The 54978-nt window shown below is 69.4% G+C and carries 61 protein-coding genes, 2 tRNA genes and 1 pseudogene; 38 read left to right on the forward strand and 26 right to left on the reverse strand.

Going from position 1 to position 54978, the window contains the following annotated elements; genetic code table 11:
* On the forward strand, window positions 1-324 hold a 324-nt coding region (locus ACILQS_RS00835), incomplete at its 5' end, for a helix-hairpin-helix domain-containing protein (RefSeq protein ID WP_395638200.1).
* Here the strand turns inward: ACILQS_RS00835 and ACILQS_RS00840 are convergent.
* From ACILQS_RS00840 to dnaA, 11 genes are all read right to left on the reverse strand, one after another.
* The gene (locus ACILQS_RS00840; RefSeq protein ID WP_395638201.1) at window positions 321-743 is read right to left on the reverse strand and encodes a GNAT family N-acetyltransferase; all 423 of its coding nucleotides are present in this window, start codon (window positions 741-743) and stop codon (window positions 321-323) included. The two genes, ACILQS_RS00835 and ACILQS_RS00840, sit on opposite strands and share 4 nt — an antisense overlap.
* Before the next feature lie 4 nt (window positions 744-747).
* Window positions 748-820, reverse strand: a tRNA-Ala gene (locus ACILQS_RS00845).
* Window positions 821-954: 134 nt separating this feature from the next.
* Window positions 955-1028 (reverse strand) — tRNA-Ile (locus ACILQS_RS00850).
* A gap of 51 nt (window positions 1029-1079) precedes the next feature.
* On the reverse strand, window positions 1080-1484 hold the full coding sequence (locus tag ACILQS_RS00855; protein WP_395638202.1) for a DUF3566 domain-containing protein: 405 nt from the start codon (window positions 1482-1484) through the stop codon (window positions 1080-1082).
* Between the two features lie 2 nt (window positions 1485-1486).
* Window positions 1487-4033, reverse strand: coding sequence for a DNA gyrase subunit A (gyrA, locus tag ACILQS_RS00860; RefSeq protein WP_395638203.1), 2547 nt, complete (start codon window positions 4031-4033; stop codon window positions 1487-1489).
* Entirely contained in the window at window positions 4033-6009 is a 1977-nt protein-coding gene (gyrB, locus tag ACILQS_RS00865) for a DNA topoisomerase (ATP-hydrolyzing) subunit B (protein ID WP_395638204.1), read from the reverse strand. Before gyrB ends, gyrA begins: the two co-directional genes overlap by 1 nt.
* 146 nt (window positions 6010-6155) lie before the next feature.
* Window positions 6156-6659, reverse strand: coding sequence for a DUF721 domain-containing protein (locus ACILQS_RS00870; protein WP_395638205.1), 504 nt, complete (start codon window positions 6657-6659; stop codon window positions 6156-6158).
* Window positions 6656-7846 carry a DNA replication/repair protein RecF gene (recF, locus tag ACILQS_RS00875; protein ID WP_395638206.1) on the reverse strand — a complete coding sequence of 397 codons (1191 nt, stop codon included), beginning with the start codon at window positions 7844-7846 and terminating at the stop codon, window positions 6656-6658. Before recF ends, ACILQS_RS00870 begins: the two co-directional genes overlap by 4 nt.
* 25 nt (window positions 7847-7871) lie before the next feature.
* Window positions 7872-8756 carry a phosphogluconate dehydrogenase (NAD(+)-dependent, decarboxylating) gene (gene gnd / locus ACILQS_RS00880; protein WP_395638207.1) on the reverse strand — a complete coding sequence of 295 codons (885 nt, stop codon included), beginning with the start codon at window positions 8754-8756 and terminating at the stop codon, window positions 7872-7874.
* 24 nt (window positions 8757-8780) lie between these two features.
* Window positions 8781-9926 carry a DNA polymerase III subunit beta gene (gene dnaN / locus ACILQS_RS00885; protein ID WP_395638208.1) on the reverse strand — a complete coding sequence of 382 codons (1146 nt, stop codon included), beginning with the start codon at window positions 9924-9926 and terminating at the stop codon, window positions 8781-8783.
* 443 nt (window positions 9927-10369) lie between these two features.
* On the reverse strand, window positions 10370-11782 hold the full coding sequence (gene dnaA, locus ACILQS_RS00890; protein WP_395638209.1) for a chromosomal replication initiator protein DnaA: 1413 nt from the start codon (window positions 11780-11782) through the stop codon (window positions 10370-10372).
* A 271-nt stretch (window positions 11783-12053) separates the two neighbouring features.
* Here dnaA and rpmH point away from each other — a divergent pair, with 271 nt between their 5' ends.
* The 8 genes from rpmH to ACILQS_RS00930 all read left to right on the forward strand — a co-directional run bounded on the left by rpmH (window position 12054) and on the right by ACILQS_RS00930 (window position 17045).
* Window positions 12054-12191 carry a 50S ribosomal protein L34 gene (rpmH, locus tag ACILQS_RS00895; RefSeq protein WP_386739959.1) on the forward strand — a complete coding sequence of 46 codons (138 nt, stop codon included), beginning with the start codon at window positions 12054-12056 and terminating at the stop codon, window positions 12189-12191.
* An 8-nt stretch (window positions 12192-12199) separates the two neighbouring features.
* Window positions 12200-12553 (forward strand): ribonuclease P protein component, encoded by a 354-nt coding sequence (rnpA, locus tag ACILQS_RS00900; RefSeq protein WP_395638210.1) that lies wholly within the window; start codon window positions 12200-12202, stop codon window positions 12551-12553.
* Window positions 12550-12861 carry a membrane protein insertion efficiency factor YidD gene (gene yidD / locus ACILQS_RS00905; RefSeq protein WP_395638211.1) on the forward strand — a complete coding sequence of 104 codons (312 nt, stop codon included), beginning with the start codon at window positions 12550-12552 and terminating at the stop codon, window positions 12859-12861. Before rnpA ends, yidD begins: the two co-directional genes overlap by 4 nt.
* Before the next feature lie 7 nt (window positions 12862-12868).
* Window positions 12869-13858, forward strand: coding sequence for a membrane protein insertase YidC (yidC, locus tag ACILQS_RS00910; protein WP_395638212.1), 990 nt, complete (start codon window positions 12869-12871; stop codon window positions 13856-13858).
* Complete coding sequence (locus ACILQS_RS00915) at window positions 13855-14418, forward strand: protein jag (RefSeq protein ID WP_395638213.1); 564 nt, start codon at window positions 13855-13857, stop codon at window positions 14416-14418. The genes yidC and ACILQS_RS00915 overlap by 4 nt, the downstream gene beginning before the upstream one ends.
* A 95-nt stretch (window positions 14419-14513) precedes the next feature.
* Entirely contained in the window at window positions 14514-15140 is a 627-nt protein-coding gene (gene rsmG, locus ACILQS_RS00920) for a 16S rRNA (guanine(527)-N(7))-methyltransferase RsmG (RefSeq protein WP_395638214.1), read from the forward strand.
* A gap of 67 nt (window positions 15141-15207) precedes the next feature.
* Window positions 15208-16089, forward strand: a complete 882-nt coding sequence (locus tag ACILQS_RS00925) for a ParA family protein (RefSeq protein ID WP_395638215.1) — start codon at window positions 15208-15210, stop codon at window positions 16087-16089.
* Complete coding sequence (locus ACILQS_RS00930; protein ID WP_395638216.1) at window positions 16089-17045, forward strand: ParB/RepB/Spo0J family partition protein; 957 nt, start codon at window positions 16089-16091, stop codon at window positions 17043-17045. The genes ACILQS_RS00925 and ACILQS_RS00930 overlap by 1 nt, the downstream gene beginning before the upstream one ends.
* A 78-nt stretch (window positions 17046-17123) precedes the next feature.
* Here the strand turns inward: ACILQS_RS00930 and ACILQS_RS00935 are convergent, their stop codons facing one another.
* The 7 genes from ACILQS_RS00935 to ACILQS_RS00965 form a co-directional block, all read right to left on the reverse strand.
* Window positions 17124-18074 (reverse strand): D-alanine--D-alanine ligase, encoded by a 951-nt coding sequence (locus ACILQS_RS00935; protein WP_395638217.1) that lies wholly within the window; start codon window positions 18072-18074, stop codon window positions 17124-17126.
* A gap of 7 nt (window positions 18075-18081) precedes the next feature.
* On the reverse strand, window positions 18082-19383 hold the full coding sequence (locus tag ACILQS_RS00940; RefSeq protein ID WP_395638218.1) for a PLP-dependent aminotransferase family protein: 1302 nt from the start codon (window positions 19381-19383) through the stop codon (window positions 18082-18084).
* An 83-nt stretch (window positions 19384-19466) separates the two neighbouring features.
* Complete coding sequence (locus tag ACILQS_RS00945; RefSeq protein WP_395638219.1) at window positions 19467-19886, reverse strand: hypothetical protein; 420 nt, start codon at window positions 19884-19886, stop codon at window positions 19467-19469.
* A gap of 115 nt (window positions 19887-20001) precedes the next feature.
* Window positions 20002-20328: a thioredoxin gene (gene trxA, locus ACILQS_RS00950; RefSeq protein ID WP_395638220.1), complete on the reverse strand. Its 327-nt coding sequence runs from the start codon at window positions 20326-20328 to the stop codon at window positions 20002-20004.
* 65 nt (window positions 20329-20393) lie between these two features.
* On the reverse strand, window positions 20394-21395 hold the full coding sequence (trxB, locus tag ACILQS_RS00955; protein WP_395638221.1) for a thioredoxin-disulfide reductase: 1002 nt from the start codon (window positions 21393-21395) through the stop codon (window positions 20394-20396).
* An 86-nt stretch (window positions 21396-21481) separates the two neighbouring features.
* Complete coding sequence (gene murJ, locus ACILQS_RS00960) at window positions 21482-23092, reverse strand: murein biosynthesis integral membrane protein MurJ (protein WP_395638222.1); 1611 nt, start codon at window positions 23090-23092, stop codon at window positions 21482-21484.
* A complete protein-coding gene (locus ACILQS_RS00965) occupies window positions 23089-24807 on the reverse strand; it encodes a DUF6049 family protein (RefSeq protein ID WP_395638223.1) in 1719 nt (572 codons plus the stop codon). Before ACILQS_RS00965 ends, murJ begins: the two co-directional genes overlap by 4 nt.
* Before the next feature lie 70 nt (window positions 24808-24877).
* Between ACILQS_RS00965 and ACILQS_RS00970 the strand changes: the two genes are divergently transcribed.
* From ACILQS_RS00970 to ACILQS_RS01010, 9 genes and pseudogenes are all read left to right on the forward strand, one after another.
* Window positions 24878-26311 carry a CCA tRNA nucleotidyltransferase gene (locus ACILQS_RS00970; protein ID WP_395638224.1) on the forward strand — a complete coding sequence of 478 codons (1434 nt, stop codon included), beginning with the start codon at window positions 24878-24880 and terminating at the stop codon, window positions 26309-26311.
* 112 nt (window positions 26312-26423) lie between these two features.
* Window positions 26424-26786 (forward strand): annotated as a pseudogene (gene rpsF, locus ACILQS_RS00975) (30S ribosomal protein S6); the annotation flags it as partial.
* Between the two features lie 99 nt (window positions 26787-26885).
* Window positions 26886-27401 (forward strand): single-stranded DNA-binding protein, encoded by a 516-nt coding sequence (locus ACILQS_RS00980; protein ID WP_395638225.1) that lies wholly within the window; start codon window positions 26886-26888, stop codon window positions 27399-27401.
* Window positions 27402-27444: 43 nt separating this feature from the next.
* Entirely contained in the window at window positions 27445-27711 is a 267-nt protein-coding gene (rpsR, locus tag ACILQS_RS00985; RefSeq protein ID WP_395638226.1) for a 30S ribosomal protein S18, read from the forward strand.
* A gap of 3 nt (window positions 27712-27714) precedes the next feature.
* Complete coding sequence (gene rplI / locus ACILQS_RS00990) at window positions 27715-28167, forward strand: 50S ribosomal protein L9 (protein WP_395638227.1); 453 nt, start codon at window positions 27715-27717, stop codon at window positions 28165-28167.
* A gap of 462 nt (window positions 28168-28629) precedes the next feature.
* Window positions 28630-30006 carry a replicative DNA helicase gene (dnaB, locus tag ACILQS_RS00995; protein WP_395638228.1) on the forward strand — a complete coding sequence of 459 codons (1377 nt, stop codon included), beginning with the start codon at window positions 28630-28632 and terminating at the stop codon, window positions 30004-30006.
* A 2-nt stretch (window positions 30007-30008) separates the two neighbouring features.
* Entirely contained in the window at window positions 30009-30893 is an 885-nt protein-coding gene (locus ACILQS_RS01000; RefSeq protein ID WP_395638229.1) for a PhzF family phenazine biosynthesis protein, read from the forward strand.
* A gap of 5 nt (window positions 30894-30898) precedes the next feature.
* Window positions 30899-31507 (forward strand): DUF308 domain-containing protein, encoded by a 609-nt coding sequence (locus ACILQS_RS01005; protein WP_395638230.1) that lies wholly within the window; start codon window positions 30899-30901, stop codon window positions 31505-31507.
* Window positions 31504-31752 (forward strand): hypothetical protein, encoded by a 249-nt coding sequence (locus tag ACILQS_RS01010; RefSeq protein WP_395638231.1) that lies wholly within the window; start codon window positions 31504-31506, stop codon window positions 31750-31752. Before ACILQS_RS01005 ends, ACILQS_RS01010 begins: the two co-directional genes overlap by 4 nt.
* On the opposite strand, the gene purB is transcribed toward ACILQS_RS01010, so the two are convergent.
* Together purB and ACILQS_RS01020 are read right to left on the reverse strand one after the other, a co-directional pair.
* On the reverse strand, window positions 31749-33137 hold the full coding sequence (purB, locus tag ACILQS_RS01015; protein WP_395638232.1) for an adenylosuccinate lyase: 1389 nt from the start codon (window positions 33135-33137) through the stop codon (window positions 31749-31751). The genes ACILQS_RS01010 and purB overlap by 4 nt on opposite strands.
* Window positions 33134-33652, reverse strand: coding sequence for a low molecular weight protein-tyrosine-phosphatase (locus tag ACILQS_RS01020; protein WP_395638233.1), 519 nt, complete (start codon window positions 33650-33652; stop codon window positions 33134-33136). Before ACILQS_RS01020 ends, purB begins: the two co-directional genes overlap by 4 nt.
* Window positions 33653-33765: 113 nt before the next feature.
* Between ACILQS_RS01020 and ACILQS_RS01025 the strand changes: the two genes are divergently transcribed.
* Together ACILQS_RS01025 and ACILQS_RS01030 are read left to right on the forward strand one after the other, a co-directional pair.
* Window positions 33766-34017, forward strand: coding sequence for a hypothetical protein (locus ACILQS_RS01025; protein WP_395638234.1), 252 nt, complete (start codon window positions 33766-33768; stop codon window positions 34015-34017).
* The gene (locus tag ACILQS_RS01030) at window positions 34014-35435 is read left to right on the forward strand and encodes a hypothetical protein (RefSeq protein ID WP_395638235.1); all 1422 of its coding nucleotides are present in this window, start codon (window positions 34014-34016) and stop codon (window positions 35433-35435) included. The genes ACILQS_RS01025 and ACILQS_RS01030 overlap by 4 nt, the downstream gene beginning before the upstream one ends.
* Window positions 35436-35445: 10 nt before the next feature.
* Here ACILQS_RS01030 and ACILQS_RS01035 read toward each other — a convergent pair whose 3' ends face one another.
* Complete coding sequence (locus ACILQS_RS01035) at window positions 35446-35871, reverse strand: phage holin family protein (protein ID WP_395638274.1); 426 nt, start codon at window positions 35869-35871, stop codon at window positions 35446-35448.
* A 91-nt stretch (window positions 35872-35962) separates the two neighbouring features.
* Here ACILQS_RS01035 and ACILQS_RS01040 point away from each other — a divergent pair, with 91 nt between their 5' ends.
* From ACILQS_RS01040 to ACILQS_RS01100, 13 genes are all read left to right on the forward strand, one after another.
* Window positions 35963-37048 (forward strand): histidinol-phosphate transaminase, encoded by a 1086-nt coding sequence (locus tag ACILQS_RS01040; RefSeq protein ID WP_395638236.1) that lies wholly within the window; start codon window positions 35963-35965, stop codon window positions 37046-37048.
* Window positions 37049-37053: 5 nt separating this feature from the next.
* The gene (locus ACILQS_RS01045; protein WP_395638237.1) at window positions 37054-38187 is read left to right on the forward strand and encodes a thiamine pyrophosphate-dependent dehydrogenase E1 component subunit alpha; all 1134 of its coding nucleotides are present in this window, start codon (window positions 37054-37056) and stop codon (window positions 38185-38187) included.
* Window positions 38188-38195: 8 nt separating this feature from the next.
* Window positions 38196-39161, forward strand: coding sequence for an alpha-ketoacid dehydrogenase subunit beta (locus tag ACILQS_RS01050; protein ID WP_395638275.1), 966 nt, complete (start codon window positions 38196-38198; stop codon window positions 39159-39161).
* 12 nt (window positions 39162-39173) lie between these two features.
* A complete protein-coding gene (locus ACILQS_RS01055; RefSeq protein WP_395638238.1) occupies window positions 39174-40496 on the forward strand; it encodes a dihydrolipoamide acetyltransferase family protein in 1323 nt (440 codons plus the stop codon).
* A gap of 97 nt (window positions 40497-40593) precedes the next feature.
* Complete coding sequence (locus tag ACILQS_RS01060; protein WP_395638239.1) at window positions 40594-41589, forward strand: metal ABC transporter solute-binding protein, Zn/Mn family; 996 nt, start codon at window positions 40594-40596, stop codon at window positions 41587-41589.
* Window positions 41589-42416 (forward strand): metal ABC transporter ATP-binding protein, encoded by an 828-nt coding sequence (locus ACILQS_RS01065; protein WP_395638240.1) that lies wholly within the window; start codon window positions 41589-41591, stop codon window positions 42414-42416. The genes ACILQS_RS01060 and ACILQS_RS01065 overlap by 1 nt, the downstream gene beginning before the upstream one ends.
* 23 nt (window positions 42417-42439) lie before the next feature.
* Window positions 42440-43285 carry a metal ABC transporter permease gene (locus ACILQS_RS01070; protein WP_395638276.1) on the forward strand — a complete coding sequence of 282 codons (846 nt, stop codon included), beginning with the start codon at window positions 42440-42442 and terminating at the stop codon, window positions 43283-43285.
* On the forward strand, window positions 43282-43665 hold the full coding sequence (locus tag ACILQS_RS01075) for a Fur family transcriptional regulator (RefSeq protein WP_395638241.1): 384 nt from the start codon (window positions 43282-43284) through the stop codon (window positions 43663-43665). Before ACILQS_RS01070 ends, ACILQS_RS01075 begins: the two co-directional genes overlap by 4 nt.
* 184 nt (window positions 43666-43849) lie before the next feature.
* Window positions 43850-44086: a 50S ribosomal protein L28 gene (gene rpmB, locus ACILQS_RS01080; RefSeq protein ID WP_395638242.1), complete on the forward strand. Its 237-nt coding sequence runs from the start codon at window positions 43850-43852 to the stop codon at window positions 44084-44086.
* Window positions 44086-44253, forward strand: coding sequence for a 50S ribosomal protein L33 (gene rpmG / locus ACILQS_RS01085; protein WP_210479966.1), 168 nt, complete (start codon window positions 44086-44088; stop codon window positions 44251-44253). The genes rpmB and rpmG overlap by 1 nt, the downstream gene beginning before the upstream one ends.
* A 4-nt stretch (window positions 44254-44257) precedes the next feature.
* The gene (gene rpsN, locus ACILQS_RS01090) at window positions 44258-44563 is read left to right on the forward strand and encodes a 30S ribosomal protein S14 (RefSeq protein WP_395638243.1); all 306 of its coding nucleotides are present in this window, start codon (window positions 44258-44260) and stop codon (window positions 44561-44563) included.
* A gap of 218 nt (window positions 44564-44781) precedes the next feature.
* Entirely contained in the window at window positions 44782-45069 is a 288-nt protein-coding gene (locus tag ACILQS_RS01095; RefSeq protein ID WP_395638244.1) for an HU family DNA-binding protein, read from the forward strand.
* A gap of 75 nt (window positions 45070-45144) precedes the next feature.
* Window positions 45145-47112 (forward strand): cytochrome c oxidase assembly protein, encoded by a 1968-nt coding sequence (locus tag ACILQS_RS01100; protein WP_395638245.1) that lies wholly within the window; start codon window positions 45145-45147, stop codon window positions 47110-47112.
* Here ACILQS_RS01100 and ACILQS_RS01105 read toward each other — a convergent pair.
* Window positions 47109-48068: a hypothetical protein gene (locus tag ACILQS_RS01105; protein ID WP_395638246.1), complete on the reverse strand. Its 960-nt coding sequence runs from the start codon at window positions 48066-48068 to the stop codon at window positions 47109-47111. The two genes, ACILQS_RS01100 and ACILQS_RS01105, sit on opposite strands and share 4 nt — an antisense overlap.
* Window positions 48069-48134: 66 nt before the next feature.
* Between ACILQS_RS01105 and ACILQS_RS01110 the strand changes: the two genes are divergently transcribed.
* Entirely contained in the window at window positions 48135-49427 is a 1293-nt protein-coding gene (locus tag ACILQS_RS01110; RefSeq protein WP_395638247.1) for an ATP-dependent RecD-like DNA helicase, read from the forward strand.
* On the opposite strand, the gene ACILQS_RS01115 is transcribed toward ACILQS_RS01110, so the two are convergent.
* Complete coding sequence (locus ACILQS_RS01115) at window positions 49424-50071, reverse strand: heme oxygenase (biliverdin-producing) (RefSeq protein ID WP_395638248.1); 648 nt, start codon at window positions 50069-50071, stop codon at window positions 49424-49426. The two genes, ACILQS_RS01110 and ACILQS_RS01115, sit on opposite strands and share 4 nt — an antisense overlap.
* A gap of 77 nt (window positions 50072-50148) precedes the next feature.
* Here ACILQS_RS01115 and ACILQS_RS01120 point away from each other — a divergent pair, with 77 nt between their 5' ends.
* Window positions 50149-50448, forward strand: a complete 300-nt coding sequence (locus tag ACILQS_RS01120) for a hypothetical protein (protein WP_395638249.1) — start codon at window positions 50149-50151, stop codon at window positions 50446-50448.
* A 21-nt stretch (window positions 50449-50469) separates the two neighbouring features.
* Here the strand turns inward: ACILQS_RS01120 and ACILQS_RS01125 are convergent, their stop codons facing one another.
* Entirely contained in the window at window positions 50470-50967 is a 498-nt protein-coding gene (locus tag ACILQS_RS01125; protein WP_395638250.1) for a hypothetical protein, read from the reverse strand.
* Window positions 50968-50990: 23 nt separating this feature from the next.
* Between ACILQS_RS01125 and ACILQS_RS01130 the strand changes: the two genes are divergently transcribed.
* Window positions 50991-51449 (forward strand): GNAT family N-acetyltransferase, encoded by a 459-nt coding sequence (locus tag ACILQS_RS01130; protein WP_395638251.1) that lies wholly within the window; start codon window positions 50991-50993, stop codon window positions 51447-51449.
* Here the strand turns inward: ACILQS_RS01130 and ACILQS_RS01135 are convergent.
* Window positions 51385-51798 (reverse strand): hypothetical protein, encoded by a 414-nt coding sequence (locus ACILQS_RS01135; RefSeq protein ID WP_395638252.1) that lies wholly within the window; start codon window positions 51796-51798, stop codon window positions 51385-51387. The genes ACILQS_RS01130 and ACILQS_RS01135 overlap by 65 nt on opposite strands.
* A 5-nt stretch (window positions 51799-51803) precedes the next feature.
* On the reverse strand, window positions 51804-52103 hold the full coding sequence (locus ACILQS_RS01140; protein WP_395638253.1) for a DUF2470 domain-containing protein: 300 nt from the start codon (window positions 52101-52103) through the stop codon (window positions 51804-51806).
* 647 nt (window positions 52104-52750) lie between these two features.
* On the opposite strand from ACILQS_RS01140, the gene ACILQS_RS01145 reads away from it, so the two are divergent.
* Both ACILQS_RS01145 and ACILQS_RS01150 read left to right on the forward strand, forming a co-directional pair.
* On the forward strand, window positions 52751-54226 hold the full coding sequence (locus ACILQS_RS01145) for a tyrosine-type recombinase/integrase (RefSeq protein WP_395638254.1): 1476 nt from the start codon (window positions 52751-52753) through the stop codon (window positions 54224-54226).
* Complete coding sequence (locus ACILQS_RS01150) at window positions 54223-54510, forward strand: hypothetical protein (RefSeq protein WP_395638255.1); 288 nt, start codon at window positions 54223-54225, stop codon at window positions 54508-54510. Before ACILQS_RS01145 ends, ACILQS_RS01150 begins: the two co-directional genes overlap by 4 nt.
* The last annotated feature ends 468 nt before the right edge of the window (window positions 54511-54978 follow it).

Below are 54978 nucleotides of genomic sequence, written 5' to 3' on the forward strand. Positions count from 1 at the left end.
CGGCGCGCCGGCTCCCCGCCCCCGCCGACCGCTCACGCGCCGCGCACTCCGGCGGCTGAGCCTGTCGAAGCCCCCGCCGCCGCCGCTGCCACCACGGTCGACGTGAACTCGGCGACCGTCGACGAGTTCCGCACCCTCACCGGCTTCACGAAGAAGCGCGCGGAGGCCGCCGTCGCCGCCCGTCTCGGCCGCACCCGCTTCGCGTCCGTGCAGGAGTTCGCGGATGACCTCGGGCTCCAGCCGCACGAGCTGGCGCGCATCCGCGACCGCCTCACCTGCTCGCGGCCGCGCCGGAAGTCGTTCGGGCGCCGGGTGGATCTCTAGCCGACCGGTCGCACCCAGCGGCGCCACTCCGGCTGCTTCGCGAAGCCCTCGGCGATCCACAGGCTCTGCCCGAGCTCGTTGTTGTCGAGAACCATCGCGTCGATGCGGCTCGCTCCGAGTGCGACGAGCCGACGCTCGGCGCGGGTGAGCAGCTCCCGACCGATGCCCTGGCGCCGCACCGACGGATGCACCGCGAGTCGATAGAGGTGCGCGCGCCAGCCGTCCCAGCCCGAGATGAGAGACCCGACGACGCGCCCGTCGACGACGGCGAGCTCGAGGGCCTCCGGGTCACGCGCGATCACGGCGGCGAGTTTCGCGGCGTCGTCGGCCGGTCGCGAGTCGTTCTCGGCCGCGACGTCCCACAGGTCGAGCACCTCGGCGATGTCCGTCTCGACGGCGGAGCGAAAGACGACATCCATCGGGTGGAGCCTAGGGGAATCGAACCCCTGACCTCCTGCTTGCAAAGCAGGCGCTCTACCAATTGAGCTAAGGCCCCGCGCGCCCCGCTGAAAGCGGAGGCGATTTCTCGCCTCCGCTGCGGCGCCAGCGCTCGGCGCCGTCCCGGCGCCCAGGTCACTCAGGCGCGGATGCGGAGGTGAAACGACGAAGTCCCCTCGCGGGGACTTCGAGTGGGGATACGAGGACTTGAACCTCGGACCTCTTCGTTATCAGCGAAGCGCTCTAACCGCCTGAGCTATATCCCCGAGCGGCTCGGATCCCGACGGGATCTGGGCCGAGAGTCAGAGTATCAGGCTCTAGGAGTTCTGGAATCCGACCAGCAGCCCGCCGGTGAAGCGCACGCTGAGGTTGTACAGGAATCCGCCGACCGCACCGAGCGCGGTGCCGACGATCGTGTTGAGCAGCGCGATGATCACCGTGAAGATCAGCACCTGGCCGATGCCGAAGCTGTTGGTGATGGCGAAGTTGTCGTCGCCGATCATGTCCCGCAGCGTCTCGTCGAGGGTGTCGAAGATTCCGGTGGAGGCGAGCACGACCCAGATCAGCACGCTCGCGACGATCAGCACGATGCCGAGGCAGAGCCAGACCAGGAACGACAGCTTCACGAGCGACCAGACGTCGAGGTACACCAGCTTCAGGCGTACCTGACGGCTCGTCGTCTGGCGCATCTCTTTGCGCTGAAGTTTCTCGGCGACGCTCATCGCTACTCCTGGTCCTCTCCGTCGACCGCGGGGGCGGGCTCGGTGCTTGCGTCCGGGGCCTCGGTGTCATCGACGGTCTCGATGTTGCGTTCGCTGTTTTTCGCGATCGCGATGATCTTGTCGTCGTCGTCGAAACGCGCGAAGACGACGCCCATCGTATCCCTCCCCTTGGCGGGAACCTCGGCAACGGCTGAACGTACGACCTTGCCGCCGGCGAGCACGACGAGCACCTCGTCGTCGTCCTCGACGATCAGCGCGCCGGCCAGGTCGCCGCGGGTCTCGGTGAGCTTCGCGACCTTGATGCCGAGGCCGCCGCGGTTCTGCACGCGGTACTCGGTGACGGCGGTGCGCTTGGCGTAGCCGCCCTCGGTGACGACGAACACATACCCCTCGTCGGCGACGACGGAGGCCGACAGCAGCGCGTCGCCGCCCCGGAAGTCCATCCCCTTCACGCCGGAGGTGGAGCGCCCCATCGGGCGCATCGCCGAGTCGGTCGCCGCGAACCGGATCGACTGTCCCTTGCGCGACACGAGCAGCACCTCGGTGCCATCCTCGACGAGCATCGCCGAGACCAGCTCGTCGCCGTCGCGGAGGTTGATCGCGATGATGCCGCCGGTGCGGTTGGTGTCGTACTCGGTGAGCGCCGTCTTCTTGACGAGCCCGCCGCGGGTGGCGAGCACGAGATAGGTCGCCACCGAGTAGTCGCGGATGTCGAGCACCTGTGCGATCTGCTCGTCGGGCTGGAGTGCCAGCAGGTTCGCGACGTGCTGACCCTTCGCGTCTCGGCCGGCCTCCTGGATCTCGTACGCCTTCGCGCGATAGACCCGGCCCTTGTCGGTGAAGAACAGCAGCCAGTGGTGGGTCGTGGTGACGAAGAAGTGCTCGACGACGTCATCCGCCCGCAATTGCGCGCCCTTCACGCCGCGGCCGCCGCGATGCTGGGAGCGGTAGTGGTCGCTGCGGGTGCGCTTGACGTATCCGCCGCGGGTGATGGTGATGACCATCTCCTCTTCGGGGATGAGGTCTTCGACGCTCATGTCGCCGTCGAAGCCCATCAGGATCTCGGTGCGACGGTCGTCGCCGAACTTCGCCACGATCTCGGTGAGCTCGCTCGTGATGATCTCGCGCTGCCGCACCTCGCTGGCGAGGATCGCGCGGTACTCGGCGATCTCCAGTTCGAGTTCGGCGAGACGGTCGAGGATCTTCTGGCGTTCGAGCGCCGCGAGCCGGCGCAGCTGCAGCGCCAGGATGGCATCGGCCTGGAGCTCGTCGACATCCAGGAGCTTGATGAGCCCCGTGCGGGCGGCGTCGACATCGGACGAGCGCCGGATGAGGGCGATCACCTCGTCGAGCGCGTCGAGGGCCTTCGCGTAGCCGCGCTGGATGTGGGCATCCGCTTCGGCCTTGTCGAGGCGGAACTGGGTGCGCCGCACGATGACTTCGATCTGGTGGGCGATCCAGTACGAGATGAACCCGTCGAGCGCGAGGGTGCGCGGCACGCCGTCGACGATCGCGAGCATGTTCGCGCCGAAGTTCTCCTGCAGCGAGGTGTGCTTGTAGAGGTTGTTCAGCACGACGCGGGCGACGGCGTCGCGCTTGAGCACGATGACGAGGCGCTGACCGGTGCGACCCGAGGACTCGTCGCGGATGTCGGCGATGCCGGCGAGCTTGCCCTCCTTGACCAGGTCGGCGATCTTCACCGCGAGGTTGTCGGGGTTGACCTGGTACGGCAGTTCGGTGACGACGAGGCAGGTGCGGCCCTGCAGCTCCTCGACCTCGACGACGGCGCGCATCGTGATCGAGCCGCGACCCGTGCGGTAGGCGTCCTGGATGCCACGGATGCCGAGGATCTGCGCGCCGGTCGGGAAGTCGGGGCCCTTGACCCGCTGGATGGCGGCCTCGAGCAGCTCTTCGCGCGTCGCGTCGGGGTGCTCGAGCGCCCAGAGGGCGGCCGAGGCGACCTCGCGCAGGTTGTGCGGCGGGATGTTCGTCGCCATGCCGACCGCGATGCCGACGCTGCCGTTGACGAGCAGGTTCGGGAACCGCGCCGGCAGCACCGTCGGCTCCTGCGTGCGACCGTCGTAGTTGTCCTGCATGTCGACGGTGTTCTCGTCGATGTCGCGCACGAGCTCCATCGCGAGCGGAGCCATCTTGGTCTCGGTGTACCGGTGGGCGGCGGCGCCGTCGTTGCCCGGGGATCCGAAGTTGCCCTGGCCGAGCGCGAGCGGGTAGCGCAGCGACCACGGCTGCACCAGTCGCACGAGGGCGTCGTAGACCGAGGAGTCGCCGTGCGGGTGGAACTGACCCATCACGTCGCCGATGACGCGGGTGCACTTGCTGAACGCGCGGTCGGGACGGTATCCGCCGTCGTACATCGTGTAGATCACGCGGCGGTGCACGGGCTTGAGCCCGTCGCGCACGTCGGGCAGCGCGCGCCCGACGATCACGCTCATCGCGTAGTCGAGGTAGGAGCGCTGCATCTCCAGCTGGAGGTCGACGGGCTCGATCTTGTCGTGCCGGTTCGGGTCGAGCCCGGTGGTGTCTGCCATCAGATATCGAGGAACCTAACGTCTTTGGCGTTCTGCTGGATGAAGTTGCGGCGCAGTTCGACGTCGTCGCCCATCAGCGTCGCGAAGACGCTGTCGGCGATCGCGGCGTCGTCGAGCGTGATCTGGCGCAGCGTGCGGGTCTCGGGGTTCATCGTCGTGTCCCACAGCTCCTGGTGGTTCATCTCACCCAGACCCTTGTAGCGCTGGATCGCCGACTCCTTCGGCAGGCGCTTGCCGTTCGCCTTGCCGTTCTCGACGAGGGCGTCGCGCTCGGTGTCGGAGTAGACGTAGTCGTGCTCGGCGTTCGTCCACTTGATCCGGTAGAGCGGCGGGGCGGCGAGGTAGACGTAGCCGAGCTCGATGAGCGGCCGCATGTAGCGGAACAGCAGGGTGAGCAGCAGGGTCGTGATGTGCTGACCGTCGACGTCGGCATCCGCCATCAGCACCACCTTGTGGTACCGCGCCTTCTCGCCGTCGAAGTCCTCGCCGATGCCGGTGCCGAAGGCGGTGATCATCGCCTGGATCTCGGCATTGCCGAGCGCGCGGTCGAGCCGCGCCTTCTCGACGTTGAGGATCTTGCCGCGCAGCGGCAGGATCGCCTGGGTGCGGGGGTCGCGGCCGGTCTTCGCGGAACCGCCGGCCGAGTCGCCCTCGACGAGGAAGATCTCGCTCTCGGTCGGGTCCTTGCTCGAGCAGTCCGACAGCTTGCCCGGCATCCCGCCGCCTTCGAGCAGGCCCTTGCGCCGGGTCTGCTCGCGCGCCTTGCGGGCGGCGAGGCGCGCGGTCGCGGCCTGGATCGACTTGCGGATGACGTCGCGCGCCTGGTTCGGGTTGCGCTCGAACCAGTCGGAGAGCTGGTCGCCGACGACACGCTGGACGAACGACTTCGCCTCGGTGTTGCCGAGCTTGGTCTTCGTCTGGCCCTCGAACTGCGGCTCGGAGAGCTTGATCGAGATCACGGCGGTGAGACCCTCGCGCACGTCGTCGCCGGTGAGGTTCTCGTCCTTCTCCTTGAGCAGGCCCTTCTCGCGCGCGTACTTGTTGACGAGCGTCGTCAACGCGGCGCGGAAGCCCTCCTCGTGGGTGCCGCCCTCGTGGGTGTTGATGACGTTCGCGTAGGTGTGGACGCTCTCGGAGTAGGCGGTCGTCCACTGCATGGCGATCTCGAGGGCCATGTGGCGCTCGGTGTCCTCGGTCTCGAAGGAGATCACCTCGTCGTGGATGACCTCCGCCTTCTTGGCGTTGTTGAGGTACTCCACGTAGTCGACCAGGCCGCGTTCGTAGAGGAAGGTGTCGGCGCGCTTGCTCTCCTCGCCCTCCTCGAGCGGACGCTCGTCGACGAGCGAGATCGTCAGGCCCTTGTTGAGGAAGGCGGTCTGCTGGAACCGCGTGCGCAGCGTCTCGTAGTCGAACTCGACGGTCTCGAAGATGTCGGCGTTCGGCCAGAAGGTGATCGTCGTGCCGGTCTCGTCGGTCGCCTCCTCCTTCGCGAGCGGGGCGTCGGGCACACCGATGTGGTAGCTCTGCCGGTAGGCGTTGCCCTGCCGGCGCACCTCGACCTCGAGCTGCGACGAGAGCGCGTTGACGACGCTCGAGCCGACGCCGTGGAGGCCGCCGGAGACGGCGTACCCGCCGCCGCCGAACTTGCCGCCGGCGTGCAGCACGGTCAGCACGACCTCGACCGTGGAGCGCTTCTCGACCGGGTGGATGTCGACCGGGATGCCGCGGCCGTTGTCGACGACGCGCAGCGCGCCGTCGGCGAGGATCGTCACGGCGATCGTGTCGCAGTAGCCGGCGAGCGACTCGTCGACCGCGTTGTCGACGATCTCGTAGACGAGGTGGTGCAGGCCCCGGGGACCGGTCGACCCGATGTACATACCGGGGCGCTTGCGGACGGCTTCGAGGCCTTCGAGGACTTGGATGTCCGAGGCGCCGTAGTTCGAATCGGCTTCGCCCTGACGCGAGGTGTTGCTCATGGGGAGGTGGCTCCTGCCGCGGTCGTGCTCGACCGCCGGAAAAGCCGGCCGGCCAAGTAGTCGATTCTATCCCGCGAAGCGGGTCCAGACCGGGCGATTTCGCGATCTGAGGGGTTTTCCTTGCGCGGTCGACCAGATTTGCCTTGTCAACCGTAGGTATCGCGTGGACCCCGCCCTTGAACCGCCTTGGGGCCGTGTTTCCAGGAGGGGGCGTGGGGGGCGAGAAAGCGCGCGGTTTCGACCCCGGCCGCCGGGAACAGCTCGGCGATGCTGTTCAGGACGGTCGCCGACATGATCCGCAACTGCTGCGCCCAGGCCGTCGAGTCGCATTGCACGGTCAGCACCCCGTCCTCGATGCCGATCGGGGTGGCGTGCGCAGCGGTGTCGGCGCCGACGATGTCGGGCCACGACACGAGCAACTCGGCGCGGGCGAGCGGAGACTCCCACCCCCGCGCCGACGCCATCCCGCTGAGCACGTCGCCGAGGCCGCGCGGGTCACGGCCGAGCCCGTAGGGCTCGCTCGCGGCGGCGTCAGCCGCCCGGCGGCGGCGGCGGCCGTCGGTGCTGCGCAGCTCGGGGTCGCCGAACAGTCGGCGCAGTCGGCGGTACACCGCGATGTGCTCGGGAACCTTCTCTTCGGGCTCGCTCACGCGTCCTCCCCAGGCGGGGCGTCATCAGGGCGCCCGGCGTGCAGGATCTGCCCGGCTCGGATGTGGACGGTGTGCACGCGGAGCGCGTCCGGTACGTCGCCGAGCACCGCCGCCGTGATGAGCACCTGTTCGTAGCCCGCGATCCCGTCAGCGAGCCGTGCCCGTCGGGACTCGTCGAGCTCGGCGAACACGTCGTCGAGGATGATCACCGGATCCCCGAGCGGCGAGTCCGCGCGCAGGGTCGCGGCCGCCGCCAGCTTGAGGGCGAGCGCGAACGACCAGGACTCGCCATGACTGGCGTAGCCCTTCGCCGGCAGCCCGTTGAGGGTGAGCACGAGATCGTCGCGGTGCGGGCCGACGAGGGTGAGCCCGCGATCCAGCTCCTGCCGCCTCACCCGGGCGAGCGCGGCGGTGAAGGCCTCGCGCACGTCGGCCGGTTGCAGAACCGTGGGGATGCCGACATCCTCTGCGTCGTCGTCCGGGATGTCGCCCAGGATGCTGAGCCGCGCGGCGAGGTCGGCGCGCTGGTCGTCACCCGCGATCCGTCGGTAGGCGTCGGCCACGTGCGGGCGGATGCGGTCGATCAGCGCGGAGCGCTCGACGACGATCTGGGAGCCGAGGTCGCTGAGCCGTTCGTCCCAGACCTCGAGCGTCGAGAGCTGGGATTCCGCGACCCGGGCAGAACGCACCGACTTCAGCAGGGTCGTGCGCTGGCGCAGCACGCGCTCGTAGTCGCCGAGGACGCCGGCGAGCCGCGGGCTCAGCTGCACGAGGAGCTGATCGAGATAGCGGCGCCGCCCGCCCGGGTCGCCACGCACGAGCGCGAGATCCTCCGGCGCGAACAACACGCTCGTCGCGTAGCGCGGCAGCTCGCGCGGCTTCGTCGCGACGCGGTTGACCTGCGCGCGGTTCGCACCCGAGCGGTTGATCTGCACCTCGACGAGTACCGATCGGTCGGCGTGTTCGAGTCGCGCGCGCACGATCGCGGCATCCCGTCCCGCGCGGATGAGGGCCTGGTCGGTCGACACCCGGTGCGACCCGAGCGTGCTCAGGTAGCCGATCGCCTCGACCAGGTTCGTCTTGCCCTGTCCGTTGCGGCCGACGAACAGGTTCGGGCCGGCGACCAGGTCGACGTCGGCGATCTCGTAGTTGCGGAAGTCACTCAGCGAGAGATGGGTGACGATCACGGGACGATTCTGCCCGTGAGAACCGTCACGCCTTGCGGACGGCGTGCCCGCCGAACTGCTTTCGCAGCGCGGCGACCGCCTTCATCGACGGCGAGTCCTTCTGGCGCGAGACGAAGCGCGCGAAGATCGCCGCGCTGATCGTCGGCACCGGCACCGCGTGGTCCAGCGCGTCGTGCACCGTCCACCGACCCTCGCCCGAGTCCTCGACGTAGCCCTCGATGTCGGCGAGTTCGGGATCGGCTTCGAGCGCCTTCACGAGCAACTCGAGCAGCCAGCTGCGCACGACGGTTCCGCGTTGCCAGGCCTTGAAAACGCCCGGAACATCGTGGATCAGGTCGTCCCGGGCATCCATCAGTTCGAAACCCTCGGCCCACGCCTGCATGAGCGCGTACTCGATGCCGTTGTGCACCATCTTCGAGTAGTGACCTGCGCCGACGGAGCCGGCGTGCACGAATCCCTCGTCGCGCGGTCCCTCCGGACGCAGGGCGTCGAAGACCGGCAGCAGTTCTTCGATGTCGGCCGGGTCGCCGCCGGCCATGAGCCCGTAGCCGTTCTCGAGACCCCAGATGCCGCCGGAGACGCCGCAGTCGACGAAGCGGATCTTCTTCTCGGCGAGCTGCGCGGAATGCACGGCGTCGTCGGTGAATCGCGAGTTGCCGCCATCGATCACGAGATCGCCCGGCTCGAGCACGGCCGACACGTCCGCGATGACCTGGTCGGTGATCGCTCCCGACGGGACCATGATCCAGACGACTCGCGGCGCCGGCAGCGCCGCGGCGAGCGCGGCGAGATCCGCGACGTCGGTGACCTCCGGGTTCGGGTCGTATCCGGTGACCTCCACGCCTCCGCGCCGGAGGCGCTCGCGCATGTTGCCGCCCATCTTGCCCAAGCCGACGAGTCCGATGTGCATGGAAGTCAGCTTGTCACGCGCTCATCAGCGCAGCAGCAGATTCGGCTGGAGGAGGTACTTGTAGTTGTCGGCTCCGGGCTGGTCCTTGGAGGACTGGCTCGTGATGAGCACGGGGCCGGGCTTGTTCGGGTTGTCGGTCTTCGTGAACGAGATGCGCACGTACTCGGAGTGCACCGCCCCGAGACCGTCGAGGAGGAACGACGGCTTGAGCGACACGACGGTGTCCTCGCCGTGCAGGTGCCCTTCGATCGTCTCCGAGGCCTGGGCGTTCTCCGCGCCGGCGGCCTCCAGGGTCACCCCGTCGATCGTGAACGAGAAGCGCAGTGCCGCCTCACGCTCGAGCACGAGGGACACCCGGCGGGTGGCCTCGACCAGGTCCGCGGTGTTCACGACGGCGTAGTTCTCGACCGACTCCGGGAAGAGCCGCTTGACCGGAGGGAAGTTGCCCTTGATGAGCAGCGACGTGACGGTCTTCTTGTCGGCGCTGAACGCGATCAGTTCGCGATCGTCGCCGCGTGCGATCGTCACCGAGACGGTGCCGCTGTGGGCGAAGGTCTTGCCGATCTCCGAGAGCGTGCGCGCCGGGATGAGCGCGGTCGTGCCCTCCGCGGTCGTCGCGCCGGAATCCCAGTCGATCTCACGCACGGCGACCCGGTAGCGGTCGGTCGCGACGAGCGACAGGTTGTTGTCGCCGACCTCGAGTTGCACGCCGGTGATCACCGGGGTGACGTCATCACGGGACGCCGCAACGGTGACCTGCGCGACGGCCGCCGCGAAGTCCTCGGCCGGGAGTACGCCGGTGCGTTCCTCGACCTGCGGCAGGGTCGGGTATTCCTCGACCGGCATGCTCCCCAGGGTGAACTTCGCGGAGCCGCACTGCACCGCGATCTTGCCGTCGACGGTGGAGAACTGCACGGGGGCGTTCGGCAGGCGGCTGGCGATGTCGGCCAGCAGCCGCCCGGAGACCAGAGCGCTGCCCGACTCGTCGACGTCGGCGGAGATCTCCGTTCGCGACGAGACCTCGTAGTCGAAGGACGACAGCACGAGCACGCCGTCGTTCGCCTCGAGCAGCACACCGCTGAGGATGGGCTGCGTCGTGCGCTGGGGGAGCAACTTGACCGCGAACGACACAGCCTCGCTGAAGACGTCCCGGTTGACCTGGAACTTCACGGAAGGACTCCTTGTTCGCCGCAGCAGAGCCGGCTGATTCACGAAAGCGGGTGGAAACCCGGGTGGGCCAGGATTTCACATCGATCCTGGCACAGGAAGAGCCGAGCGGTTTCTGGCACCTCGGGCGGCGCCGAGAGGTTGTCGAACAGCCGAAATGAGAAGAGAGAGCTAATCCTCTTAACCGGTGTTGACATGTGGATAACCGGCGACGATCCCTGTCGCACGTAAGGAACTACAGCGGTGTGAGTTGCGGAGTAGCTGTGGAGGCCGAGCCCGGCATCGGTGGAGAACGCGCAACCCGTGCCGGGAGTTCCACAGTCGGACGGGCAGATGTCCACATTTCGTCCCCGCGCGGCGCGGGAGTTATCCACAGAGTTTCCACACCTTGTGGACTCCGCCAGATCGAAGACTGGTTCGTCTAGTCCCCCGTTCGGGGGCAGACCTCACAGCTTGTTGAAGCGTTGATTCTGTTTGATGCGGGTGGTGAGCTCGGTGACCTGGTTGTAGATCGACCGGCGCTCCTTCATCAGCTCGCTGATCTTCTTGTTCGCGTACATCACCGTCGTGTGATCGCGGTTGCCGAACAGTTGCCCGATCTTGGGCAGGGAGAGGTTCGTCAGCTCGCGGCAGAGATACATCGCGATCTGTCGCGCGGTGGCGACCGCCTGCGACCGACTCGACCCGTAGAGGTCGTCGACCGAGAGTTTGAAGTACTCGGCCGTGTGATTGATGATGTCGACCGGCGCGATGACGTTGTCCTCATCGAGGGTGATGAGGTCCTTGAGTACCGTCTGCACGAGCTGCAGATCGACCGGGGTGCGGTTCAGGCTCGCGAACGCGGTGACGCGGATGAGCGTGCCCTCCAGCTCGCGGATGTTGCTCGACACCTTCGTGGCGATGAACTCGAGGATCTCATCGGGCGCCTGCAGCTTCTCGCTCTGCGCCTTCTTCCGGAGGATCGCGATACGGGTCTCGAGGTCGGGTGCCTGCACATCGGTGATGAGACCCCACTCGAAGCGCGACCGCATCCGGTCTTCGAAGCCGGTGAGGAACTTGGGCGCGACGTCGCTCGTGATCACGACCTGCTTGCTGTGATCGTGCAGCGTGTTGAAGGTGTGGAAGAAGGCCTCCTGCGTCTCCACCGCGCGCTGGAGGAACTGGATGTCGTCGATGAGCAGGATGTCGATCTCGCGGTAGCGCGACTGGAACGCGGCCGACCGGTTGTTCTGGATCGAGTTGATGAAGTCGTTCGTGAACTCCTCGCTCGACACGTAGCGCACCCGGATGCCGGTGTAGAGGTTCTCGGCGTAGTGGCCGATCGCGTGGAGGAGGTGGGTCTTGCCGAGGCCGGAGTCGCCGTAGATGAAGAGCGGGTTGTACGCCTTGGCCGGCGCCTCCGCGACCGCGACCGCGGCGGCGTGGGCGAAGCGGTTGGATCCGCCGATGACGAAGTTGTCGAAGTTGTACTTCGGGTTGAGCCGGGAGTCGCTGCGCCGGCTGCTGATGTCGCCGATCGCGGTCGCCGGTTCCGGGGCCGTGATCCCCAGGTCTCCGCTCCCCAGATCGGCGACCGGGGTCAGGGTGGCGGCCTGCATCTCGGGATTGACCACGATGGCGAAGTTGACGACCTCTTCGGCGGCACCGGTGATCGCTTCGATGAGAGGAACGCGGATGCGCTGCTCGAGCATCCCGCGCGTCAACTCGTTCGGCACCTCGAGGTAGAGCACGCCATTGAGGACGCCCTTGGCTTCGACCAGGTTCACGAAGCCATGGAGCTGCGGGGTGATGCGCTCGTCCGCTCCGAGCAGGGAGAGCACGGAGGACCACAACTCGCGGGTCGGATCGGTCTCGGTCATGCCCTCATCCTGGAATGCTCACTCGGTTGTACACAGGGTTATCCACCGATCTGATTCCTGTGGACGACGGAGTTCACCTTAGTTCGCGGCGGGCGGCAGAGGTCAACCAGAAGTGAGAAGGTGGGGAGGAGCTTCCCTACCGGCACAGCGGTCGTTTGACCAGGGGGCGCGCTGACCGTATCTTTAATCAGTTCACCCGCGGTCGTCCGTGGGACCTACCTGATCTTCCCGGCCCGCCGAACGCATCGGCCGCCGGGCGTGGAGACCAATCATGACCAAGCGAACCTTCCAGCCGAACAACCGTCGTCGCGCCAAGGTGCACGGCTTCCGCCTCCGCATGCGCACGCGCGCCGGCCGCGCCATCCTCGGTGCCCGTCGTCGCAAGGGGCGCACCGAGCTCTCCGCTTAAGAGCCTCCGTGCTCGCCAGGGCGAACCGAGTGGTGCTCCCTGCGGACTTCCGAGCCACCGTTCGTCGAGGACGGCGCGCGACCACGGCCTCCGCGGTGTACTACCGACTCGCCACCGACCCCGCTGCGCCCGCGCGCTTCGGGGTCGTCGTGTCGAAGGCGGTCGGCAACGCCGTCGTCCGCAACCGGGTGCGCCGTCGGCTGAAGGCCCTCGGGCGCGGCCGTATCGATGCAGGTCACCGCGGTGAGGACGTCGTGATCCGGGTGCTCCCCGGAAGCGCGCAAGGGTCCTGGGATAGTCTCTCCGCCGACATGGATGCCGTGATCCCCGCCCCTCAGGCTGGAAACTCCCCCACCGCATGATGCGCGCCCTCACCTTCCTCTGGCTGCTGCCGCGCAACGTCTGCGTACTGATCCTGCGCGGCTACCGCGCCGTGATCTCGCCGCTCTACGGCGACGTCTGCCGCTACTACCCGAGCTGCTCCGCCTACGCGCTCGGCTCGATCCAGCAGCATGGCGTGATCAAGGGCGTGGCCCTCGGTTCCTGGCGACTGCTGCGCTGCCACCCCTGGGCGAGAGGCGGCGTGGATGATGTCCGCGTCGCGTCCGTCCCCCGTTACCGCATCACGAACTTCGGCTTCGTCATCCCGGCGAGCTTGGGAAAGGCCTGACACCACCGTGGACATCTTCGGTTTCTTCAATTCGCTGCTGTGGCCCATCAAGTGGGTCATCGAGGCGATCCTCGTGGGTTTCCACACGCTGCTCGACGCGCTCGGCATGGACCCGGCGGCCGGTCTCACCTGGGTGCTCTCGATCGTCGGCCTGGTGCTCGTCGTGCGTGCGGCCCTCATCCCGATCTTCGTTCGCCAGATCAAGAGCCAGCGCAAGATGCTCGAGGTCGCCCCGCAGCTCAAAAAGATCCAGGACAAGTACAAGGGCAAGCGCGACCAGTTCTCGCGCGAGGCCATGCAGCGCGAGACGATGGACCTCTACAAGAAGGCGGGCACCAACCCGTTCGCGTCGTGCCTTCCCCTGCTGATCCAGATGCCGATCTTCTTCAGCCTGTTCTCGGTGCTCAACGAGTCCAAGCCGCAGGCCGACGGCAGCTACAAGGCCGGCGTCGGCCTGCTCAACCAGGAGCTCTCGGAGCAGTTCGGCAGCTCGTCGCTTTTCGACATCGCGCCGCTGCGCCACAGCATCCAGTCCGCGCTCGCGGCCAACCCGGTCGAGACCGTCGTGATCGTGATCGCGGTCGTCATGGTCGTACTGATGACCGCGTCGCAGTTCATCACGCAGCTGCAGATCATGTCGAAGAACCAGTCGCCGGAGATGAAGGCGAGCCCGATGTACCGCCAGCAGCGGATCCTGCTGTACATCCTCCCGCTGGTGTTCGCCTTCTCCGGTTTCGCGTTCCCGATCGGCGTCATGTTCTACTGGCTGACCTCGAACGTCTGGACGATGGTGCAGCAGTTCCTCGTCATCCGGAACATGCCGACCCCCGGCAGCGAAGCCGCCCTCGCCCGTGAGGCTCGCCTCGCGAAGAAGCGCCGCAAGAGCATGACCGAAGACGCGGCCATCCTCGAGGAGATCGTCGAGGAGCCCAAGAAGATCCAGCGGCAGCAGCCGGTGGGCAAGAACCGATCGAAGAAGCAGGGCGGACGCCGATGAGCGACACCACCGAGACCCCCACCGTCGACGAGGCCGAGGCCGTCGTGGAGAGCGAGGGCGCGACCGAGGACGCCGCGCAGGGCGAGCTGTCCGAGCAGGACGTCATCGACGAGGGTGACGCCGCCGCCGATTACATCGAGGAACTCCTCGACATCGCGGACATCGACGGCGACATCGACATCGACGCCCGCGGTGGCCGCGCCTACCTCTCCGTCTCGGCGACCGGTGACTCCAACCTCCGGCTGCTGTCCAAGCCCGACACCGTCGCGGCGCTGCAGGAGCTCACACGTCTCGCGGTGCAGAACAAGACCAGCCGCTTCTCCCGGCTCATCCTCGACATCGGCGGCTCGCGGGATGCCCGCGCCACCGAGCTCGCAACGCTCGTCGATCACGCGATCACGCGCCTCGAGGGCGGGGCGGCCACGGCGTCGCTGCCCCCGATGTCGAGCTACGAGCGGAAGGTCGTGCACGACATCGTGGCGGAACGCGGCTACACCTCGGAGTCCGAGGGCGAGGGCCGCGATCGCCACACGGTGATCACCGCCCGCGCTGGAGCATAGAGCGAGGCCATTTCCGGCCTCGCCCCAGCGCCCCAGCGCCGACGTGCGTCTGGGGCGTCGGGCAAGGTTTCACGTGAAACATTGGTGGACATGACGTGATCGTGGAAGACGAGCCTCCGTACGCGGCCGAGCTGTTCGGCGACCGCATCGACGTCGCACGCGCCTTCACCGCGGACCTCGCACGCTTCGGCGAGGAGCTCGGCCTGATCGGTCCACTCGAGGCCGAGAGGCTGTGGTCGCGACACGTAGTCAACTGCGTGTTGATGGCTCACCTGCTGCGCCCGGGACGTGTCGGCGACGTGGGCAGTGGGGCGGGTTTGCCCGGCCTCGTGCTGGCGATCGCTCGTCCCGACGTGGACATGGTGCTCATCGAGCCGATGGAGCGCCGCACCGACTGGCTCAGCGCCGAGTCCGAACGACTCGGTCTGACCAACGTCACGGTCGCGCGGGGGAGGGCGGAAGAGATCCGACCCGAGCCGCTGCTCGACCAGGTCACCGCCCGTGCGGTGTCGGCGCTGAGCAAGCTCGTCCCGCTGTGCGCGCCCCTCCTCAAGCCCGGTGGGGAGATGTTGTTCATGAAGGGCGCGCGGGTCCAGGATGAGGTCGTCGCGGCGGAGAAGGCTCTTCGCAAGGCTCGCATCCGCGACGCCGAGGTGCTCGTTCTGGGCGAGGGGATCGTGCCCGAGGTCACCCGGGTCTTTCGGGCTAGTCTGGGTCACTGATCTGAGCCGGCCCTCCGCCGCCGATGTTTCACGTGAAACACACTCCGCATCACCTTGAAAGGCCTCTGTGAGCACGTTCGACCCTTCCACCCCCCTGGCCCAGGAGGTCGCCGATCTGACGCGCCGCCGCCTCGCTCTGGCCGACGCCACACTTCCCGTCCCGGCGGAAACCCGGATCTTCACCGTCGCCAACCAGAAGGGCGGCGTCGGTAAGACCACCACGACCGTCAATCTCGCCGCCGCCCTCGCCCAGGGCGGAGCGCGGGTTCTCGTCATCGACCTCGACCCGCAGGGCAACGCCTCGACGGCCCTCGGGGTGGAGCATCGCGCGGAGGTCGAGAGCGTCTACGACGTCATCGTGGGCGACGCCCCGATCCGGGACGCGGTGCAGCAGAGCCCGGAGTTCCCCGGTCTGTGGTGCCTTCCCGCGACCATCCACCTCGCCGGCGCCGAGATCGAGCTGGTCTCGCTCGTCGCCCGTGAGCAGCGTCTGCGCACCGCGCTCGAGATCTACCTCGGTGAGGTCGAGGACATGTACCACTACGTCTTCATCGACTGTCCGCCGTCTCTGGGCCTGCTGACGATCAACGCCTTCGTCGCGGCCAAGGAGGTGCTCATCCCGATCCAGTGCGAGTACTACGCCCTCGAAGGCCTGAGCCAGCTGCTCGACAACATCAAGCTGATCCAGCGTCACCTGAACCCGAAGCTGGCGCTGTCCACGATCCTGCTGACGATGTACGACTCGCGAACCAACCTCGCCAACCAGGTCGTCGACGAGGTGCGCGAGCACTTTCCCGCCGAGACGCTGACGACCGTCATCCCGCGCTCGGTGCGCATCTCGGAGGCGCCGAGCTACGGGCAGAGCGTCATAACCTACGACGGCAACTCGCCGGGATCGCTCTCCTACCGTGAGGCGGCGTCCGAGATCGCGCACCGGAGCGTCGTCTGATGGCGGCTGCTCCCAAGCGCACCGGCCTCGGCCGGGGGATCGGCGCCCTCATCCCGACCGCCCCCGTCGACGACACGGGCGGCAACGAGCGTCCCGTCGACGTCTTCTTCGGCTCCGAGAGCGACCTCGTCGCCGTGCCCGGCGCCCGGCTCGCCGAGCTGGACCTCGGCGACATCGTCCCGAACGCCCAGCAGCCGCGCACCGAGTTCGAGCCGGAGGCGCTGCGCGAGCTCATCGTCTCGATCCGCGAGTTCGGTGTGCTGCAGCCGATCGTGGTGCGCCCGCGTGCGGGAGCCGCGCCCGGGGAGCCGCAGTACGAGCTCATCATGGGCGAGCGCCGATTCCGCGCGTCGAAGGCCGCCGGACGCTCCACCATCCCCGCCGTCGTCAAGGACACGGCCGACGAGGCGATGCTGCGCGACGCGCTGCTGGAGAACATCCACCGCGCGCAGCTGAACCCGCTGGAAGAAGCGTCGGCCTACAAGCAGTTGCTCGAGGACTTCGGGATCACCCAGGAGCAGCTCGCCGATCGCATCGGACGCTCACGCCCGCAGATCACCAACACCATCCGGCTGCTCAGGCTGCCGGAGAGCATCCAGACGAAGGTCGCGGCCGGCGTACTGACCGCGGGCCACGCCCGTGCCATCCTCTCGGTCGGCGACGAGCCGGGGATGCGGAAGCTCGCCGACAAGATCATCAACGAGGAGCTGTCGGTGCGAGCCGCGGAGGCCGCGGCCGGGCTGCTCGCGCCGCCCAAGCCGAAGACCGCCAAGCCCACCGCCGGCAAGCGTCAGGACCACCTCGGCGAACTGGGGGAGCGCCTCGGCGACAAGCTCGACACCCGGGTGAAGATCGCGCTCGGGGCCTCGAAGGGCACGATCACGATCGACTTCGCGTCGGTCGCCGACCTCCGGCGCATCTTCGAGGTGCTCGGGGTCGACTCCGCGGTGGATTGAGACCACTTCCGCCCAGGTGACCGACGCCCGGGACGGGCGTCGGCGCACGACCGCGCGGAGGCGCGAAAGCGCCTCCGCCTACAGCGTGTTGTGCGCAGCTTCGGCCAGGCGGGTGTAGACCCAGCCGAGGTCGTGGCCGGCGGCCTCGAGTGCCTGCGGGAGCAACGAGGTCTCGGTGAGGCCCGGCAGCACGTTGGCCTCGAGGAACCACGGCGTCCCCGCCCCGTCGACGATCAGGTCGACGCGGGAGAGGTGGCGCATCCCGAGCGCGACATGCGCCGTGACGGCCGTCTCCGCGGCGCGGGCGGTCACCTCGGGCGAGAGGCGGGCGGGGGTGTAGAACCGCGTCTCGCCGGCGTTGTAGCGCGCCTCGAAGGAGTACACGCCCGACAGCGGTTCGATCTCGACCGCGGGCAGGGCGACCGGGCCGTCACCGGTGTCGATGACGCCGACCGCGATCTCGGTGCCGGTGATCTGCTGCTCGACGAGGGCGACGTCCCAGTAGGTGTAGGCCTCGACCATCGCGCGCGGCATGGCGGGGCGCTCGGTGACGATCGTGACGCCTTGCGCCGAGCCGCCCTGGGCGGGCTTCACGACGAGCGGCACGGGGAGCTCGTCGTCGATCGCGGCGAAGATGGCGTCGGCACCGAGCTCGCGGAAGGCGTCGCGCCCGAGCGTGATCGATCGGGGAGTAGCGACGCCGGCGCGGGCGACGATGATCTTGGCGGTGGGCTTGTCCCAGGCGAGCCGGGCGGCGGAGGAGTCCGAGCCGACGAAGGGAACGCCGAGGAACTCCAGGAGACCGCGCAGGGCGCCGTCTTCGCCGCTGGCGCCGTGCAGGGCGGGCCAGACGGCATCCGGTCGGTTGTCGCGGAGGTAGGCCAGCAGGGTGGCATCCGGATCGCGCAGCTCGACCTCGAGGCCGTGTTCGAGCAGGCTGTCGGCGACCTGCCGGCCGCTGCGCAGCGAGATGTCGCGCTCGTGGGAGATGCCGCCGGCGAGGACGACGACGCGCTTCAGGGCACTCACGGCGCCCTCAGCCGGCGTACGGGGGCAGGACGCCCTCGGGCTCGGCGGGCAGGGTGGAGACCGGACCGGTCTGCTGGAACTCGTTGAGCAGCGCCAGCTCGCCGTTGATGACGATCGCCAGCCGGCGGATGCCTTCGCGGATGAAGTCGGGCGTCGGGTAGCAGAACGAGAGCCGCATCGCGTTGCGGCCGGCCCCGTCGGCGTAGAACGCGGTGCCGGGAGTGTAGGCGACGAGCTCCTTCACGGCACGGGGGAGCATCGCCTTCGAGTCGAGGTGCTCGGGGAGTCGCAGCCAGACGTAGAAGCCACCCGTAGGCACCGTCCACGACAGGGTCGGCAGTTGTTCGGCGAGCGCTCCGAGCATCGCATCGCGGCGTTCCCGGTAGACGCCGCGGAAGGTGTCGATCTGACCCTTCCAGTCGGCCGAGCCGAGGTACTCCGAGATCACGGTCTGCGAGAACGACGACGGCGACAGCACGGCGGCTTCGTTCGCCAGGATGAGCTTCTCTCGAATGGCGTGCGGGGCGACCGCCCAGCCGACTCGGAAGCCGGGCGCCAGGGTTTTCGAGAACGTGCCGAGGTAGATGACCCCGTCCTCTTCGATCGAACGCATCGCGTGCGGGGGAGCCTGATCGAAGTACAGCAGTCCGTAGGGGTTGTCCTCGAGCACGAGGATGTCGTTCTGGCGGGCGATCTCGAGGATCTCCATCCGCCGCGCCCAGGGGAGCGTGACCCCCATCGGGTTGTGGAACGACGGGATCGTGTAGAGGAACTTGATCGTCTTACCCGAGGCCTTCACGCGCGCGATCGTCTGCCGCAGCGCCTCCGGCTCGAGGCCGTCGTCATCCATCGGCGAGTGCACGACCTCGGCCTGGAACGACTTGAACACCGTGATGGCGGTCACATAGGACGGGCCCTCGGCGAGCACGACGTCGCCCGGGTCGAGGAAGAGTTTCGCGACGAGTTCCAGCGCGTGCTGCGAGCCCGTCGTCACGACGAGGTCGTCGACGCCCGCATGGATGCCTTCGAGCGCCATGACCTCGAGGATCTGCTCGCGCAGCTGCGGCATCCCCTGCCCTGAGCCGTACTGCAGCGCGGTCGCCCCGCGCTCGCGCACCGTGCGCTCGACCGCACCGGTGAGCAGCTCCTGGGGGAGGGCCGAGACGAACGGCATGCCGCCGGCCAACGAGACCACCTCGGGGCGGCTGGCGACGGCGAACAGGGCACGGACCTCGGAGGCCGACAGGCCGGCCGTACGGGCGGCGTACAGCCCGCGCCACGGATCCATGTTGTTGCCCTGCATCTGCATGGACGACAACGTTACCGGGCGATCCCCGGCGGGACCCGTCCCCCGGACGGGGAACGGGCCAGAACTGACTGACTGGCCCGCGACTACTTCTTGATGGCGACGCCGCGTGAATCCCTGGGAACCTTCGCCGAATAGATAGCGAACCCCGTGATCGAGAGTACGAGGGCAGCTACAGGGACCGGGCTTGCCAGCCACCACCATCCACCCCACGTCAAGACGAGCCACGCGGTCGAGACCGTAATGACGGCCAGAAGGACTGAAAGCACGATGCCGGGTACGTGCCGCCGAGCAGTCGAACGAAGCGCAAGGTCGTCGACCTGCTCTTCGATGCGAAGCATGAGCGAGCTCCGCGCTTTCCCCGGCGGCAGAGCGTTGTGTATTTCAACCATCTTGGAGATCGGGTTCAGCGGATCGCGATATAGACGAGGCGCCCCGATAATGGCGCTGCCAATGGCGGCAGCCGCCGCGATGATGCCAACGATGAGGGTGACCGGGCTCTCCACACCCGCAATCTAGCGAGTGGGTGTGACAACTTCGCCGACTCGCGCCCCCCGGAGAACGCCAGATGCCCCCTCCCGGGCGGAAGGGGGCATCCGAAAAAGCCTGGTCAGAGGCCTGTTACGCGAGGAACTCCGCGAGGTCGGCCTCGAGCGCCGGCTTCGGCTTGGCGCCGATGACGCGCTTGACGACCTCGCCGTTCTTGAAGACGTACATCGCCGGGATCGAGGTGATGCCGTACTTCTCGGCGGTGGCCGGGTTGTCGTCGACGTTGAGCTTGACGATGTCGAGCTTGTCGGCGTTCTCCTCGGCGATCTTGTCGAGGATGGGCGACACGGCGCGACACGGGCCGCACCACTCCGCCCAGAAGTCGACCATGATCGGCTTGTCGGACTTGAGGACGTCGGCCTCGAACGAGGCGTCGGTCACATCCCTGGCGCTGGACATCTGTTTCCTTCTTCCTTCTTCAGGTCTGCTGATGCCAACCGCGGGGCGCGGTCGGTCATTCCGGGTCAGGCGGAGATGATCGCGGGGTCCGGCACCGGCGCAGCGGGCTCGCGCGGGTCGCCGCCGGCCGCCACGAGGAGGTCGTTCGGCAGGTCGGCGAGGTAGTGCTCCGCGTCGAGCGCCGCGACCGTGCCCGAACCCGCCGCGGTGATCGCCTGCTTGTAGGTCGGGTCGACGACGTCGCCGGCCGCGAAGACGCCGGGGATGTTGGTGCGCGACGATCGGCCCTCGACGGCGATCGTGCCGGCCTCGGTGAGGTCGAGCTGGCCGTGGATGAGGTGGGTGCGCGGGTCGGAGCCGATCGCGACGAACATGCCCTGCACGTCGAGCGTGGTCTCGGTGCCGGTCTCGGTGTCGACGATGCCGATGCCGGTGACCTTCTCGTCGCCGTAGACGTGCGCGACCTCCTGGTTCCAGAGCACCTGGATCTTGGGATCGGCGAACGCGCGCTCCTGCATCGCGACCGAGGCGCGGAAGGCATCCCGGCGGTGCACGAGGTAGACGGTGTCGGCGAACCGAGTGAGGAAGGTCGCCTCCTCGAGGGCGGAGTCACCGCCGCCGATGACCGCGACCTTCTTCTGCTTGAAGAACGCCCCGTCGCAGGTGGCGCACCACGAGACGCCGTAGCCGGAGAGCCGGGTCTCGTCGGCGAGCCCGAGCTTGCGGTACTCCGAGCCCGTCGCGTAGATGACGGCGAGGGCCTCGACCACGGTGCCGTCGCCGAGGTGGATCTTCTTGACGTCGCCGGCGAGTTCGACCTTCGTCACGTCGTCGTAGACGATCTCGGCGCCGAACCGCTCGGCCTGCGCCTGCATCTTCATCATCAGGTCGGGACCCATGATGCCGTCGGGGAAGCCCGGGAAGTTCTCGACCTCGGTGGTCTTCATCAGCTCGCCGCCGAACTCCACGCTCGAGGCGATCACGAGGGGCTTGAGGTTCGCGCGCGCGGCGTAGATCGCGGCGGTGTACCCCGCCGGTCCTGAGCCGATGATCACGATCTGACGCATGGCGAAGCCTGCTTTCCGGAGCTCGCGCTCACATCCACCTGGTGCAACACATCCTAGGTATCCGTTATTTCTGAACCGGTTGCCGTTCAGTTTCGTCTGATGAAAGACACGGTGCCGCGCAGCTCCGGCGCGCGCGTCACGGCGAGCACGAGAAGGAAGACGAGGATGCCGACCACGCCGACCGCCGCCGTCGTGACGATCCCCTCCAGACGTCCCGCGGTCGCGAACCCGCCCGGGGCGAACCCGCCGAGCAGGGCCAGCACGCCGACCGCCGCTGCGGCCGCGGGGATCGTCGCGAGGGCGAAGATCCCGAAGCGCCGCACGATGCGACGCCCTCCGCCGCCGAGCCGCCGACGGAGGATGACGGCGCCGGCGAGGGCCTGCACGATGACGGAGAGGGAGGTGACCAGGCCGATGCCCGCCGCGATCCATGCCGACGGCGCGGCGAGGAGGGCGAGCGTGCCGGCGATGAAGAGTGCGGCCTGCACGACCTGGAGCAGGAACGGGGTGCGGGTGTCGCCGAGGGCGTAGAACGCGCGCTGCACGACGTAGAGGCTGCTGAACGGCACCAGACCGACGAGGAAGCCGAGGAGCACGATCGCGATCACCCGCGCCTCCTCGTCGCCGTCGGCGAAGAACCGCGCGAACGGCACCGCTGCCGCCGCGAGCGCGGCACCGGCTCCGGCCACCAGCATCCCGATCGCCCGCAGCGACGCGGAGAGGTCCGCGCGCAGGGCCGGGATGTCGGCATCCCGCACGGCTGCGGCCATCCGGGTGAAGTAGGGCGTCGCGATCGAGATCGCGATGATCGAGTGCGACAGCATGAAGATCAGCCAGGTGACCCGGAGCACGGCGAGCGAGGCATCGTCGGGGTTGGCGGTCGAGGCGACGTTGGTCTGCACCAGGTTGGTGAGCTGCACGACGAGCACCATGCCGACGACCCAGCCGGCCGCCCGCGCGGGGGCTCCCAGCCCGGCCCCTCGCCAGCGGAAGTCGGGTCGGAACCGCAGGCCGGTCCGACGCCAGAAGAACAGCAGCAGGATCGCCTGGAGCGCCACGCCGAGCGTCGCGCCGCCCCCGAGCACCGCGATGCGGTCCGGACTCCACTCCGCTGCCGCGTCGTGCGCCGGCACGACGCCGTACAGCGCGGCGAACAGCGCGAGGGTTCCGATCATCACGACGTTGTTGAGGGCCGGAGCCCACGCCGCCGGTCCGTAGATGCCGCGGGCATTGAGCACCTCGCCGACGAGGGCGTAGACGGCGTAGAAGAAGATCTGAGGGAGGCACCAGTAGGCCAGCGACACCGCCAGCTCGAGGCCGCCTCCGGCCAGGGCTCCTTCTCGGCTGGCCAGGGCGTAGAGCCGCACGATCAGCGGCGCCGCGAAGGTGGCGGCGATCGTCGTGACCAGGAAGGCGGCGACGCCGAGGGTCACCAGCCGGTTGACGAACGCCTGCCCGCCGTCGGCCTGCGTGGCCGCCTTGACGATGTGCGGCACGAGCACCGCCTGCAGCAGGCCCCCGGCGACGATGGCGTAGATGTAGGTCGGCAGTTGATTGGCGAGGGCGAAGGCGTTCGGTCCCGGCTGGGTGACGCCGATCACGGCGGCGAGCACCGCCGCGTTGGCGAAGCCGAGGAGGCGCGACAGGATCGTGCCGGACGCGAGAGCGGCACTCGCGCGTCCGACGGTCGCGCTCACTCGGTCTCCTGCGATCCGCCCGGCTCGGTGGCCGCCCGCTCGGCGACGGCCCGGCGGCGGCGCACGACGACGTTGCGGACGATCCCGACGGCGAAGACGATCGCCAGGACGGCGAAGACGATGAGTCCGACCGTCTCCCACTGCGCCTGCAAGTCGGCGTCGAAGCGCCGGGACTGCCCGATCGGGGTGCCGGTCGAGGGGCTCGAGAGGCTCACGTCGACCACCACGCGGCCGTTGGTGATCGCCTGCGCATCGAGGCGGACCGTCTTCGACGATCCCGGTTCGATCGTCACCTCGGCCGGGCTGTCGATCTGCAGCAGCGGACGCAACGGGCGGGCATCCAGTCGCACGGTGACGGCGAAGTCGAGCGCATTCGCGATGCGGATCGGGATCGAGGTGCTGGTGCTCGCGACGAACAGGCTGCCCGTGTCGACGATCTCCACCGACCCCAGGATTTCGGCGGACCGCTCGAGGAACACGTCGGCCTGCGCCTGCCATTCCGGATCGGCGACCTCCTGCACGCTCAGGAGCGCCAGCAGCTGCAGGCGCCGAGGAGCGGTGAGGAGCAGAGGATCGCTCAGGATGCTGGCGAACAGGTCCTCCGCCTGCAGCACGGCGGTGAGGCCCGGGGTAGCCAGCACGTGTGCGCCTGCGGCGCCGTCGACCACGGACGCCGGGTCGGCGGGGCCCGACAGCACGTCGGAGAGCCCGACCATCCGCGTCGTCTCGCGGGCCTCGATCGCACCGAACGCCTCGTCGAGTCCGTAGAACTTGAACGTCGACAGCCGGTCGAGGGTGAGCACGACGGAGCGACCCGGATGAGCGGCCCCGAGTCCGTCGAGCGCCGCGCCCAGGCGGGTGAGCGCCTGCTCCCGCGTCGCGTCGTCGATCGAGGTGCTCGCCTCGCGCAGCAGCTCGGAGGCGGCGGAGTCGGCGACGAGCCCCCGAATCTCGCCGAGATCGGCGAGGGCGCCGCCCGTCTCGGAGAGGTTGCCGGAGTTCAGCAGAACCGCCTCGTAGCCGGCGGCATCGTAGGCGGCGAGGTCGGCCGCCGCGGCGGAACCGGAGGCCGGCCAGGCGATCGCGGGGAGCGCGGCGGGCCAGGCGAGCAGCTCCTCGGTGCTCGGGAGCGGTGGCGGGTCCCCGGCACCCGCGTCGGCGGTCTCGGTCGGGGTCGGCGTCGGGGTCGGCGTCGGGGTCGCGGTCAGCTCCGGTCCGAAGTTCGCCGGGTCGATGGCGAACCCGAAGTCGAGGGCGGTCGCGAGGTCGAGCGACCCGTTCCGGGCCAGCGCCGTCAGGTCGGCGTCGGCGTAGCCGAGCAGGAAGACCTCGTTCGGCGCCGCGGCGAGCCGGTCGAGCCAGGCGAGTGCGGTGGGCGGAGCCGTCGAGCCCAGCACCCGGATCGAGGCGAGGATCATCGGATCGAGCGCGATCGTCGCCGAGGTCGCCAGCAGCTCGTCGAGTTCCCGGGTGAGGGTTCCCGACGGGGAGGTGGCGGTCTCGAGCGTCTCGGCGCCGAGCATCCCGTCGTCTCCGGCGCGGAGCGTGATCGGAACCACCACGCTGATCTCGATCGGGGCGGACACGGCCCGCGGTGCGGCGAGGGCCGGGCCGGAGATGATCGCGGGGGCCAGAACGACGGCGAACGCGAGGGCCGCGGCTGCCGCGCGGTGACGCGCGGGCAGGGCGCGTCCCTGCTCTCGCGCGGCCGACATGACCCCGAGCTTAAGCGTCTGCGGGCCGCCGAGTCGCGTCATCCTCTGCCGCGCCGGGGACAATGGGGGGATGGACAGTGTCGCGGAGGCGATGGAGCGCTTGCGCGAACTGAGCGCCCGGCCCGCGGTGGCGGAGCTCGCACGGCTCTTCGCCGACGCGGGGCACGAGCTCGCGCTCGTCGGCGGGACGGTGCGGGACGCCTTCCTCGGCCGCGGCCTCGGCGGCGACGACATCGACCTCGACTTCACGACCGACGCCACCCCCGAGCAGACCGAGGCGGTGCTGAGGCCGCTGGGCAAGACGCTGTGGGACACCGGTCGCCGATTCGGCACGATCGGCGTGCGCCTGGGCGGCTACCTCTGCGAGATCACGACCTACCGCAGCGACGCGTACGACGGCACGACGCGCAAGCCCGAGGTGCAGTTCGGTGACAGCCTCGAAGCCGATCTCACCCGCCGGGACTTCACCGTGAACGCGATGGCGCTCCGCGTGCCGGCGATGGTGCTCGTCGACCCGACGGGCGGCTTCGACGATCTGCTCGCGGGACGGCTGCGCACCCCCGGTGCTCCGGAGATCTCGTTCGGCGACGACCCGCTGCGGATGCTGCGCGGCGCGCGGTTCCGGGCGCAACTCGGGTTCGACCTCGCGCCCGAGGCCGCCGACGCGGCCCGGCGCATGGCGCCGTCGCTGGAGATCGTCGCGGCCGAACGCGTGCAGCAGGAGCTGGCGAAGCTGCTCCTGGCGCGCGAGCCCTCGGCGGGCATCCGCGTTCTTGTCGACATCGGACTCGCCGATCAGGTGCTGCCGGAGGTGCCGGCTCTGCGGCTCGAGATCGACGAGCACGCGCGCCACAAGGATGTCTACGAGCACAGCCTGACCGCCCTCGACCGCGCTCTCGAGCTCGAGCGCGAACGGGGACACGAGCCCGATCTCGTGCTGCGGCTCGCGGTGCTGCTGCACGACATCGGAAAGCCCGCGACCCGCGTGATCGAGCCGGACGGCGGGGTGACCTTCCATCACCACGACGTCCTCGGCGCGCGGCTGGCGACGAAGCGGTTGAAGGCCCTCCGCTTCGACAAGGCGACGATCGAGGCGGTCGCCGACCTCATCCGCCTGCACCTGCGCTTCTTCGGCTACGCCGAGGGCGCCTGGACCGATGCGGCGGTCCGTCGCTACGTGCGCGACGCCGGCGACCAGTTGGAACGGCTGCACATCCTGTCGCGGGCCGACGTGACGACCCGCAACAAGCGCAAGGCCGACCGCCTGGCCCACGCCTACGACGACCTCGAGTCCCGGATCGCGGCGCTCGCCGAGGAGGAGGAGCTCGCGGCCTTGCGACCCGACCTCGACGGCGAGCAGATCATGAGCATCCTCGGTCTCTCGCCCGGCCGCGAGGTCGGCGAGGCCTACCGGTTCCTGATGGAGGCGCGCCTGGATGAAGGTCCGCTCGGAGCCGACGAGGCCGAGCGCCGACTCCGGAGCTGGTGGTCGGCCCGCGGCTGACCTATGATCGACAGGTTGTCCGCCTTCCGGTTCCTCGAATCCGGGCGGGCACACGTCACAACCCTCCTGCCGTAGAACGACTACGGCCGCTGAGACCAGAGGAGGTGGGTTAATGACGCACCAGTATGAGCTGATGGTGATCCTCGATCCCGAGATCGATGAGCGCACCGTCGCACCCAGCCTGGACAAGTTCCTCAACGTGATCCGCAACGACGGCGGCACGATCGAGAACGTGGACATCTGGGGCCGTCGCCGCCTGGCCTACGAGATCAAGAAGAAGGCCGAGGGCATCTACGCCGTCGTCACCTTCACCGCGACCTCGGACGCCACCGTCGAACTCGACCGCCAGCTGAAGCTGTCCGAGGCCGTGCTGCGCACCAAGGTGCTGCGCGCCGAGGAGGCCGTGGCCCGCGTGGCCGCGCACGCCGTCGAAGAGGCCGCCAAGGCCGAGCGCAAGGCTGCCGCGATCGCCAAGAAGCCCGCCGCCCCGAAGGCCGAGGAGGCGCCCGCCGCCCCTGTCGCCGACGCGGCCCCGGCGGATGCCGCCGCGACGGCGTCTGACAAGGACTGAGCCATGGCCGGCGAGACGATCATCACCGTGGTGGGCAACCTCACCGCCGACCCCGAACTGCGCTACACGCAGGGCGGGCTGGCCGTCGCCAACTTCACCATCGCGTCGACCCCGCGCACGTTCGACCGTCAGGCGAACGACTGGAAGGACGGCGACGCCCTCTTCCTGCGGGCCTCGTGCTGGCGTGAGTTCGCCGAGCACGTCGCCGGTTCGCTGACCAAGGGCAGCCGCGTCATCGCGACCGGCCGCCTGAAGCAGCGCAACTACGACGACCGCGACGGCAACAAGCGCACCGCGATCGAGCTGGAGGTCGACGAGATCGGCCCCTCGCTGCGCTACGCGACCGCGCAGGTCACCCGTGCCTCGGGTGGCAGCAGTGGCGGCGGGAACAGCGGCGGAGGCCGCGGCCAGGTGTCCGGCGGTGCCGAGGAGCCGTGGGCCGCGAGCGCGCCCGCGTCCGGCGGCGGCGACGACGTCTGGAACACCCCCGGCAACTACAACGACGAGACCCCGTTCTGAGCCCCGGCTCCTGAGAACGTAGAAACCGAAAAGGAAGACAGCAATGGCTGGCAAGAGCAGCAGCAGCAGCGGCGACCGCCGCAAGCGCGCGCCGAAGGGTGGCAAGAACGCCGCTCCCGCGAAGAGCATCCGCGTCGGCGTCATCGACTACAAGGACGTCGCGACGCTTCGCAAGTTCATCTCCGAGCGTGGAAAGATCCGCGCCCGGCGCATCACCGGCGTGTCGGTGCAGGAGCAGCGGCTCATCGCGCGCGCGGTCAAGAACGCGCGTGAGATGGCCCTCCTCCCCTACGCGGGATCGGGGCGATAGGCCATGTCGAAGCTCATCCTCACCTCCGAGGTCTCCGGCCTCGGCTCCGCCGGTGACGTCGTCGACGTCAAGAACGGCTACGCCCGCAACTACCTCATCCCGCAGGGCTTCGCGATCGCCTGGTCCAAGGGCGCCGAGAAGCAGGTCGACTCGATCAAGGCGTCCCGCGCCGCGAAGGAGCTCGCCACCCTCGAAGAGGCTCAGGCACTGAAGGCCAAGCTCGAGGGCGCCACCGTGAAGCTCGTCGTCAAGTCGGGTCGCGAAGGTCGCCTGTTCGGCTCGGTCAAGACGTCGGATGTCGCGGACGCGGTCAAGGCCGCCGGCCTCGGCGACGTCGACAAGCGCTCGATCGAGCTCTCCGCTCCGATCAAGAGCCTCGGCCGCCACGACGCCACCGTGCGTCTGCGCACCGACGTGCTCGCCGCGCTGACGCTCGACGTGGTCGCCGCGAAGTAGCCCCTCACCCGGAAGGCGCACCCCGCAGGGGGTGCGCCTTCCGTCGTTAACGGCGCGTGAACATGTCCCCCGGACGAGGGACATCAGCGCCGTACCCCGTCGAAATCCTCACGTTTCCGTCCACAGGTGACCTGTCAAGGCGCGAAGTCTCAAGTAGCAGTCCAAGCCTGTTTCCACACACAGGGTGTGGAAACGAAAACCCCAGGTCATCGCCGCTTTACCGGCGCAGATCCCGGAGTTTCACACAGCTGATTCCACAACTTCTTCACACACGTCACGGCGTTTCCCGGCGATTCCCCACAGCGTCATCCACAGGGCGGGTTGTCCCCCCGGGTGCAGTCTCCCTACTGTGGGCAAGCGCTCGCGGCGCGGGGTCAGCACTTCTCGAGCCGACGGACTTCGGGGTGTCTGTCGGCGATGTCGGCGTGCCCGCCTATCGTGACCAGCTGGAGGTCCTTTCTCATGTCGATCGCCCATCTCGGACTCGCCGAACCGGCAGGCGGCGAGCGCGCGGGCTGGCAGGGCGAACGCACGCCGCCGCACGACCTCCTCGCCGAGCAGAGCGCCCTCGGCGGCATGATGCTCAGCAACGACGCCGTCGCGGACGTCACCGAGGTCGTGCGCGGGCTCGACTTCTACATGCCCAAGCACGAGGTCGTGTTCGACGCGATCCTCAACCTCTACTCGCACGGCGAGCCGACCGACGTGATCGCCGTCACCGACGAGCTGACGAAGACCGGTCTGCTGCCACGGGCCGGCGGCGCCGAATACCTCCACACCCTCACCGGCCTCGTGCCGACGGCGGCGAACGCCGGCTACTACGCGTCGATCGTCGCCGAGAAGGCCGTGCTCCGCCGTCTCGTCGAGGCCGGCACGCGCATCGTCCAGATGGGCTACGCGAGCGAGGGCGAGGTCACCGATCTCGTCAACAACGCGCAGGCCGAGATCTACGGTGTCACCGGGGGCCTCGACAGCGAGGACTACATCCCGCTCGTCGACGCCATCCACGACGCGGTCGAGGAGATCGAACTCGCCCGCGGCCGCGACGGCCAGCTCGCCGGCGTCCCGACCGGCTTCAGCGAGCTCGACTCCCTCACCAACGGCCTGCACGGCGGCCAGTTGATCATCGTCGGCGCCCGCCCCGCGATGGGCAAGTCGACGCTCGCCCTCGACTTCGCGCGCACCGCCGCCGTGCACCACAAGCTGCCGACGATCTTCTTCTCGCTCGAGATGGGCCGCAGCGAGATCGCGACCCGGCTGCTCTCGGCCGAGTCCGGCATCCCGATGCACGTCCTCCGCAAGGGCAACATGGACGAGCGCGACTGGACGCGGCTGGCGAGCGTGCGCGGCGACATCGGCGACGCCCCGCTCTACATCGACGACAGCCCGAACATGACGCTCGTCGAGATCCGCGCGAAGTGCCGCAAGCTCAGCCAGCGCGTCGGGCTGAAGATGGTCGTCGTCGACTACCTCCAACTGATGACCTCCGGCAAGAAGGTCGAGTCGCGGCAGCAGGAGGTCAGCGAATTCTCGCGGGCGCTCAAGCTGCTCGCCAAGGAACTCCAGGTGCCGATCGTCGCCCTCGCCCAGCTCAACCGTGGTCCCGAGCAGCGCGCCGACAAGAAGCCCGCGCTCTCCGACCTGCGCGAGTCGGGCTCGCTCGAGCAGGACGCCGACATCGTGATCCTGCTGCACCGCGAAGCGGCCTACGACCGCGACCACCCGCGCGCGGGCGAAGCGGACCTCATCGTGGCGAAGCACCGCAACGGCGCGACCGACGACATCGCCGTCGCGTTCCAGGGGATGTACTCCCGGTTCGCCGACATGCCCCGCACGTAGCGATGCGGCGACCGTTCCGCCAAATCGATGTCTTCGGCGAGGAGCCGGGCACGGGCAACCCCGTGGCGGTCGTCCTGGAAGCCGCGGGTCTGTCCGACGACGACATGCGGCGGTTCTCGAGGTGGACGAACCTCTCCGAGTGCACCTTCGTCCTGCCGCCGACGACCCCGGAGGCCGACTACCGCGTGCGCATCTTCTCGCTCGACGTCGAACTGCCGTTCGCCGGGCATCCGACGCTCGGCACCGCGCGCGCCTGGGTGGATGCCGGGGGCACGCCCGCCACGCCGGGCACCGTGGTGCAGGAGTGCGGCGCGGGCCTCATCCCGGTGCGCGTTGCCGGTGACGTGCTCGCGTTCGAGGCGCCCCCGCTGCTGCGCTCCGGCGCGGTCGAGCCGGGCCTGCTCGCCCGCGCGATCGCCGTGCTCGGTGTGGATCCCGCCGCGGTCGTCGCCGCGGAATGGCTCGACAACGGGCCCGGCTGGCTCGGGCTCCTGCTCGACGGCGCCGACACGGTGCTCGCCCTGCGTCCTGACGCGGCGCGCGCGGCCGGCGACGAGCACCGCGGGCGCTGGGATCTCGGCGTCATCGGGGCGCACCCCGACGGGTCCGCCGAGGCCTTCGAGGTGCGCGCGTTCTTCTCGGACGGCGTCGGCACCCTCGTCGAGGATCCGGTGACCGGCAGTCTCAACGCGGCTGCGGCGCAGTGGATGCTGGCCTCCGGCCGGGCGACGGCGCCCTACGTCGTCCGTCAGGGGACGGCGCTCGGACGCCGTGGACGGGTCACGATCAGCACGGACGCCGACGGTTCCGCGGTGTGGGTCGGCGGCCGCACCGACGTCGTCCTGTCGGGCACCGCCGACCTCGGCGGAGCACCGGACGTAGACTGATCCGCGTGGTAGCCGCCTGGATCGCACAACTCGCACGCGGAGTCCTGGCACTCACGCTGGGGATCACGATCACCCTCACCCTCGACCACTCTCCCGCCTTCGGACTGGTGACCTTCGGGGTGTTCGCGCTGCTCTCCGGCGCCGTGCTCGTCGTCGCGTCGCTGCGCACCGCCTACGCGGGCCGGATGCGTGCGGGGTTCCTCGCCCAGGGGATCGCCACCGGGGCCGCGGGCATCCTGGCCGTCGCCGTGCCGAACGGGGGCGTCGCGTTTCTCGCGATCCTCGTCGGTGCGTGGGCGGTGGTGACGGGACTGCTCGAAGGTGCGAGCGGCATCCTGGGCCGGGCGTTCGCACCGCTGTCGCGCGACTGGATCATCACCGGGGCGCTCACCGTCGCCCTCGGCGTGGTGGCGTTCGTGCTCCCACCCGACTTCACCCAGGCCTTCTCCGGGGAACGCGGCGTCTCGGGAACGCTGACCTCGTCGGTGATCCTCATCGGCGTCGTCGGGGCGTGGGCGATTCTGGTCGGCGTGCTGCAGGTGATCTCGGCGATCACGATCCGCACCGATCGCGCGGTGCGCTCGAGTGCGACCGACCGGGTCGTGGCCTCGTGACCGAGCCCGGTCGCCGACGGCCGACGTTCCGGGAGCGCGCGCGCCCCGCGGAAGTGCTGGGTCTCGCGGCGGCGCTCGCCGGCTTCGTATTCGTCGGCGTGCTGTTCTCGTCGCGCAACCTGCTGCTCGCGATCGAGTTCTTCGGGGCCGCGTTCATCGTCTCGGTGGTCGTCTGCGCGACCCTGCTGTTGGCGATCTCGAAGCCCGAGACCCCGGCCGACGACGACCGACCGTCAGGCCACTAGGCCGGGTCGAGCGCTCCCACCAGCTCGTCGGCCAGCCCGGTGTAGGTGCCCGGGGTGAGCGCGAGCAGCCGCGCCTTGGCGTCGGCGCCGATATCGAGGCCGTCGACGAAGGTGCGCAGGTCGTCGCCGGTGATGCGCTTGCCGCGGGTCAGCTCCTTGAGCATCGCGTAAGGGTCGGCGATCGAGGAGCGGCCGGCGGTCACCTCGGCGCGGATGACGGTCTGGATCGCTTCGCCGAGCACCTCCCAGTTGCCGTCGAGGTCGGCGGCGAGGGCATCCCCCGCGACCGCGACCTCATCCAGACCGCGGCGGATGTTGTCGAGCGCGAGCAGCGAGTGCCCGAGGGCGACCCCGATGTTGCGCTGCGTCGTGGAGTCGGTCAGGTCGCGCTGCAGCCGGCTGGTCACGAGCGTCGACGCCAGCGAGTCCAGCAGCGCGGCCGACAGTTCGAGGTTGGCTTCGGCGTTCTCGAACAGGATCGGGTTGACCTTATGCGGCATCGTCGAGGATCCCGTCGCGCCGGCCTGCGGGATCTGGGTGAGGTAGCCGATCGAGATGTAGGTCCACACGTCGGTGCAGAGGTTGTGCAGGATGCGGCCCGCGTGCGCGATCGCCGTGTACAGCTCGGCCTGCCAGTCGTGCGACTCGATCTGCGTCGTGAGCGGGTTCCAGTCCAGGCCGAGCGACGTCACGAACTCGCGCGAGAGGGCGGGCCAGTCGGCATCCGGGTCGGCGGCGACGTGCGCCGAGAACGTTCCGGTCGCCCCGCTGAACTTGCCGAGGTACTCGACGCCCTCGATGCGGGTGATCTGCCGCTCGAGCCGGTGCACGAAGACGGCGATCTCCTTGCCGAAGGTCGTCGGGGTCGCCGGCTGACCGTGGGTGCGGGCCAGGAGCGGGGTGGCGCGCTCGGCGATCGCGAGTGCGCGCAAGGCGCCCACGACATCCCGGAGCTTCGGCAGCCACACCCCGGTGATCGCGGCGCGGACCGTGAGCGCGTAGGAGAGGTTGTTGACGTCCTCGCTCGTGCAGGCGAAGTGCACGAGCTCGGCGACGGAGGTCAGGCCGAGTTCGGCGAGCTTCTCGCGCACGAGGTACTCGACGGCCTTCACGTCGTGCCGAGTGGTGGCTTCCAGCTCGGCGAGCCGGGCGATCTCGGCCTCGCCGAACTCGGCGGCGAACGCCCGCAGCGCCCGCTCCTGCTCGGCGTCCAGCGCGGCGGAGCCGAACATCCCGCGCTCGGTGAGGAAGAGCAACCACTCGACCTCGACGCGGACCCGGGCCCGGTTGAGCCCCGCCTCGGAGAGGTGCTCGCCGAGGTCACCGACGGTGGCGCGATACCGCCCGTCGAGGGGGCTCAGCGGTTGCGGGGGCAGCGGGCTCATGAGACTCCCTGTCGGAGGACCGGTTCTAGCTGGCGGAACAGCGCGATGCTCGCGCGTTCGATGGTGGAGAGCACGGAGTCGAAGAGCGCGGGATCCGAGTAGTAGGGATCGGGCACTTCCGCCCCGCCGCTCGACTCGTCGAACGACAGCAGCATCTGCACCTTGGCGCCGGCGGACTCGTCGCCCGCCCATTCTCGCAGAGTGCGTTCCTGCCCACGGTCGAAGACGACGACGAGGTCGAGCGACGCGAACCAGGCGGCGTCGAATTGGCGGGCGCGGTGGCGTGCGGCGTCGTACCCGCGGCTCGCGAGGGCCGCGATGGTGCGGGCGTCGGCACGCTCGCCGACGTGCCAGTCGCCGGTCGCCGCCGAGCTCACCTCGAGCCGCGACTCGTATCCGCCCGCGGCGATGAGCCGCCGGAAGACCGCCTCGGCCATCGGCGACCGGCAGATGTTGCCCGTGCAGACGAAGCAGATGCGGAAGACCGGCCCCGGATCCGCGGGGACTCGCGCCATGGGCCCATCATCCCGCTTTCGCCCCGTCCTCCACAGCCCCTCCGTGGCCCCGGGGATGCGGAGGCCGGCCACCGCGACGGCCCGACGGCCCGGCCGCTGGCGACGATCGGGTCATGAGCAACTTCGGTGATCCCGCGGTGCGCGTGGCGCTCGAGCGACAGCTGGCCCTCCTCGTGCCGGTCGTCGAGCATCTGTCCGCGGCCGCCGCCGGCCCACCACAGCTCGTCGCCGACGACTGGCGCGGACCCGCGGCCGAGCAAGCCACCCGGTTCCTCGAGGACCTCCGGGCCGGCCTGAGCGAAGCCGCCGCCGCGGTCGACGACGAGGTGCGTCGCATCCGGGTGCACGTCGCGGGGATGCCGTGATCCCGCCGCTGGACTCCCGTCGCGGGCCCGACCTCGGCGGCCAGCTGCGGGTCACGGCGCCGGGCAGCGTCGTGGTCTCGACCGACGCCCTGCTCGCCTCGGCCGACCGGCTGCGCAGCCTCGAGCGCGGACTGCACGAGGACTGCCGCCGGGTGGTCGCCGCCGACGCCATCCACCCCGGCTGGCCGGTGTCCGCGCTCATCTCTCCACTGGACGCGCTCCGCGCCCGCTGCGAGCAGGCCCGCGACGCCTTCGATCGCGTGGCCGCCGACTACACGGCTCACGAGGCGGCGCTCGCGGGGGCGCAACGCGACCTCGCGGCGCTGATCGCCGCGACCATCGGCTCGTTCGCGGTGACCTTGCTCGCCCGCCTCGTGCTGCTCAACCCCGGCCTGCTCGTCGCGGTCGGCCTGTACGGCTGGTCGTCGATCCCCGACACCGGCGACGGTCGGCTCGACACCGTCAAGCAGTTCTTCCTCGACCACCCCGAGCTGATCACCAGCCCCGAGTTCACCCGCTTCGTGTCGCTGCTCTCGACGAGCATCGACGACGCGGTGCTCGGCGCGGTCGGGGTGCCGCCGATCCTCGCCCCGCTTCCCGGCGTCGAGCTCGGCCCGGACGGCGGGGTCGCGGCCGGGGCCCTCACGCTCATCGGAGTGGGTGGGCTCTTCGGCATGTTCCGCGAGACGCCGGTGACGGTCGAGCGGGAGTCCACGAAGCCGGTCACGGCGCCGCCGTCCGGCGCGCGAGGGCACCTCGACCGCATCCCCGAAGCCAGCCAGGTGCGCATCGAGAAGTACGAAGCCGACGGGATGCCCGATCGCTACGTCGTGTACGTCGCGCCGACCGAGACCTTCTCCCCGTTCGCCGAGTCCGAACCGCGCGACCTGACGAGCAACATCCACGGCGTCGCGGGACTGGAGGCGGGGGCGTTCCGCGCCGTCGAGCAGGCGATGCGCGAGGCCGGCATCCGTCCCGACGACGAGGTCGTGGTGAGCGGCTTCTCGCAGGGCGGACTCGTCGCGACGATGGTGGCCGGCTCGGGCCACTGGAACGTCGTCGGAGCTGCGACCTTCGGGGCGCCCGCCGGCAACATCCCGCTTCCGCCCGACCTCGTCGGCATGGCCGTGCGCAACACCGACGACTTCATCCCCGCCCTCGCCGGACCGCAGCTCGACCATTCGCTGCTGCAGGTCGAGCGCGAGGCGTTCCGTGACGGCGTCGAGATCCCCGACGAGCAACCCGCACCGGCGCACCAGCGCTCGGCCTACACCCGCACCGCCGACGCGATCGACGCCGCCGAGTCGGCGGTGGTGCGCGAACAACTGCGCCTGCTCGACGACTTCACGTCGGGGTACCTCGACCAGCCCGGTGGCCGGGCGACCGAGACGGTCTACCGGTCGGTGCGCACGGGCTGACCGGGGATGCCTACCGCCGGTTGCGCGACTGCGTCTTGACGAACGGCCGCAGGAGGATGCCGATCAGCCAGCTGATGACGCCGAGCACGATCGCGCCGAGCACGCCCCACCAGAATCCGCCCGGCACCTGGAGGCCGAAGCCCAGCAGGCCGCTGATCCAGGCCACGAGCAGGAACAGCAGGCCGTTCACGATCAGCGAGATGAGACCGAGCGTCAGCACGTAGATCGGGAATGCGACCACCCGGATGATGCCGCCGATGATCCCGTTGACGAGACCGAAGATGAGCGCGACCAGGAGGTAGGTGACGACCAGCTCGACGCTCACGCCGGGCTCCGGGTCGTTGTAGGGCTGCACGTAGACGTTCGGGCTCAGGATGAGCGTCGTCAGCCAGAGGGCGAGCGCGTTGATCAGAAGACGGAGGATGAGGCGACCCATGCGCCCATCATGGCGCGCGCGGGCCCCCCAGGCCAGGAGCAGGCGTGCGGCCGTGTCGGCGTGCGTGCGGCCCGACTCTAGGCTGGACCGCATGCCTGTGAACCTCCGCCCGGAGATCGCCGCCCTCCCGCCCTACCGGCAGGGCCGCGCGGCGGACGCGTCGGCGTTCAAGCTCTCCAGCAACGAGAACCCCGGCCCGACGCATCCGGCGATCCTCGCGGCGATCGGCGAATCCAACCTCAACCGCTACCCGGATGCCGCGGCGACGGTGCTGCGCGCGCGTCTCGCCGAGCGCACGGGCGTCTCGATCGACGAAGTGCACGCCGCCTCCGGATCCGTGTCGATCCTCGCCCAGTTGTTCCAGGCCGCCGCCGGGCCGGGCGACGAGATCGTCTACGCCTGGCGGTCGTTCGAGGCGTATCCGCTGCTGGCGATCGTCGCCGGAGCCACGAGCGTGCAGGTGCCGAACCTCCCGGGCGGCCACCACGACCTCGACGCGATGGCGGCGGCGATCACCGACCGCACCCGCGTCGTCATCGTCTGCTCCCCGAACAACCCCACCTCGACGATCGTCACGACGGCGCAGTTCACCGCGTTCATGGCGAAGGTGCCGCCGACGGTGCTCGTCATCCTCGACGAGGCCTACCTCGAATTCGTCACCGACCCGCACGCGGTCAGCGGACTCGTCGAGCTGCAGAACCACCCGAACCTCGTCGTGCTCCGCACCTTCTCGAAGGCGTTCGGCCTCGCCGGTCTCCGCGTCGGCTGGGCGGTGGGGGCGTCCTACATCCTCGATGCCGCGCGCAGCGCGATGATCCCTCTCTCCCTCACGGAGCCCGCCCAACGGGCCGCGCTCGCCGCGCTCGACGTCGAAGCCGACCTGCTGTCCGGAGTCGACGAGCTGGTCGAGCGTCGCACCCGCGTGTTCGAGGGGCTCACCGCGGCCGGCTGGACCGTCCCCGAGCCGCACGGCAACTTCGTCTGGTTCCCGGCCGGGGCCGAGACCTCGGCGGTCGCGGCGGTGCTCGAAGACGACGGGATCATCGGCCGCGTCTTCGCCGGGGAGGGCGTGCGGATCTCCATCGGCGAGGAGGACTCTGTCGAGAGACTCCTGCATTCCGCCGCCCGCGTTGTGGCAACCCTCCCGCTGGCGGTCGAAAACGCCCGGTTAGGGTAGGCATCATGTCCTACACCGAGGCGACGATCCAGTTGCTCTCGCCGGAGGGGTCCCTCGTCGAATCCGACGCCGCCGCCCCGTACCTGGAGAAGATCACCGCGCTGAGCGACGCGCAGCTGCGGGACTTCCATCGGCAGATGGTCGTCACCCGCCGCTTCGACATCGAAGCCGGCAACCTCCAGCGCCAGGGCCAGCTCGCGCTGTGGATCCCGAGCCTCGGCCAGGAAGCCGCCCAGGTCGGGTCGGGCTACGCCGCGCGCGAGCAGGACCACATCTTCCCCGCGTACCGCGAGCACGCGGTCGGTCGTCTGCGCGGCCTCGACCCGATGCGCATCATCGAGTTGCTCCGCGGGCTCAGTCACGGCGGCTGGAACCCGGCCGACACCGGCAACTTCCATCTCTACACGCTCGTCATCGGGTCCCAGGCGCTGCACGCGACCGGGTACGCGATGGGGCTCACCCTCGACGGGGCGACCGCGACCGGCGATCCCGAGACCGACGCCGCGGTCGTGGCCTACTTCGGCGACGGCGCGACCAGCCAGGGGGACGTCAGCGAGGCGCTCGTCTTCGCCGCGAGCTACCAGGCGCCGATCCTGTTCTTCCTGCAGAACAACCATTGGGCGATCTCGGTGCCGGTCGAGCGCCAGTCGCGCACCCCGCTGTACCTGCGCGGCACCGGGTTCGGCATCCCGTCGGTGCAGATCGACGGCAACGACGTGCTGGCCTCCTACGCCGTGAGTTCGACGTTCCTCGACGCGGCCCGCGCCGGCGGCGGCCCGCGCTTCATCGAGGCGCTGACCTACCGGATGGGCGCGCACACCACGAGCGACGACCCGACGAAGTACCGCGAGAAGGAGGACGAGCGGTTCTGGGCCGAGCGCGACCCGATCGCCCGCTTCGAGACGTTCCTCCGCGCGAAGGGTGAGGCGGATGCCTTCTTCGCCGAGGTCTCCTCCGAAGCGGAGGATCTCGCGGCCGACGTCCGGGCGCGCACCCTCGCGCTGGGGCTGCCGCCGGCGGACAAGATGTTCGCCGTCTATTCGGAGCCGCATCCGCTCATGGACGAGCAGCGTGAATGGCTCGCCGCCTACGAGGCGTCCCTCGAAGTGCCGGCTCACGACGGGGAGGCGCCCGCGTGAGCGAGACCATGACGATGACGAAGGCCCTCAACGAGGGTCTGCGCGCGGCGCTCGCCGCGAACGACCGGGTGCTGCTCATGGGCGAGGACATCGGCACGCTCGGCGGGGTGTTCCGGGTGACCGAGGGGCTCAAGGCCGAGTTCGGCGAGAACCGGGTGCTCGACACCCCGCTCGCCGAGTCGGGCATCATCGGCACCGCGATCGGCCTCGCGATGCGCGGCTTCCGCCCGGTCTGCGAGATCCAGTTCGACGGGTTCATCTACCCGGGCTTCGACCAGATCACCTCGCAGCTGGCGAAGCTGACCGCCCGCAACGAGGGCAACCAGTCGTTCCCGGTCGTCATCCGGGTGCCCTACGGCGGCCACATCGGCGCGGTCGAGCACCACCAGGAGAGCCCCGAGGCGTACTTCGCGCACACCGCCGGGCTGCGCGTCGTGAGCCCCGCGACCCCGCACGACGCGTACTGGATGATCCAGCAGGCGATCTCCAGCGACGACCCGGTGCTGTTCTTCGAGCCCAAGAGCCGGTACTGGCCCAAGGGCGAGGTCGACCGCGGCGCCTCCGAGACCCCGTTGCACGCGACCCGCGTCGTGCGTCCCGGCAGCGACGCGACGCTCGTCGGCCACGGGGCCATGGTGGCGACGCTGTTGCAGGCCGCGGAGATCGCGGCCGAGGAGGGCACGAACCTCGAAGTGCTCGATCTGCGCTCGCTGTCGCCGATCGACTACGCGCCGATCCTCTCCTCCGTGCAGAAGACCGGTCGGCTCGTCGTCGCCCAGGAGGCCCCGGGCCACGTGAGCGTCGGCTCGGAGATCGCCGCGACGATCGCCGAGCGCGCGTTCTACTCGTTGCAGGCGCCGGTGCTGCGGGTGAGCGGATTCGACACCCCGTTCCCCCCCGCGAAGCTGGAGAGCGCCTACCTGCCCGACGCCGACCGGGTGCTCGAGGCCGTCGACCGGGCGCTGGCGTACTAGGAGGCATGCCGCATGGCACAGGAATTCCCGCTCCCCGACGTCGGTGAGGGTCTCACCGAGGCCGAGATCGTCTCGTGGAAGGTCAAGCCGGGCGACACTGTCGCGGTCAACCAGGTGCTCGTCGAGATCGAGACCGCGAAGTCGCTCGTCGAGCTGCCGTCGCCGTTCGCCGGCACCGTGACCGAGCTGCTCTTCGAGGAGGGGGCGACGGTCGAGGTCGGAGCCCCCATCATCCGGGTCGACTCGGCCGGCGGCACGATCGAGCTGCAGGCCCCGCGCGACGCGGACGTGGTCGGCGAGGTCGCCGACCCGGCGGGCGAGAGCTCCGGGGCGGTGCTCGTCGGCTACGGCTCGTCGGGCCACGGGGCGACGCGTCGCCGCCGCCGCCCGGGTGCGGTCGCGACGACCGCCGAAGGCACGACTGCCGACGGCGCGAAGGCGTCCGCTCGTCGGCCGGTCGCGACGGGGTCGCCGATGCCGATCATCGCGAAGCCGCCGATCCGCAAGCTCGCGAAGGACCTCGACGTCGATCTCGCCACGGTGACCGGCACCGGGCTCGGCGGGGAGATCACCCGCGACGACGTCGTGCGCGGCGCGCAGCAGGCCAGCGTCTTCCGCAACATCGAGACCCCGGCCTGGCCGCAGGAGCGCGAGGAGCGCATCCCGGTGAAGGGCGTGCGCAAGGCGATCGCGACCGCGATGGTGCAGAGCGCGTTCACCGCGCCCCACGTCAGCGTCTTCACCGACGTCAACGCCACCCGCACGATGGAGTTCACCCGACGGCTGAAGGATTCGGCGCAGTTCGCCGGCATCCGCGTCTCGCCCCTGCTGGTCATGGCGAAGGCGGTCATCTGGGCGGTGCAGCGCAACCCCACGGTGAACTCGACGTGGACCGACACGGAGATCATCGTCCACCACTACGTGAACCTCGGGATCGCGGCCGCGACCCCGCGCGGGCTCATCGTGCCGAACATCAAGGATGCGCAGAACCTCAGCCTGCGCGAGCTGGCGATGGCGCTCGAACAGCTCACGGTGACGGCGCGCGACGGCAAGACGACACCGGCCGACATGTCGAACGGCACGATCACGATCACCAACCTCGGTTCGTTCGGGATGGACACCGGCACGCCGATCCTCAATCCGGGCGAAGTCGGCATCGTCGCGCTCGGTGCGATCAAGCAGAAGCCCTGGGTCATCGACGGCGAAGTGCGTCCCGCCTTCGTCACGACGGTCTCGGCGGCGTTCGACCACCGCATCGTCGACGGGGATGTCGCCAGCCGCTTCACGGCCGACCTCGCGTCGGTCATCGAGGAGCCGGCGCTTCTGCTCGACTAACCCCCCAAGCAGCGGCTTATTGAGAACCGTTTTGACAACAGTTCTCATTACGGACTAGCGTGGCGACGTTCCCATCCACTCCGTCCGTGAGGCCCCCATGTCCCGCCATTCCCTTCCCGCCCTGACCGCGGCGACCGTCCTCGCCGCCGCCGGACTCGCCGGCTGCGCGGCCTCGCCCGCCTCCGACGACTCGGCGCTCACGGTCGTCGCGTCCACCAACGTCTACGGCGACATCGCGGCGCGGATCGCCGGCAGCGGGATCGAGGTGCGCAGCATCATCACGAGCGCCGCGCAGGACCCGCACAGCTACGAGGCGTCCGCACAGGACCAGCTCGCCGTCTCGGACGCCGACCTCGTCATCCAGAACGGCGGAGGCTACGACGCGTTCATGGAGACGCTCCTCGACGCGTCGGGCAACGACTCGGTGCTCGTCCTCGACGCGGTCGAGATCTCGGGACTCGCCCCGGAGGGCGACGACGAGCACGCCGAGGAGGAGCACGCCGACGAGGACGAGCACGCCGACGAAGAGCACGCCGAGGAAGACGGACACGACGGCCACGACCACATCGAGGGCTTCAACGAGCACGTGTGGTACTCCTTCGAGGCGATGGATGCCCTCGCCGAGGAGATCGCGGAGCACCTCGGCGAACTCGACGCCGCGAACGCCGCCACGTACACGGCCAACTACGAGTCCTTCGCGACCGACCTCGCCGCCCTCGAGGAGCGCGCGCACGAACTGCACGAGGGATTCGAGGGCACCGGGGTGGCGATCACCGAGCCCGTGCCGCTCTACCTGCTCGCCGAACTCGGCTTCGACAACCTGACGCCGGATGAGTTCTCGGAGGCGATCGAGGAGGGCACCGACGTGCCGCCGCTCGTGCTCGACGAGACCCTCGAGCTGTTCCGGTCCGGGGCCGTCGGGCTGCTGGCCTACAACGAGCAGACCGCCGGAGCCGAGACCGAGGAGGTGCGGGCGGCGGCCGAGGCGGCCGGCATCCCGGTGGTCTCGTTCACCGAGACGCTGCCGGATGGCGCAGACTACCTCTCGTGGATGACGGACAACATCGACGCCGTCGCCAACGCCCTGAGCTGATGCCGACGACCGACGCCTCGTCGGTCGTCGCGACCCGGAGCCCCGTTCTCGAGATCGAGAGCGGGGCACTCGGCTTCGGCGACCGGACTCTCTGGCGCGACCTGGATCTGCGCATCGAACCCGGGGAGTTCCTCGCGGTGCTCGGCTCCAACGGCTCGGGCAAGACGAGCCTGCTGCGCACGATCCTCGGGATGCAGCGCCTGGATGCCGGCGAGGCGCGCCTGCTCGGCGGTCCGATCCGTGGCGGCGACCGTCGCATCGGCTACATCCCGCAGCAGAAGATCCTCCCGCCGGGCACCCCGCTCCGCGGCCGTGACCTCGTCGCGCTCGGCGTCGACGGTCATCGCTTCGGCATCCCGGTCAGCCGGTCCGCCGACCGGGCGCGGGTCGCCGAACTGATCTCGTCCGTGGGGGCCGACGCGTACGCCGATCGGCCGGTCGGGCTGCTCTCCGGCGGTGAGCAGCAGCGTCTGCGCGTCGCTCAGGCCCTCGCCGGGGATCCCGTGCTGCTGCTCTGCGACGAGCCGCTGCTCAGCCTCGACCTGCAGAACCAGCGTGCGGTGTCGGAATTGATCGACCGGCGGCGCCGGGAGCACGATACCGCCGTCGTATTCGTCACGCATGACGTCAACCCGGTGCTCGGCCTCGTCGACCGGGTGCTCTACCTCGCCGGCGGCCGCTTCCGCGAAGGCACCCCGGACGAGGTGCTGCGCAGCGACGTGCTCACCGAGCTCTACGGCACCCCCGTCGAGGTCATCCGCAGCGGAGGTCGCGTGATCGTCATCGGCGGCCAGGAGCACGCCCACCACGCGGAGGTCGTCGCGTGACGCTCGACGACCTGTGGGAGCAGATGTTCTCGTTCGAGAACTACGGGCGTCTCCTCGCCCTCGTGCAGAACTCGATCGTCGCCGCCGCGATCCTCGGCATCGTCGGCGGGCTCATCGGCGTCTTCGTCATGCAGCGCGACATGGCGTTCGCCGTGCACGGCATCAGCGAGCTCTCCTTCGCCGGGGCGGCCGGTGCTCTGTTGCTCGGGGTCAACGTCGTCGCCGGCTCGCTGGTCGGGTCGCTGATCGCCGCCGCGCTCATCGGACTCCTGGGGGCTCGCGCCCGCGATCGCAACTCGATCATCGGCGTGCTCATGCCGTTCGGTCTCGGCCTCGGCATCCTGTTCCTCGCGTTGTATCCGGGCCGCAGCGGCAACAAGTTCGGGCTGCTCACCGGCCAGATCATCGCCGTCGACTTCGAGCAGCTCGGCCTGCTCATCGGCATCGCCGTGCTCGTGCTCGCCGTGCTGCTGGTGATCTGGCGTCCGCTGGCCTTCGACAGCGTCGACCCCGAGGTGGCCCAGGCCCGCGGTGTGCCGACCCGCACCGTCTCGCTGGTGTTCATGCTGCTGCTCGGGCTGACGGTCGCCGTCTCGGTGCAGATCATCGGCGCCCTGCTCGTGCTCGCGCTGCTGGTCACGCCGGCGGCCGCCGCGCTGCGGGTGTCGTCGTCGCCGCTGATGGTGCCGCTGCTGAGCATGACCTTCGGGTTCGTGTCGGCGGTCGGCGGCATCCTGCTCGCCCTCGGCGGGTCGCTGCCGATCAGCCCGTACATCACGACGATCTCGTTCCTGATCTACCTCGTCTGCCGCATCGTCGGTCGGGCCCGGCGTGGCACAGTGGTACGCAGGGAGGCGGTGGTGACGTGAAGCGGAACACCTGGCAACGCGAGGCGGTGCGCGAGGCGCTCGGCGAGTCGGAGGGCTTCGTGAGCGCGCAGTCGCTGCACGCGTCACTCAAGGGCTCGGGGTCGACCGTCGGACTGGCGACCGTCTACCGGGCGCTCGCCGATCTCGCGGTCGAAGGGGATGCCGACTCCCTCCAGCAGGACGGCGAGAGCCTCTACCGCGCCTGCACCCCGGGAACCCACCACCATCACCTGATCTGCCGGTCCTGCGGCACGACCGTGGAGATCGCGGCCGACGAGGTCGAGGCCTGGGCGCAAGACGTCGCGGCCCAGCACGGCTTCACCCGACCGCAGCACGTCGTCGACGTGTTCGGCTACTGCCCGGAGTGCTCACGGAGCTAGCCGGTCTCGAGCTTGGCGGACCGGCCATCCTCACGTAGGATCGAGAAGTTGTCCCGGAGACGGGGCTTCTTGTGCGTGCCGGAGAGCCTTGGCTCCTCGGTTCACGTGCCGACAAGTGACCTTGGGTGAGGCGATCGCCTCACGGTAGCCGGGCGGAGCGATCCGCCCACAATTGGAGGAAACCATGGCAGCTGTCTGCCAGGTGACCGGAGCCGTCCCCGGTTTCGGACACAACATCTCGCACTCGCACCGCCGTACGAAGCGCCGCTTCGACCCGAACGTGCAGAAGAAGAAGTACTACGTGCCGTCGCTCAAGCGCACCGTCAGCCTGACGCTGTCCGCCAAGGGCATCAAGGTGATCGACGCGCGCGGCATCGAAGCTGTGGTCCAGGACCTCCTGGCCCGTGGGGAGAAGATCTGATGGCCAAGCAGCAGGACGTCCGCCCCATCATCAAGCTCCGTTCGACCGCCGGCACCGGGTACACGTACGTGACGCGTAAGAACCGTCGCAACAACCCCGACCGCATCGTGCTGAAGAAGTACGACCCGGTCATCCGCAAGCACGTCGAATTCCGAGAGGAGCGGTAACCACATGGCCAAGAAGAGCAAGATCGCCAAGAACGATCAGCGCGCCGTCATCATCGAGCGGTGGGCCGCCAAGCGGCTCGAACTGAAGAAGGCGCTCGTCGACCCGAACGGCACCGACGAGAGCCGCGAGGCCGCGCGCCTCGGTCTGCAGAAGCTGCCGCGCGACGCCTCGCCGGTGCGCTACCGCAACCGCGACGCGATCGACGGTCGCCCGCGGGGAAACCTCTCCCGCTACGGCATCTCGCGTGTGCGGTTCCGCGACATGGCGCACCGCGGTGAGCTGCCCGGCATCACCAAGTCGAGCTGGTAACCCGTCTCAACTCGGTGATCGAGGAGCACCCGCAGGGTGCGTGTCGAGATCAGAACCCCGGTCCCTCACAGGGCCGGGGTTCTTCGCATTTCCTGGGGGAAGTGCGCCACGGAGGCGAAATGCCCGGAATCATCGGTGTTTGCTGTTAGTTTCAACTCGGTTCCGGGGGCGTTCTCCCTCGGCCGCCACCAGAAATATCAAGGTCCGAGGAGGACACAATGGCTGATTCGATCAACAAGGCGGACCTCGTCGCCGCTATCGCCGCGGACTCCGGCCAGGGCCAGGCTGCGGTCTCCACCGTCGTGGACTCGCTCTTCACGGTGCTCGCCAAGTCGCTGTCGGATGGCAAGAAGGTCAGCATCCCCGGATGGCTGAGCGTCGAGCCGACCCAGCGCGCCGCCCGTCAGGGCCGCAACCCCGCGACCGGTGAGACGATCCAGATCGCCGCGAGCGTCGGCGTCAAGATCTCCGCCGGCAGCAAGCTCAAGGCCGCGGCCAAGAAGTAACGACTTCTTCCGCGAAGGGCGCCGACTGTGCAGGCGGCGCCCTTCGTCGTTCCCGGCGCGACGTAGGCTCGTCTGGTGCCCCGCCTCGCCTGGATCGCCGGACCCGCCGCGCTCCTCGCGGCGGCGTTCGCCGCGGTGCTCGTCAGCCTCGCGGTCGGGGGCGGTGCGACTCCCGGCCTGCTGAGCACGGGCGACGAGACCGTGCTGGTGGGGCTGCCGCTGGCGAAGCTGCTGGTGAATCTGGCCATCGCGACGACCCTCGGGGCGCTGCTGCTCGCGGTGTTCGCTCTCGATCCCGACGAGCCCGAGTACGGTCGGGCCCTCGATGTCGCGGCGGCCGGCGCCGGCGTCTGGACGGTGGCCGGGGCCGCCGCGGCGTTCTTCACCTACTCGAGCATCTTCCAGTCGGAGCTGCGGCTCGACGACCGCGTCGGGGCGGAGCTCGCGACGTTCCTGTCGCAGGTGGCGATCGGTCGCGCCTGGCTCGTCGTCGTGCTGATCGGCGCCCTGCTCACCGTCGTGTGCTTCGCCGTACGCAACCGCACGCTGCTGGCGATCGTGCTGGTCGCCGCGAGCCTCGGACTCATCCCGCTGTCGGCCGACGGCGGGCACGCCGCCTCCAGCTCGAGCCACGATCTGGCGTTCACCTCCATCTGGTTGCACACGATCTTCGCCGCGCTGTGGGTCGGCGGGTTGCTGACCCTCGTGCTGCTCCGGCCGGTGCTCAGCCCGGGCCGGCTCGCGGCGCTCCTGCCGCGCTACTCGACGGTCGCCCTCATCGCGTTCGTCGTGGTCGCGGCGTCGGGCTACGTCAGCGCCGCCATCCGGGTCGGCGACCTGCCGGCGCTGCTGACGCCCTACGGCATCCTCGTGCTGGCGAAGGTCGCCGCGCTCGGACTCCTCGGGGTCTTCGGCGCCCTCCAGCGCCGGTGGCTCGTCGGCAAGATCACCGCCGGCGCCGCTCCTCGGTGGTTCTGGCTGCTCGTCGCGTCGGAGCTCGCGGTGATGGGCATCGCCTCGGGGGTGGCCGCGGCCCTCGCCCGCACGGCGAAGCCGGTGCCCGACACGGAGCCGGCGATCGGCGTTCTGACTCCGGCGGAGGTGCTCACCGAGAGCCCGCTGCCGCCCGAACTCACCCCCGAGCGGTGGATCACCGCCTGGGACTTCGACCTGCTGTGGACGCTGATCGTCGGCTTCGGCATTCTCTTCTATCTCGCCGGGGTGTGGCGCCTGCACCGCCGCGGCGACCGCTGGCCCGTGCACCGCTCGGTGCTGTGGGTCGCCGGGATGCTCGGCATCCTCTGGGTGACGAACGGTGCGCTCAACGTCTACGAGCAGTACCTGTTCAGTGCGCACATGCTCGGTCACATGCTGCTGAGCATGGCGATCCCGGTGCTCCTCGTGCTGAGCGCCCCGATCACCCTCGCGCTGCGCACGATCCGCAAGAGGGATGACGGCAGCCGCGGGCCGCGCGAGTGGATCCTGCTGCTCGTGCATTCGCGGTACGCGACGGTGCTCACGCATCCGCTCGTCTCCGGTGGGCTGTTCGCGGCATCCCTCTGGGTGTTCTACTACACGCCGATCTTCCGCTGGGCGACCGAGGACCACGTCGGGCACATGTGGATGATCATCCACTTCCTGCTCGTCGGCTACCTGTTCGCGCAGACGCTCGTCGGCATCGACCCGGTCGCCGGGCAGCCGCCGTATCCGCTGCGGCTCATCCTGTTGCTGGCGACGATGGCGATGCACGCGTTTTTCGGGCTGTCGCTGGTCGAGGGCGAGGGGTTGCTGCTCGCCGACTGGTACGGCGCGATGGGCCGCGAGTGGGGCGCCGACCCGCTGCAGGATCAGCAGAACGCCGGCGCGATCGCCTGGAGCGTCGGCGAGATCCCGACCGTCGTGCTCGCGGTGCTCGTCGCGATCCTCTGGGGGCGCAGCGACGCCCGGGACGCGAAGCGCGGCGACCGCCAGGCCGACCGCGACGGGGATGCCGAGCTCGCCGAATACAACGCGATGCTCGAGGCGCGGGCAAGCCGGCGCTAACCCCAGAGGGTGATGAGCAGGGTCGTGTCGTCGGCTCCGATCGTCACGACGTAGCTCGCGGTGACCGGGAGGTCCGCGTCGAAGGTCGTGATGCTGCCGTCGAAGAGCGACTGCACGTCGACCGTCAGGTGCGGCACGAGCTCCGCGTCGGGCACGAGCCAGGTGCCGAACTCGGTGCCCGGTTCCACGGTGAGGTCGGGGTACTCCGCGATCGACCAGACCGGGGTCGAGGCGACACGATTGGCGATCGCGTGACCGAACGGGCACCCGGTCGGGAACAGCACCTCCTGGGTGGCGCAGGCGTCGAGATCGGCGTGCACCTGACGGGTGATCTGCTCGACGAATCCGTCGGCCGGCTGCACGTCGAGCGTCGCGCCGAGCTCCGACCCCGGCCGATCGGCGACGAGGCCGACGGCGTCGGCCTGCAGATACCGCGAGTGGTGGTCGAGGCGGTAGACCCCCGGGACGAGTACGGCGTAGGCGGTCGGCTCGTCGGTGGCGGCCCGCACGCCGTTGAGGTCGAAGCGCGGGTCGTGGTCGATGGTGAGCCCCAGCGTCGCGACCGGGGAGACGGCGAACGCCCACTTCGGGAAGAGGCCGAGCCGCGATCCCACGCGTTCGACGGTGAAGGACGACACCGCCTCGGTGTCGCCGCGCGACCACGCCACGGTGACGATCTCCGTGCCGGCGTCGCCGGGGGCGACCGTCATCTCGCGCACCGCCGTCGGGCCACCCAGTGCGTCGTCGGCGAGGAAGTCGTCGCGCAGGCGCGGGTCGACGGTGACGCCCGCGAGCGACAGGGCGCCGGCGGCATCCCCGCGGGAGACCGCGTCGAGGTAGACGCGCACGAACCCCGCGGCGCCGAAGGTCGTCGCGTTGAGGGCGACGAGGAAGCCGGCGCCCGTCGCGACGGCGACCGCGACGATCACCACCCAGGCCACCACCGCGCGTCGCACCCCGTCATCCTACGAACCCGGCTGGGCGGCCCGGTTCGGGGCGGGCCGCCGGTCTAGACTCGCCCGGTGGATCTCCCCGAACTGTCGCCCGAGCAGGCGGCGGTCGTCGCGGCGATCGAGAACACCCGGGACCACATCTTCGTCACCGGGCGCGCGGGAACCGGCAAGTCGACGCTGCTCGAGTATCTGTCGTGGCACTCGTCGCACACCCTCGCGATCTGCGCGCCGACCGGCGTCGCGGCGCTCAACGTCGGCGGACAGACCATCCATTCGCTGTTCCGGCTGCCGATCGGGGTCATCGCCGATCACGACATCGACCAAGGCCCCGAGGTGCGCAAACTGCTGAGCGCGATCGACACCCTCGTGATCGACGAGGTGTCGATGGTCAACGCCGACCTGATGGATGCCATCGACCGTTCGCTGCGCCAGGCGCGCAGCCGGCCGCACGAGGCGTTCGGCGGCACCCAGATCATCCTCTTCGGCGACCCGTACCAGTTGGCTCCGGTGCCCGGCGAGAACGAGGAGCGGGCCTACTTCGCCGACCACTACCGCTCGATGTGGTTCTTCGACGCGAAAGTGTGGGACGAGGCCGACCTGCGCATCTTCGAACTCACGACCATCCACCGGCAGCACGAGCTGGAGTTCAAGCAACTGCTGACCGCCGTGCGGCACGGCTCCGTCACCGCCGAGATGGCGCACCGGCTCAACTCCGTGGGGGCGCGCCCGGCACCGACCGAGGGGGCGATCACCCTCGCGACGACGAACGCCGCGGTGAACCGCATCAACGCCCAGGGACTCGGCAAGCTCCCGGGCCGCGCGCTGTCGGCGGTCGCCGAGGTGACGGGCGACTTCGGCAACCGCTCCTACCCGGCCGACGAGAGGCTCGAGCTGAAGATCGGCGCGCAGGTGATGTTCCTGCGCAACGACACCGGCATCGACCGGCGCTGGGTCAACGGCACGATCGGCGAGGTCGTGAAGATCGCCGACACCGTCACGGTCGAGGTCGATGGCGAGGACTTCGAGGTGCAGCCCGCGATCTGGGAGCGCTACAAGTACTCCTACGAGCCGGCGACGAAGACGCTGCGGAAAGATGTCGTGGCCGAGTTCCAGCAGTTCCCGCTGCGGCTCGCCTGGGCGGTCACCATCCACAAGTCGCAGGGCAAGACGTACGACTCCGCGATCGTCCACCTCGGCGCCCGGTCGTTCGCGCCGGGTCAGACCTACGTGGCCTTGTCGCGCATCACCGAACTCGAGGGCCTCTACCTCACCCGGCCGCTTCGGCCGAGCGACATCATCGTCGACGACAACGTGCGGCGCTTCATGTCGGGCGTTCAGGCCATCCCGGCGATCCAGGCCTAGGCGGCGGCCTTCGCGGCGGTGAGGTCCTCGAACATCTCGGTGTTGAACCGGTAGGCGACGAGCACCTCGTCGATGACGCGCTCCCGCTCGACCGCATCCCAGGTGGCCGCGTCGAGCTGCTCGCGATAGGTCTCCTTGAACGCCTTCGGGTCGGCGATCTGGTCGAACAGATAGAACAGGATGCCGTTGGTCTCGAAACCGAAGTGGCGCTTCATGAGTCGGCCGATGGCCTGGCCACCCGACAGGTCGCCGAGGTAGCGCGTGTAGTGGTGGGCGACGAACCCGCCCGACCAGCCCTCGGCCTCGATCTCGCGGATGCGGGCGACGTAGTGCTCGGTCGACGGGAGCGGGGTGATCTGCGCGCGCCAGTCGTCGCCGAGGAGGAAGACGAGGTCGGCCTCGAGGGCGGGCATGCGCGTGAGCTGGTCGCTCAGGAACGGCTGCGCCTCGGCATCCGCCTCGAACGTGCGGGCCGCGGCTTCGAGCGCCTCGTAGACGAAGTAGTGCTGCACGACGAGGGCGATGTAGTCCTCGCGGGTGCCCTTGCCGGTCATCAGGTCGTGCATGAAGCCGGCGCCCTCGCTCTCGCCGTGGCCGGACCAGGTGCGCTCGCGGAGGGCCTGCGAGAAGGGGATGACGGACACGTTCGCTCCTGAGACTGCGGGGTAAGGGTGACCTTAGTGTCTCACAGCGGTCAATCGTCCGGTGAAAGACTCGAGCCATGCCTGATCGACCCGAGATCGTCTGCATCTGCGGGTCCGCGCGGTTCGTGAACGAGATGCGGGCGGCCAACCGTGAGCTGACCCTTGCCGGTGTCATCGTTGTGGCGCCCGGCGAAGCAGCCGACGTGATCACCGACGAGCAGAAGAGTGCCTTGGGCTCTCTGCACCTGCGCAAGATCGATCTTGCCGACCGGGTTCTGATCGTCAACCCGGGCGGGTACATCGGCGAAACCACGAGCAGAGAGATTGCCTATGCGCGTGCTGCCGGGAAGCCGGTCTCATTCACTGATCCGGTCTGACACGTCTCCTGCCGACTCGTCCTAGTGCGCGGGTTCTTGGTGCACCGGGAGGTCGCCCAGGCGTTGCGGCACTTCGGTCGCGATGAGTGCCGGCACGGTGATCGCGGCGACGGCGAGTCCGGCGACGGCGATGCCGAGGGCCGGATGCCGGGGTTCCTGCGTGTTCTCACGACGGAGCCCGATGGCGAGGAGCGCTGCGACGGCGAGGCCGAGCACGGTCGCCGCGAGCATCGGCAGCGGCCGCGGACCTTCGACGCCGAGGAGGAGCAGCACGACCCACGCCGCCGCCGGCACGAGAGCCCCGGCGATCGCCGCCCGCGGGAGCGGCACCCCGGGGAGGGACACCGCGAGCACGCCCCAGAGGAACTCGACACCGCCGACCACCGCGAGCCCCACCGCCAGCCCCACGGGTGCGTCGACCGCGAGGGCGAGGTGCAGGAGCCCGGCACCGAGGGCGGCGAATCCGAGGGCGCTGCGAGTGACGGCGGTCCAGCGCCTCGGGCCGCCCGTGCTGTTCACGGGGTCCACCGTAATCTGAGGGGGTGGGTTCACTCGTGTTGCGGGCCGCCCGGGCGGGCGAGGAGGCGGAGCTCACCGAACTGGCCCTTCGGTCCAAAGGTCACTGGGGGTACTCGGCGGAGTTCCTGGATGCCTGCCGGCCCGAGCTCACGGTGCGACCCGAGCAGCTCGCCGACATCCTCGTCGCCGAGCCGGACGGGGTGCTCGCGGGCTTCCGGCTGCTCGTCGTCGACGGCACGCACGGCGAACTCGAGGCCCTCTTCGTCGACCCGCCGTTCATCGGCTCGGGCATCGGACGCCTGCTGATGGACGAGGTGCTCGTCACGGCGCGGGCGCGCGGGGTGCAGACCCTGATTCTCGATGCCGACCCCGGCGCCGAGGCGTTCTACGCGCGGTTCGGGGCGCGCACGACCCGGCTCACTCCGAGCGGATCGATCCCGGGGCGGTCGCTGCCTCGGATGGAGTGGGATCTGCGGGAGTGACGGCGGCGACGTCGCGCCGGGCGCCGAGTCCGACGGCGAGGTGGATGACGGCGGCGGCAAACAGACCGACCTCGAGCACCGCGCCGAGTCCGAGCACGTTGTACGCGGTGCCGACGAGGAACAGACCCGCGTAGCCGAGAGCGAGCCAGGCCGTGCCGACGGCGATGTTCGCCACACGAGCCGGCGCGATCCCGCGCGCGGCGGTGAGGATCAGCGCGACGGCGCCGATCTCGAAGAGGGCCGCGAGCAACGGGCGACCGGTCGCGACGGCGAACACGCCGTACGGCGCGTATCCGGCGCCGAGCGCGAGCGCGACGATCCGGTTCGGCGAACTCAGCAGCGTGCGCATGGACGTCAGTGCGGGCGGGCCTCGACGCCGAGCTTCTCGCAGGCGGCGTCGTAGAGAACGACGACGTCGCGGCGGATCTCCGCACGCTCGGTGAGCGGGGCGCCCGGCCACGGGATGTGCAGCTCGAGGTCTTCGCCCTCCGACACGTACTTCCACGTGCCGCCGTGCTCGTCGAGGTCGTGCATCGTCGCGTCGCGCACCTCACGACCGGAGAACGCCCGCACGATGAGCACGTTGTCCTCGATGTGGTCGTCGTTCATGTGGTGCAGCACCGCGGCGACGACGTCGGGGGAGAAGACTGCCATGCCGTCCACGCTAACCGACGGTCCCTGCGGAGAAGAGATGGTGCGCGCCGTAGGCGTCGACGGCGCGCACCGCGATCTTCATCCCTTACCGAGCGTCTTGCCCGCTTGGGACTTGGCGGACGCGGAAGAGCTCCCCGACGCGAGCGTGCTTCCGGCCTTCGACAGTTGGGACTTGGACGGCTTCGCCATTCGTATCCCTCCTCTCCGACTAACCGCGGATGCGGCAATCGAAGGATAGATCGGGCGTCCGACAAGACTCCGGACGTTCGCTTCTTGGCTCGCAAACGTGACGTCATGGATCGGTGGTCGTTGCGTCAGCCCCAACCTCGACTACCACCCCAAAACACGACAGCCGCACCCACAAACGCGGGTGCGGCTGTCAACGATGTCCTGAGACATCACATGGGAGCGGATGACGGGAATCGAACCCGCGCTATCAGCTTGGGAAAACGACGCCGACCCTTTCTCTGTCAGTCGAGATCGCGGGTGAAGCCCGCTATCTCGGTGAAGTGACCTTAACAGTCGATGCCGGTTAGCGACAGTTCGCGACACGTTGCGACGGACCAGGAGTCCACGTCGCGTCCACGAGATTGACCGCTGTCGTCGGGCGCCGTTACCTTGCGAGCGACGCGACGAGAGGGCGACGAATGACCGCTGCACCCGCTGACCCCCGGCTCGACCCGGCCGCTGCGCAACGCACCGAGGACGTCTGGGCGACCGCGCTCGACGAGCACCGCGGATACCTCGCTCAGGTCGACGGCCTTGCCGAGTCGACGGTGACGGTGCGAATGCGGATGCTCAGCGCGATGGCGCGGAGCATCGGGCTCGGGCCGTGGGCCCTCTCGGACGAGGCCTTTTCGCTGTGGCTCGATCAGCGCGGGCTCGCTCGAGAAAGTCAGCGAACCTACCGCAAGGTCTCCCGCGGGTTCTATCGGTGGGCTGTGGCGGTCGGCTACATCGAGCGGCAGCCCCTCGCCGACCGACCAACGCGAGTTCGCCGAGCGCCCGAAGGTGCTTGGAGCGCCGGGTTGGAGGAGTGGGAGGTGCACGAGTCTCGGGTCGGCGCGAGCCCCGAGTACGTCCGGACTCGGGCAAAGCATCTCCGTCGCTTCGCCGACGAATGCGGTGTCGCCTCGCCCTGGAACGTCGAGCCGGCGCACGTGCATGGGTGGCTCGCTCGACTCAACGTGAGCGGCAGTACCGTCGCCGCGGCGCGGAACGCGCTGCGATCCTTCTACCGTTGGGCCTGCCACGACGGCCGGATCGAGCACGATCCTACGGACGAACCCTCTCGTCGAGCGAGCACCCGGTTCGCGCCCGAACGGTGGGAGGTCGAGATCTCGGCTTGGCGTCGCGCGATGCTCGCCGAGTCGAAGCCCTCGACGACGCTCATGCTGCGCGTGCAGCACCTTCGCCGCTTCGCGCGCGAGAACAGCCACCTCGCGCCGTTCGAGCCGACCACCGACGAACTGCTCGACTGGCTATCTCACAAGCGTTGGAGTCCCGAAACGCGGCGCTCGGTGCGCGGGTCACTGCGCGGGTTCTATCGCTGGGCGAAGCAGAGCGGCCGCGTGGCGAAGAATCCCGCGGCGAAACTGCCGGCCGTGAAGGCACCGCTCTCGCACGCACGTCCCGCGGCCGACGCCGACTACCGGGCTGCCCTGGCGAAGGCGGACCGCTCCGAGCGGATGGCGTTGCGGCTGGCCGCCGAACTCGGGCTGCGACGCGCCGAGGTCGCCGTGGTCCACACCTCCGACCTGCGACACACCGAGACCGGAATGCTCATCCTCGTCCACGGCAAGGGTCGCCGCGATCGGGTGCTCCCGGTGCCGCAGTCCCTCGCAGACTCGCTCCGCGCGGTGACCCCCGGGTTCGTGTTCCCCGGGAAGATCGACGGGCACATTTCCCCGCAGTACCTGAGCAAGCGACTCGGGGCGCTGCTGCCGCCCGGGGTGAGCATGCACATGCTTCGACACCGCTTCGCGACTAACGCCTACGCCGTCGATCGCGACGTGCTTACGGTCCAGCGTCTGCTCGGCCACTCTTCGCCGGCCACGACTCAGCGGTACGTCGCGGTGACCGATGATCGCATGCGCGAACTCGTGGAGGCGATCGCATCGTGACGCTGAACTTCGACTGCCCGGTCGCCTGGTGTAGCGGCTACCGTCCCGAGCACGGCGACGAGGGCGACGGGCCGCAGAAGTGGCTACACACGTCGGAGCACGAGGACATCGCCGAACTCGCGATCGGGGTGTTCTTCAGAGAGGGGATCGGGCCGACCACCTTCGCCGTGAGCATCACCACCACGGAACTCGGCGGGAGCGCGGAGCAACTCCGTGCGGACGCCAAGAGGCTGCGCACGCTCGCCGCGGTCATGGAAGCGCGAGCGGGCTCGGTCGAGCAGTAGACCTCGGGTCGGGGCTCCCAAGTCGAAGGCTTCGCTCAGTGGCGCGGCGCGCCGCTCCGACCGGTGACGGTCGCCCGATGTACGTTCAGCGGGTTGGCGGCCCGAAAGGGCCGCTGCTTCGCCGTGCTCGCGCGAAGGCAGGGGGAACGCGGGACAACCCGAGGAGTTCCCGCGCGATCGCGCTTGTAGAGAGAGAAATCCGTGCTGCCGTCTAGCGGAGGTACGACGCATTCCTCAAAAAGATCGGGGCTAGGGCGAGTGTGAGCAGTGCTCTGTCGCCCTAGCCGCGTGCGCTTCGCTGGGACGCGGGAACATCGGTAACGATCATCGGTCACATCGGTGACTCGGTCACAAGCGCCATGTCTACCCGGCTGCCCGCGTGCCCGCTGTGCTCGTTGTCGAGGAGCGCGCACGCCGGACACCTCCACCAGAACCCAGGAAGTACCGTGGTGGCGCACGCCGGGCAGG

Source organism: Pseudolysinimonas sp., from assembly GCF_044239695.1.
In the GTDB taxonomy this organism is placed as follows: domain Bacteria; phylum Actinomycetota; class Actinomycetes; order Actinomycetales; family Microbacteriaceae; genus Pseudolysinimonas_A.

Coding starts and splice junctions, on each gene's coding strand:
- ACILQS_RS00930 (WP_395638216.1), top strand. CDS start 16,089: ATGGCGGCTGCTCCCAAGCGCACCGGCCTCGGCCGGGGGATCGGCGCC.
- ACILQS_RS01070 (WP_395638276.1), top strand. CDS start 42,440: ATGTTCTCGTTCGAGAACTACGGGCGTCTCCTCGCCCTCGTGCAGAAC.
- ACILQS_RS00965 (WP_395638223.1), bottom strand. CDS start 24,807: ATGTCGGCCGCGCGAGAGCAGGGACGCGCCCTGCCCGCGCGTCACCGC.
- rplI (WP_395638227.1), top strand. CDS start 27,715: ATGTCGAAGCTCATCCTCACCTCCGAGGTCTCCGGCCTCGGCTCCGCC.
- ACILQS_RS01040 (WP_395638236.1), top strand. CDS start 35,963: ATGCCTGTGAACCTCCGCCCGGAGATCGCCGCCCTCCCGCCCTACCGG.
- rpmH (WP_386739959.1), top strand. CDS start 12,054: ATGACCAAGCGAACCTTCCAGCCGAACAACCGTCGTCGCGCCAAGGTG.
- ACILQS_RS01025 (WP_395638234.1), top strand. CDS start 33,766: ATGAGCAACTTCGGTGATCCCGCGGTGCGCGTGGCGCTCGAGCGACAG.
- yidD (WP_395638211.1), top strand. CDS start 12,550: ATGATGCGCGCCCTCACCTTCCTCTGGCTGCTGCCGCGCAACGTCTGC.
- ACILQS_RS01020 (WP_395638233.1), bottom strand. CDS start 33,652: ATGGCGCGAGTCCCCGCGGATCCGGGGCCGGTCTTCCGCATCTGCTTC.
- ACILQS_RS00915 (WP_395638213.1), top strand. CDS start 13,855: ATGAGCGACACCACCGAGACCCCCACCGTCGACGAGGCCGAGGCCGTC.
- ACILQS_RS00940 (WP_395638218.1), bottom strand. CDS start 19,383: ATGCAGATGCAGGGCAACAACATGGATCCGTGGCGCGGGCTGTACGCC.
- rpmG (WP_210479966.1), top strand. CDS start 44,086: ATGGCCAAGCAGCAGGACGTCCGCCCCATCATCAAGCTCCGTTCGACC.
- ACILQS_RS01145 (WP_395638254.1), top strand. CDS start 52,751: ATGACCGCTGCACCCGCTGACCCCCGGCTCGACCCGGCCGCTGCGCAA.
- rpmB (WP_395638242.1), top strand. CDS start 43,850: ATGGCAGCTGTCTGCCAGGTGACCGGAGCCGTCCCCGGTTTCGGACAC.
- purB (WP_395638232.1), bottom strand. CDS start 33,137: ATGAGCCCGCTGCCCCCGCAACCGCTGAGCCCCCTCGACGGGCGGTAT.
- ACILQS_RS01055 (WP_395638238.1), top strand. CDS start 39,174: ATGGCACAGGAATTCCCGCTCCCCGACGTCGGTGAGGGTCTCACCGAG.
- rpsN (WP_395638243.1), top strand. CDS start 44,258: ATGGCCAAGAAGAGCAAGATCGCCAAGAACGATCAGCGCGCCGTCATC.
- dnaB (WP_395638228.1), top strand. CDS start 28,630: ATGTCGATCGCCCATCTCGGACTCGCCGAACCGGCAGGCGGCGAGCGC.
- ACILQS_RS01035 (WP_395638274.1), bottom strand. CDS start 35,871: ATGGGTCGCCTCATCCTCCGTCTTCTGATCAACGCGCTCGCCCTCTGG.
- gyrA (WP_395638203.1), bottom strand. CDS start 4,033: ATGGCAGACACCACCGGGCTCGACCCGAACCGGCACGACAAGATCGAG.
- ACILQS_RS00855 (WP_395638202.1), bottom strand. CDS start 1,484: ATGAGCGTCGCCGAGAAACTTCAGCGCAAAGAGATGCGCCAGACGACG.
- ACILQS_RS01045 (WP_395638237.1), top strand. CDS start 37,054: ATGTCCTACACCGAGGCGACGATCCAGTTGCTCTCGCCGGAGGGGTCC.
- ACILQS_RS01050 (WP_395638275.1), top strand. CDS start 38,196: ATGACGATGACGAAGGCCCTCAACGAGGGTCTGCGCGCGGCGCTCGCC.
- ACILQS_RS01000 (WP_395638229.1), top strand. CDS start 30,009: ATGCGGCGACCGTTCCGCCAAATCGATGTCTTCGGCGAGGAGCCGGGC.
- ACILQS_RS01060 (WP_395638239.1), top strand. CDS start 40,594: ATGTCCCGCCATTCCCTTCCCGCCCTGACCGCGGCGACCGTCCTCGCC.
- ACILQS_RS01140 (WP_395638253.1), bottom strand. CDS start 52,103: ATGGCAGTCTTCTCCCCCGACGTCGTCGCCGCGGTGCTGCACCACATG.
- ACILQS_RS01065 (WP_395638240.1), top strand. CDS start 41,589: ATGCCGACGACCGACGCCTCGTCGGTCGTCGCGACCCGGAGCCCCGTT.
- ACILQS_RS00980 (WP_395638225.1), top strand. CDS start 26,886: ATGGCCGGCGAGACGATCATCACCGTGGTGGGCAACCTCACCGCCGAC.
- rpsR (WP_395638226.1), top strand. CDS start 27,445: ATGGCTGGCAAGAGCAGCAGCAGCAGCGGCGACCGCCGCAAGCGCGCG.
- dnaA (WP_395638209.1), bottom strand. CDS start 11,782: ATGACCGAGACCGATCCGACCCGCGAGTTGTGGTCCTCCGTGCTCTCC.
- ACILQS_RS01135 (WP_395638252.1), bottom strand. CDS start 51,798: ATGCGCACGCTGCTGAGTTCGCCGAACCGGATCGTCGCGCTCGCGCTC.
- gnd (WP_395638207.1), bottom strand. CDS start 8,756: ATGCACATCGGACTCGTCGGCTTGGGCAAGATGGGCGGCAACATGCGC.
- ACILQS_RS01095 (WP_395638244.1), top strand. CDS start 44,782: ATGGCTGATTCGATCAACAAGGCGGACCTCGTCGCCGCTATCGCCGCG.
- ACILQS_RS00840 (WP_395638201.1), bottom strand. CDS start 743: ATGGATGTCGTCTTTCGCTCCGCCGTCGAGACGGACATCGCCGAGGTG.
- trxB (WP_395638221.1), bottom strand. CDS start 21,395: ATGCGTCAGATCGTGATCATCGGCTCAGGACCGGCGGGGTACACCGCC.
- ACILQS_RS00970 (WP_395638224.1), top strand. CDS start 24,878: ATGGACAGTGTCGCGGAGGCGATGGAGCGCTTGCGCGAACTGAGCGCC.
- gyrB (WP_395638204.1), bottom strand. CDS start 6,009: ATGAGCAACACCTCGCGTCAGGGCGAAGCCGATTCGAACTACGGCGCC.
- trxA (WP_395638220.1), bottom strand. CDS start 20,328: ATGTCCAGCGCCAGGGATGTGACCGACGCCTCGTTCGAGGCCGACGTC.
- ACILQS_RS01120 (WP_395638249.1), top strand. CDS start 50,149: ATGCCTGATCGACCCGAGATCGTCTGCATCTGCGGGTCCGCGCGGTTC.